The 55,123-nt window shown below is 64.3% G+C and carries 60 protein-coding genes and 1 riboswitch (1 of these 61 cut by a window edge); of the genes, 34 read left to right on the top strand and 26 right to left on the bottom strand.

What is annotated here, in order from left to right:
* The 6 genes from ABD719_RS15385 to ABD719_RS15360 all read left to right on the top strand — a co-directional run.
* Window positions 1-1,171, top strand: the 3' portion of a protein-coding gene (locus tag ABD719_RS15385; protein ID WP_056025238.1) for a copper resistance system multicopper oxidase. Its footprint begins 806 nt before the window's first position; the window shows 1,171 of its 1,977 coding nt (coding positions 807-1,977); the start codon falls outside the window, past its left edge; its stop codon occupies window positions 1,169-1,171.
* 77 nt (window positions 1,172-1,248) lie between these two features.
* Window positions 1,249-2,382 carry a copper resistance protein B gene (locus ABD719_RS15380; RefSeq protein ID WP_192125836.1) on the top strand — a complete coding sequence of 378 codons (1,134 nt, stop codon included), beginning with the start codon at window positions 1,249-1,251 and terminating at the stop codon, window positions 2,380-2,382.
* Window positions 2,383-2,483: 101 nt separating this feature from the next.
* Window positions 2,484-3,128, top strand: a complete 645-nt coding sequence (locus ABD719_RS15375; protein WP_235515692.1) for a hypothetical protein — start codon at window positions 2,484-2,486, stop codon at window positions 3,126-3,128.
* A complete protein-coding gene (locus tag ABD719_RS15370) occupies window positions 3,128-3,718 on the top strand; it encodes a DUF305 domain-containing protein (RefSeq protein ID WP_199860401.1) in 591 nt (196 codons plus the stop codon). Before ABD719_RS15375 ends, ABD719_RS15370 begins: the two co-directional genes overlap by 1 nt.
* A gap of 81 nt (window positions 3,719-3,799) precedes the next feature.
* Window positions 3,800-4,174 (top strand): DUF305 domain-containing protein, encoded by a 375-nt coding sequence (locus ABD719_RS15365; protein ID WP_056025231.1) that lies wholly within the window; start codon window positions 3,800-3,802, stop codon window positions 4,172-4,174.
* 58 nt (window positions 4,175-4,232) lie between these two features.
* A complete protein-coding gene (locus ABD719_RS15360; RefSeq protein WP_056025228.1) occupies window positions 4,233-4,673 on the top strand; it encodes a DUF411 domain-containing protein in 441 nt (146 codons plus the stop codon).
* 35 nt (window positions 4,674-4,708) lie between these two features.
* Here ABD719_RS15360 and ABD719_RS15355 read toward each other — a convergent pair whose 3' ends face one another.
* Both ABD719_RS15355 and ABD719_RS15350 read right to left on the bottom strand, forming a co-directional pair.
* Window positions 4,709-5,026, bottom strand: coding sequence for a hypothetical protein (locus tag ABD719_RS15355; RefSeq protein ID WP_235532454.1), 318 nt, complete (start codon window positions 5,024-5,026; stop codon window positions 4,709-4,711).
* Between the two features lie 308 nt (window positions 5,027-5,334).
* Window positions 5,335-6,102 carry a MauE/DoxX family redox-associated membrane protein gene (locus tag ABD719_RS15350; protein ID WP_056025222.1) on the bottom strand — a complete coding sequence of 256 codons (768 nt, stop codon included), beginning with the start codon at window positions 6,100-6,102 and terminating at the stop codon, window positions 5,335-5,337.
* A gap of 63 nt (window positions 6,103-6,165) precedes the next feature.
* Between ABD719_RS15350 and ABD719_RS15345 the strand changes: the two genes are divergently transcribed.
* Window positions 6,166-6,573, top strand: coding sequence for a MerR family transcriptional regulator (locus tag ABD719_RS15345; protein WP_056454901.1), 408 nt, complete (start codon window positions 6,166-6,168; stop codon window positions 6,571-6,573).
* Between the two features lie 307 nt (window positions 6,574-6,880).
* Here ABD719_RS15345 and ABD719_RS15340 read toward each other — a convergent pair whose 3' ends face one another.
* From ABD719_RS15340 to ABD719_RS15325, 4 genes are all read right to left on the bottom strand, one after another.
* Entirely contained in the window at window positions 6,881-7,363 is a 483-nt protein-coding gene (locus ABD719_RS15340) for a c-type cytochrome (RefSeq protein ID WP_056025216.1), read from the bottom strand.
* A 12-nt stretch (window positions 7,364-7,375) separates the two neighbouring features.
* Complete coding sequence (locus tag ABD719_RS15335) at window positions 7,376-8,611, bottom strand: molybdopterin-dependent oxidoreductase (RefSeq protein WP_056025213.1); 1,236 nt, start codon at window positions 8,609-8,611, stop codon at window positions 7,376-7,378.
* Between the two features lie 89 nt (window positions 8,612-8,700).
* Window positions 8,701-9,852 (bottom strand): TDT family transporter, encoded by a 1,152-nt coding sequence (locus ABD719_RS15330; RefSeq protein WP_344694247.1) that lies wholly within the window; start codon window positions 9,850-9,852, stop codon window positions 8,701-8,703.
* Window positions 9,849-10,721, bottom strand: coding sequence for a LysR family transcriptional regulator (locus ABD719_RS15325; RefSeq protein ID WP_056025206.1), 873 nt, complete (start codon window positions 10,719-10,721; stop codon window positions 9,849-9,851). The genes ABD719_RS15330 and ABD719_RS15325 overlap by 4 nt, the downstream gene beginning before the upstream one ends.
* A gap of 146 nt (window positions 10,722-10,867) precedes the next feature.
* Here ABD719_RS15325 and ABD719_RS15320 point away from each other — a divergent pair, with 146 nt between their 5' ends.
* Together ABD719_RS15320 and ABD719_RS15315 are read left to right on the top strand one after the other, a co-directional pair.
* Complete coding sequence (locus ABD719_RS15320) at window positions 10,868-11,935, top strand: sulfite oxidase (protein WP_056025203.1); 1,068 nt, start codon at window positions 10,868-10,870, stop codon at window positions 11,933-11,935.
* Complete coding sequence (locus ABD719_RS15315; RefSeq protein ID WP_052149081.1) at window positions 11,932-12,444, top strand: MgtC/SapB family protein; 513 nt, start codon at window positions 11,932-11,934, stop codon at window positions 12,442-12,444. Before ABD719_RS15320 ends, ABD719_RS15315 begins: the two co-directional genes overlap by 4 nt.
* A 51-nt stretch (window positions 12,445-12,495) precedes the next feature.
* Here the strand turns inward: ABD719_RS15315 and ABD719_RS15310 are convergent, their stop codons facing one another.
* Genes ABD719_RS15310 through ABD719_RS15295 form a run of 4 tightly spaced genes read right to left on the bottom strand, consistent with a single transcriptional unit; the run spans window position 12,496 to window position 15,580 of the window.
* Entirely contained in the window at window positions 12,496-13,266 is a 771-nt protein-coding gene (locus ABD719_RS15310) for an anti-sigma factor family protein (protein WP_344694246.1), read from the bottom strand.
* Window positions 13,263-13,772: an RNA polymerase sigma factor gene (locus tag ABD719_RS15305; RefSeq protein WP_344694245.1), complete on the bottom strand. Its 510-nt coding sequence runs from the start codon at window positions 13,770-13,772 to the stop codon at window positions 13,263-13,265. The genes ABD719_RS15310 and ABD719_RS15305 overlap by 4 nt, the downstream gene beginning before the upstream one ends.
* 1 nt (window position 13,773) lies before the next feature.
* Complete coding sequence (locus tag ABD719_RS15300; RefSeq protein WP_344694244.1) at window positions 13,774-15,213, bottom strand: YncE family protein; 1,440 nt, start codon at window positions 15,211-15,213, stop codon at window positions 13,774-13,776.
* 1 nt (window position 15,214) lies between these two features.
* Window positions 15,215-15,580 carry a DUF305 domain-containing protein gene (locus ABD719_RS15295; RefSeq protein ID WP_235528336.1) on the bottom strand — a complete coding sequence of 122 codons (366 nt, stop codon included), beginning with the start codon at window positions 15,578-15,580 and terminating at the stop codon, window positions 15,215-15,217.
* A gap of 163 nt (window positions 15,581-15,743) precedes the next feature.
* A riboswitch (Fluoride riboswitch) is annotated at window positions 15,744-15,820 on the top strand.
* A 23-nt stretch (window positions 15,821-15,843) separates the two neighbouring features.
* On the opposite strand from ABD719_RS15295, the gene ABD719_RS15290 reads away from it, so the two are divergent.
* Both ABD719_RS15290 and ABD719_RS15285 read left to right on the top strand, forming a co-directional pair.
* A complete protein-coding gene (locus tag ABD719_RS15290; RefSeq protein WP_344694243.1) occupies window positions 15,844-17,202 on the top strand; it encodes a voltage-gated chloride channel family protein in 1,359 nt (452 codons plus the stop codon).
* Between the two features lie 26 nt (window positions 17,203-17,228).
* Window positions 17,229-17,606, top strand: a complete 378-nt coding sequence (locus ABD719_RS15285) for a DUF190 domain-containing protein (protein ID WP_344694242.1) — start codon at window positions 17,229-17,231, stop codon at window positions 17,604-17,606.
* Between the two features lie 54 nt (window positions 17,607-17,660).
* Here ABD719_RS15285 and ABD719_RS15280 read toward each other — a convergent pair whose 3' ends face one another.
* The 3 genes from ABD719_RS15280 to ABD719_RS15270 are packed head-to-tail and all read right to left on the bottom strand — an operon-like array spanning window position 17,661 to window position 19,262.
* A complete protein-coding gene (locus ABD719_RS15280; protein ID WP_425567188.1) occupies window positions 17,661-18,206 on the bottom strand; it encodes a DsrE family protein in 546 nt (181 codons plus the stop codon).
* Between the two features lie 25 nt (window positions 18,207-18,231).
* Window positions 18,232-18,642 carry an ArsR/SmtB family transcription factor gene (locus ABD719_RS15275; RefSeq protein ID WP_344694241.1) on the bottom strand — a complete coding sequence of 137 codons (411 nt, stop codon included), beginning with the start codon at window positions 18,640-18,642 and terminating at the stop codon, window positions 18,232-18,234.
* The gene (locus ABD719_RS15270; protein WP_344694240.1) at window positions 18,639-19,262 is read right to left on the bottom strand and encodes a peroxiredoxin; all 624 of its coding nucleotides are present in this window, start codon (window positions 19,260-19,262) and stop codon (window positions 18,639-18,641) included. Before ABD719_RS15270 ends, ABD719_RS15275 begins: the two co-directional genes overlap by 4 nt.
* A gap of 84 nt (window positions 19,263-19,346) precedes the next feature.
* On the opposite strand from ABD719_RS15270, the gene ABD719_RS15265 reads away from it, so the two are divergent.
* The 10 genes from ABD719_RS15265 to ABD719_RS15220 are packed head-to-tail and all read left to right on the top strand — an operon-like array spanning window position 19,347 to window position 26,576.
* Window positions 19,347-20,264 (top strand): MBL fold metallo-hydrolase, encoded by a 918-nt coding sequence (locus ABD719_RS15265; protein ID WP_344694239.1) that lies wholly within the window; start codon window positions 19,347-19,349, stop codon window positions 20,262-20,264.
* On the top strand, window positions 20,264-20,701 hold the full coding sequence (locus tag ABD719_RS15260; protein WP_344694238.1) for a YeeE/YedE family protein: 438 nt from the start codon (window positions 20,264-20,266) through the stop codon (window positions 20,699-20,701). Before ABD719_RS15265 ends, ABD719_RS15260 begins: the two co-directional genes overlap by 1 nt.
* Window positions 20,701-21,126: a DUF6691 family protein gene (locus tag ABD719_RS15255; RefSeq protein WP_344694328.1), complete on the top strand. Its 426-nt coding sequence runs from the start codon at window positions 20,701-20,703 to the stop codon at window positions 21,124-21,126. Before ABD719_RS15260 ends, ABD719_RS15255 begins: the two co-directional genes overlap by 1 nt.
* A 19-nt stretch (window positions 21,127-21,145) precedes the next feature.
* On the top strand, window positions 21,146-21,580 hold the full coding sequence (locus ABD719_RS15250; RefSeq protein WP_344694237.1) for a protein tyrosine phosphatase family protein: 435 nt from the start codon (window positions 21,146-21,148) through the stop codon (window positions 21,578-21,580).
* The gene (locus ABD719_RS15245; RefSeq protein WP_344694236.1) at window positions 21,577-22,809 is read left to right on the top strand and encodes an NAD(P)/FAD-dependent oxidoreductase; all 1,233 of its coding nucleotides are present in this window, start codon (window positions 21,577-21,579) and stop codon (window positions 22,807-22,809) included. The genes ABD719_RS15250 and ABD719_RS15245 overlap by 4 nt, the downstream gene beginning before the upstream one ends.
* Window positions 22,806-23,588, top strand: a complete 783-nt coding sequence (locus ABD719_RS15240; protein ID WP_344694235.1) for a sulfite exporter TauE/SafE family protein — start codon at window positions 22,806-22,808, stop codon at window positions 23,586-23,588. Before ABD719_RS15245 ends, ABD719_RS15240 begins: the two co-directional genes overlap by 4 nt.
* 29 nt (window positions 23,589-23,617) lie before the next feature.
* Complete coding sequence (locus tag ABD719_RS15235; protein ID WP_344694234.1) at window positions 23,618-24,397, top strand: redoxin family protein; 780 nt, start codon at window positions 23,618-23,620, stop codon at window positions 24,395-24,397.
* On the top strand, window positions 24,394-25,020 hold the full coding sequence (locus ABD719_RS15230; protein WP_344694233.1) for a DsbA family protein: 627 nt from the start codon (window positions 24,394-24,396) through the stop codon (window positions 25,018-25,020). The genes ABD719_RS15235 and ABD719_RS15230 overlap by 4 nt, the downstream gene beginning before the upstream one ends.
* A gap of 47 nt (window positions 25,021-25,067) precedes the next feature.
* A complete protein-coding gene (locus ABD719_RS15225) occupies window positions 25,068-25,664 on the top strand; it encodes a DsbA family protein (protein ID WP_344694232.1) in 597 nt (198 codons plus the stop codon).
* Window positions 25,665-25,685: 21 nt separating this feature from the next.
* On the top strand, window positions 25,686-26,576 hold the full coding sequence (locus tag ABD719_RS15220; RefSeq protein ID WP_344694230.1) for an MBL fold metallo-hydrolase: 891 nt from the start codon (window positions 25,686-25,688) through the stop codon (window positions 26,574-26,576).
* Between the two features lie 97 nt (window positions 26,577-26,673).
* Here the strand turns inward: ABD719_RS15220 and ABD719_RS15215 are convergent, their stop codons facing one another.
* Entirely contained in the window at window positions 26,674-28,425 is a 1,752-nt protein-coding gene (locus ABD719_RS15215; protein WP_344694229.1) for a chloride channel protein, read from the bottom strand.
* Window positions 28,426-28,804: 379 nt separating this feature from the next.
* Between ABD719_RS15215 and ABD719_RS15210 the strand changes: the two genes are divergently transcribed.
* Window positions 28,805-29,899, top strand: a complete 1,095-nt coding sequence (locus ABD719_RS15210; RefSeq protein WP_344694228.1) for a serine hydrolase — start codon at window positions 28,805-28,807, stop codon at window positions 29,897-29,899.
* 23 nt (window positions 29,900-29,922) lie between these two features.
* Here the strand turns inward: ABD719_RS15210 and ABD719_RS15205 are convergent, their stop codons facing one another.
* Window positions 29,923-30,813 (bottom strand): hypothetical protein, encoded by an 891-nt coding sequence (locus ABD719_RS15205; RefSeq protein ID WP_344694227.1) that lies wholly within the window; start codon window positions 30,811-30,813, stop codon window positions 29,923-29,925.
* Window positions 30,814-30,928: 115 nt separating this feature from the next.
* On the opposite strand from ABD719_RS15205, the gene ABD719_RS15200 reads away from it, so the two are divergent.
* The 3 genes from ABD719_RS15200 (at window position 30,929) to ABD719_RS15190 (ending at window position 34,842) form a co-directional block, all read left to right on the top strand.
* Window positions 30,929-32,230, top strand: coding sequence for an SLC13 family permease (locus tag ABD719_RS15200; RefSeq protein ID WP_344694226.1), 1,302 nt, complete (start codon window positions 30,929-30,931; stop codon window positions 32,228-32,230).
* A gap of 52 nt (window positions 32,231-32,282) precedes the next feature.
* A complete protein-coding gene (locus tag ABD719_RS15195) occupies window positions 32,283-33,344 on the top strand; it encodes an endonuclease/exonuclease/phosphatase family protein (protein ID WP_344694225.1) in 1,062 nt (353 codons plus the stop codon).
* 112 nt (window positions 33,345-33,456) lie between these two features.
* Window positions 33,457-34,842: an alginate export family protein gene (locus ABD719_RS15190; protein WP_344694224.1), complete on the top strand. Its 1,386-nt coding sequence runs from the start codon at window positions 33,457-33,459 to the stop codon at window positions 34,840-34,842.
* Window positions 34,843-35,288: 446 nt separating this feature from the next.
* Here ABD719_RS15190 and ABD719_RS15185 read toward each other — a convergent pair whose 3' ends face one another.
* The 7 genes from ABD719_RS15185 to ABD719_RS15155 all read right to left on the bottom strand — a co-directional run bounded on the left by ABD719_RS15185 (window position 35,289) and on the right by ABD719_RS15155 (window position 42,236).
* Entirely contained in the window at window positions 35,289-37,790 is a 2,502-nt protein-coding gene (locus tag ABD719_RS15185) for a S8 family peptidase (protein ID WP_344694223.1), read from the bottom strand.
* Window positions 37,791-37,792: 2 nt separating this feature from the next.
* Window positions 37,793-38,773 (bottom strand): AAA family ATPase, encoded by a 981-nt coding sequence (locus ABD719_RS15180; RefSeq protein WP_344694222.1) that lies wholly within the window; start codon window positions 38,771-38,773, stop codon window positions 37,793-37,795.
* A gap of 218 nt (window positions 38,774-38,991) precedes the next feature.
* The gene (gene arsH, locus ABD719_RS15175; protein WP_344694221.1) at window positions 38,992-39,747 is read right to left on the bottom strand and encodes an arsenical resistance protein ArsH; all 756 of its coding nucleotides are present in this window, start codon (window positions 39,745-39,747) and stop codon (window positions 38,992-38,994) included.
* A complete protein-coding gene (gene arsN2, locus ABD719_RS15170; protein WP_344694220.1) occupies window positions 39,747-40,181 on the bottom strand; it encodes an arsenic resistance N-acetyltransferase ArsN2 in 435 nt (144 codons plus the stop codon). Before arsN2 ends, arsH begins: the two co-directional genes overlap by 1 nt.
* Complete coding sequence (locus tag ABD719_RS15165) at window positions 40,178-41,464, bottom strand: arsenic transporter (RefSeq protein WP_344694219.1); 1,287 nt, start codon at window positions 41,462-41,464, stop codon at window positions 40,178-40,180. Before ABD719_RS15165 ends, arsN2 begins: the two co-directional genes overlap by 4 nt.
* Window positions 41,464-41,892, bottom strand: a complete 429-nt coding sequence (arsC, locus tag ABD719_RS15160; RefSeq protein ID WP_344694218.1) for an arsenate reductase (glutaredoxin) — start codon at window positions 41,890-41,892, stop codon at window positions 41,464-41,466. The genes ABD719_RS15165 and arsC overlap by 1 nt, the downstream gene beginning before the upstream one ends.
* An 11-nt stretch (window positions 41,893-41,903) precedes the next feature.
* Window positions 41,904-42,236, bottom strand: coding sequence for an ArsR/SmtB family transcription factor (locus tag ABD719_RS15155; protein ID WP_344694217.1), 333 nt, complete (start codon window positions 42,234-42,236; stop codon window positions 41,904-41,906).
* Between the two features lie 207 nt (window positions 42,237-42,443).
* Here ABD719_RS15155 and ABD719_RS15150 point away from each other — a divergent pair, with 207 nt between their 5' ends.
* A complete protein-coding gene (locus ABD719_RS15150) occupies window positions 42,444-43,109 on the top strand; it encodes a recombinase family protein (RefSeq protein ID WP_344694216.1) in 666 nt (221 codons plus the stop codon).
* A gap of 243 nt (window positions 43,110-43,352) precedes the next feature.
* On the opposite strand, the gene ABD719_RS15145 is transcribed toward ABD719_RS15150, so the two are convergent.
* The 4 genes from ABD719_RS15145 to ABD719_RS15130 form a co-directional block, all read right to left on the bottom strand.
* Entirely contained in the window at window positions 43,353-44,363 is a 1,011-nt protein-coding gene (locus ABD719_RS15145) for a ParB/RepB/Spo0J family partition protein (protein ID WP_192129470.1), read from the bottom strand.
* Window positions 44,364-44,442: 79 nt separating this feature from the next.
* Window positions 44,443-45,645, bottom strand: a complete 1,203-nt coding sequence (locus ABD719_RS15140) for an AAA family ATPase (protein WP_192129468.1) — start codon at window positions 45,643-45,645, stop codon at window positions 44,443-44,445.
* A 166-nt stretch (window positions 45,646-45,811) separates the two neighbouring features.
* Window positions 45,812-46,963, bottom strand: a complete 1,152-nt coding sequence (locus tag ABD719_RS15135; protein WP_344694215.1) for a replication initiation protein — start codon at window positions 46,961-46,963, stop codon at window positions 45,812-45,814.
* 575 nt (window positions 46,964-47,538) lie between these two features.
* A complete protein-coding gene (locus tag ABD719_RS15130) occupies window positions 47,539-47,796 on the bottom strand; it encodes a helix-turn-helix domain-containing protein (protein ID WP_344694214.1) in 258 nt (85 codons plus the stop codon).
* 78 nt (window positions 47,797-47,874) lie between these two features.
* Here ABD719_RS15130 and ABD719_RS15125 point away from each other — a divergent pair, with 78 nt between their 5' ends.
* The 8 genes from ABD719_RS15125 (at window position 47,875) to ABD719_RS15090 (ending at window position 54,561) form a co-directional block, all read left to right on the top strand.
* Entirely contained in the window at window positions 47,875-48,162 is a 288-nt protein-coding gene (locus tag ABD719_RS15125; RefSeq protein WP_344694213.1) for a hypothetical protein, read from the top strand.
* Window positions 48,143-48,610, top strand: coding sequence for a hypothetical protein (locus ABD719_RS15120; RefSeq protein WP_344694212.1), 468 nt, complete (start codon window positions 48,143-48,145; stop codon window positions 48,608-48,610). The genes ABD719_RS15125 and ABD719_RS15120 overlap by 20 nt, the downstream gene beginning before the upstream one ends.
* Window positions 48,611-48,662: 52 nt before the next feature.
* On the top strand, window positions 48,663-49,493 hold the full coding sequence (locus ABD719_RS15115; RefSeq protein ID WP_344694211.1) for a hypothetical protein: 831 nt from the start codon (window positions 48,663-48,665) through the stop codon (window positions 49,491-49,493).
* Between the two features lie 4 nt (window positions 49,494-49,497).
* Complete coding sequence (locus ABD719_RS15110) at window positions 49,498-49,803, top strand: hypothetical protein (RefSeq protein ID WP_344694210.1); 306 nt, start codon at window positions 49,498-49,500, stop codon at window positions 49,801-49,803.
* 251 nt (window positions 49,804-50,054) lie between these two features.
* Window positions 50,055-50,372 (top strand): hypothetical protein, encoded by a 318-nt coding sequence (locus ABD719_RS15105; RefSeq protein WP_344694209.1) that lies wholly within the window; start codon window positions 50,055-50,057, stop codon window positions 50,370-50,372.
* Window positions 50,369-51,178, top strand: coding sequence for a hypothetical protein (locus tag ABD719_RS15100; RefSeq protein WP_344694208.1), 810 nt, complete (start codon window positions 50,369-50,371; stop codon window positions 51,176-51,178). The genes ABD719_RS15105 and ABD719_RS15100 overlap by 4 nt, the downstream gene beginning before the upstream one ends.
* Window positions 51,175-54,198, top strand: a complete 3,024-nt coding sequence (mobF, locus tag ABD719_RS15095; protein WP_344694207.1) for a MobF family relaxase — start codon at window positions 51,175-51,177, stop codon at window positions 54,196-54,198. Before ABD719_RS15100 ends, mobF begins: the two co-directional genes overlap by 4 nt.
* Before the next feature lie 111 nt (window positions 54,199-54,309).
* Entirely contained in the window at window positions 54,310-54,561 is a 252-nt protein-coding gene (locus ABD719_RS15090; protein WP_192129443.1) for a hypothetical protein, read from the top strand.
* Window positions 54,562-55,123: the final 562 nt, after the last annotated feature.

The following is a 55,123-nucleotide window of genomic DNA, read 5'->3' as shown; positions in this document are numbered from 1 at the left end:
TCGGTTCATCAACGCATCGTCCATGACGACCTTCAACGTCCGCATCCCCGGCCTGCCGATGACGATCGTCGCGGCTGATGGGTTGAACGTGCGCCCCGTTCAGATCGACGAGTTCCAGTTCGGCCCGGCCGAGACCTATGACGCGATCGTCACGCCGCCCGACATGCGCGCCTACACGCTGGTGGGCGAGAGCGTCGATCGCTCCGGCATGGCGCGCGCGACGCTCGCACCCCGCGAGGGCATGGCTGCCGAAGTCCCGCCACTTCGCAAGCGGCCGCTCGCGACCATGAAGGACATGGGCATGGGCGGCCATGACATGAGCACGATGGATCACGGCTCCATGCAGGGCATGGGAAGCGCTGCGACGGGCGCACAGGCTGGATCAATGGCGGGCATGGACCATGGCGGTATGGACCATGGCGCAGGTGCCGGTTCGATGCAGGGCATGGACCATTCCCAGATGAACCATGGTGCCGCCGGCGCTGCTGCCGGCGCCATGGCCGGGATGACCGCGCCGCAGGGTCAGAGCGGCGCCATGCCCGGGATGGATCATGGGTCGGGTGCGATGCCGGGCATGACAGATGGGCAGCCGATGGCCGGAATGGACATGGGCAGCATGAACATGCGCGATTTCTCGAAGGCCCCGGGTGTGAAGAAGGGTCCGGGTGTCCAGACCATTTCGGCCATGCCAGTCGATCGCACGGGCGAGCCCGGTCAGGGCCTCGAGAATGTCGGGCACCGCGTGCTGACCTATCGCGATCTGGTGGCACTCGATCGCAATCCCGACACGCGGGCACCCGAGCGCGAGATCAAGCTCCACCTTACCGGTAATATGGAGCGCTACATGTGGGGTTTCGATGGCGAGAAGCTGTCGGAGAGCCCCGATCCGATCACCCTGCTGCACGGCGAACGGGTGCGTGTCACCCTCATCAACGACACGATGATGGGCCATCCCATTCACATCCACGGTCACTTCTTCGACCTGGTGACGGGGAAAGGTGCCTATGCGCCCCGGAAGCATACCGTGCTCGTCCAGCCAGGCGGCACGGTGAGCTGGGACGTGACAGGCGAGGAAGGCGATTGGGCGTTCCACTGCCACATGCTCTACCACATGCACGCAGGGATGATGCGCGTCGTCCAGGTCCGCAAGGCCGGGGAGGCATCAGCGTGAACCGGTCACTCCTTCTCGCCGGCCTTGCCTCGGCAGTCGTCGCCGGCCCTGTGTTCGGGCAGAGCATGGATCATTCCATGCACAACATGCCGGGAATGACCATGCCGGCGAAGCCCGCGGCCAAGGCGACCCCCAAGCCCGCGCGGAAAGCGGCAGCCAAGCCCGCGGCCAAGCGGAAGGCCCAGGTTCGGAGGGCCCCGCGTCGCGCTCAGGCCGCGCCGGCTCGGGTGGCCGATCCGCACGCCGGTCACGACATGAGCGGGATGCAGGGAATGGACATGGGCGCTCAGCAGCAGCCCGCGCCCGCGCAAGATCCGCACGCCGGGCACGACATGTCCGCCATGCCCGGCATGGGTTCCCCGGCAGCAGCCGGGCAGGACCCGCACGCCGGGCACGACATGAGCGCGATGCCCGGCATGGCGATGGATGGTAGCCAGACAGGCGCCAAGATCGGGACCGACCTCCCCCCCGGCAACAAGCCCGCTCCCGCTCCGCCCGGCGATCATCTCGCCGATCGTTTCTGGGGGGCGGATGCCATGGCCAGCTCCCGCGAGAACGACCTGCGGCGCGAGCATGGCGGGATGACCTACTATCAGGTGCTCTTCAATCTTGCGGAGTATCAGGCCCGCAAAGGAAGCGACGGCTACCGCTGGGATGGCGAGGCTTGGGTCGGAGGCGACATCAATCGCCTTTGGCTGAAGTCAGAAGGCGAAGGTGGTTTCGGCAAGGCGCTGGAGAGCGCCGAGGTGCAGGCGCTCTACAGCCATGCCCTCGATCCCTATTGGAATCTCCAGGCCGGCGTCCGCTACGACTTCAAGCCGAACCCGTCGCGCACCTATGCGACGATCGGGATCGAGGGCTTGGCCCCCTACCAGTTCGAGGTCGAGGGCGCGCTGTTCCTCTCCGACAAGGGGGACGTGCTCGCCCGCGCCGAGGGCTATTACGACCAGCGCATCACCAACTACTTCGTTCTCCAGCCCAGGGTAGAGGCCAACTTCGCCGCCCAGGACGTGCGGGAGACCGGGATCGGCTCCGGGCTGACGGACCTGGAGGCCGGTTTGCGGCTTCGCTACGAGGGCCGCCGTGAGTTCGCGCCCTATATCGGCGTGTCGTGGGAACGGCAGTTCGGCGACACCGCCCGCTTCTCGCGGGCGCGGGGCGACGACACAGGGGGCTTCAGCTTCGTCGCCGGCGTGAGGACCTGGTTCTGAGCCCGCGGCTCCGCCTCCACCTTGGAGCGAGCAAGATCCACCGCTGGCTTGCTCTCCTGATCGGCGCGCAGGCGATCGTCTGGTTCACCAGCGGCCTTGTGATGAGCCTGCTCCCCATTGACACCGTGCACGGCGATCACCGGATCGAACGGAACGCCGAGCCGGCGCTGTCGAGCACCCAAGGCTTCGCATCGTTGCCTGCCTTGCTGGCGTCGGCCGGAGCGCCGGTCCGCCAGCTTCAGCACCGAATGCTGCTCGGGCGAGCGATCGTTGAGGCACAGCTTGTGGATGGTCGCATCCGTCTGCTGGACGCTCGCACGGCTGCGCCGATCCCACCATTGGATGCCAGGGTGGCCGGGACGATCGCTCAGAAGGCGTATCGGGGGGCTGGTGTGCCCGCACCCACCATCGAGCGGATTGAACGAGCCAGTACCGAGTATCGCGGGGCGCTGCCGGCATGGAGTGCAACGTTCGCCGACGATGACGCCACCCGAATCTATGTAGCGGCCGAGACGGGACGGCTCACGTCGGTCCGAACAGGAACGTGGCGGCTGTACGACTTCTTCTGGGGTCTCCACATCATGGATTGGACGGAGCACGAGCGGTTCAACACGCCGTGGCTCAACGCTTTCGCCGCAGGCGGTCTCGTCTTCGCAGTGTCGGGTGCGATCCTTCTCTTCATGCGCTGGCCGAGACGGCCGCGCCGCAAAGCCGGGGGGCGTATTTCCAGACAGGGAGTCGCATGATGGACGAGCACCAAGGCAAGATGAACATGGGCATGGGCTACGGTCGTTTTGCGGCAATGGTGGCGACTTCGACCGTTGTCATGTTCGGGCTGATGTACGTGAACGTCTATGCCCTCGGGCATATAGAGTTCAGCCAGACGCGGTTCTGGATGGCCTTCGTGATGGGCGCCACGATGGCGATCATCATGCTCCTTTTCATGTGGTCGATGTACAAGAACAAGCGGACGAATGCCGCGATTATCGGCGGTAGCATCGTAGTGTTCGCGCTCGCGCTGTGGCTCGTCCGCAGCCAGGAGACGGTGGATGACGTGAGCTGGATGAAAGCCATGATCCCGCACCACTCGATCGCGATCCTGACGAGCGAGCGCGCGCACATCAAAGACCCCGAGGTGCGCAAGCTGGCGGACGGAATCATCGATGCTCAGGTTCGTGAGATCACGCAAATGAAGCGGGCCATTGCCAGGCTTGAGGCAAATCCTACGCCTGCGAATGCGCCCGACCTGCCTTCCTATCGTGACAAGCAGGTTCCCCCTCCCCCACCTGAAACTGATGATAGCGTCGGGGTGAATACCCTTCAGCCGATCCGCTGAATTCGATCATGGGCGTGAGGGATACGGTACGCGCGCCCGTATCCCTCCTGTGGGCGGGGGCGTTTACCCAGGAGAGACACGATGAAGAAGATGACTGTTTTGGCCCTCGCGGCCGCGCTCGGCGCCGCTCCGGCCATCGCCCAGATGCAGGGCATGGATCATTCGGGCATGAACCACGGTCAGATGATGAAGCCGACGCCGGCGAACCCCTATCCGCCCTCTGAAATGCAGATGCATCAGAAGATGATGTCGGCCATGGGCGCTGATGCGACCGAGACCTGGGTCCGCAAAATGGTCGAGCATCATCGCGGTGGCATTGCCATGTCGCAGATAGTGTTGCGCGAAACCAAGGACGCAAAGGTCCGCATGATGGCCACCAAGACGATCGCCGAGCAGAACAAGGAAGTCGGCGAGCTGAACGCCTGGCTGCGGGCGCACGGCAAGGCTGCACAGTGATCGGCCCCCGCCCCACCGCAGGGTTTGCCTGCGGTGGGGCGGCCATCTAGGAATAGACATGACCCGCATTCGCCTTCTCGCCGCTGTTGCAGCGTTCGCCATGCCGGTCGCAGCCGTGGCTGTCGGGCCGGTGCTGATGCACCGCGATCCGGGCTGCCCATGTTGCGAGAAGTGGGCGCAGCAGGTGAAGGCTCAGTTCGGTCGGGCGGTCCGCGTCGTCGACGACGCGAACCGGCCCGCGTTCATGAAGGCCCGGGGCGTGCCCGCGGACTTGGCCTCATGCCACACGGCCATCATCGACGGCATGACTTTCGAGGGTCATGTGCCAATCGCCGACATGAAGCGGGCTCTGGCAACGCACCCAAAGGGTGTGACGGGGCTCGCGGTTGCCGGGATGCCGATGGGCTCGCCGGGCATGGAGATGCCGGGCATGAAGACCCAGCCCTACGACGTCGTTGCGTTCGGACCTGGTGGACGCAAGGTGTTCGCCCACCACTGAAAAGGAGGGAGGCGCAGACGCCTCCCTCCCCTGGCTTACTTTTTGGGCATTCCGGACATGTCGTGACCGGCATGATCGCCGCCCTTCTTCATGTCCTTGCAGCAATCGCCCTTGCCGTCCTTGCAGCAATCGGCACCGTCTTTGCAGCACGCCATGTCGGCGCAGCAGGACCCGGCCGCGAAGGCTGCGGTCGGAAGGGCGAGCGCCAGCGCTGCGCCGATCAGCTTGAACTTGGTCATTAAAAGCTCCGTCGATTGAATGTGTGAAACCTGTTGGATGGTTACACGGCTCGTGGAGGTGGAGTGGCGGGCGGTATCAGCCACCCGTTCATGACAGGGGTCGGCGAAGGCCAAGCGGCGATCGGGAATGAGAATAACGGCTCTGCCCTCGCCAGGGCTTCCCCCGGGACGGCGATGCAGGGCGTCGCGCAGGCCGGCTGAGGTGCCTTCTTGTCCGGTGCCGAAGAGCCTTTTTCCTCGCACCCAGCCATTGCCGAGGCGATCGGAGCTGCTTGAGCACTGGTTTCGCAGATCGGCCCCAACCGGACGAGCAGCATCATCGCAAGCACGGCCAGGACGGCAGTGCGAACGAAGCTGACACGAGGGCGAGATCCGGATTTCACGCCAGCTACCGGCAGCCTTTTGGACCTGAAGTCAACGGCTCAGTGCGGCATCGAGAGCGCTGCCGGAGCGATCACCATCCATAGCGCCATGGCGACCATCATCACGTTCTCAGTCAGCGACAGGAAGCCCAGAGGCACATTGCTGTCCCCACCCACGCAGGCGCACTTGAGTTCGCGTTTGTCGACATAGACCGCCTTGATGACGGATACCGCACCGATCGTCCCGATGACGAGCGCGATCGGCACCGAAAGCCAAGTGAGGACACCAGCGGCCATCAGCACGCCCGCAACACCTTCTGCGTAGGGATAGACGTAGGAATAGGGCACCCAGCGCTTGGCGAGCAGATCGTAGTTGAGGAACATGCTCGAGAAGCTCTCGACGTTCTGAAGCTTCAGCATGGCGAGCACGCACATCGAGAAGGCGATGAACCATTCCCCAGCGCGGACCGTGAACGGCGAGCCGAAGGCAGCGTAGCTGGCCGCGAGCGCCATCAGCGCGGTCATGGCGAACACCGCGACTACGGGCCGGTAAGTGACCGCCTTGGGATCGCGCACCGCCTTGCCGAAGAAGCGGCGCAGATCGTCATAACCCCCTACCCGCTCGCCCCCGATGAAGGTCTGCGGTGTGGTCTTCACGCCGTGCTCCGCCTTGAACGCGTCGGTCTCCTCGCGCGTGCGCAGCCAATGATCCTCGACCTCGTAACCTTGCCGGCGCAGCAGATCCTTGGCCTTCACGCCATAGGGGCAGGTGTGCGTCGGCATCACCATGCGATAGATCGTTGCTTTCTTGGGCGCCGCGGTCGCCATCTCACTTCTCCATCCTGTTCGCGGAACCTATATAGGGTCCGTACTATAGTACGGAGTCAAGGCATGGCGGCACTGACGATTGCGGGTCTCGCGCGTGAAGGGGACGTCGGTGTCGAGACCGTGCGCTACTATCAGCGCCGAGGTTTGCTCGATACGCCGGACCGACCCGGAGGCTCCGGCGCGAGCGGTGGTATTCGGCGCTACGGTGTCGATGACGTGCGCCGCCTCCGGTTTATCCGCTCGGCGCAGGCAGCCGGATTCACGTTGGAGCAGATCGGCGAACTGCTAGCGCTCGACGCAACCGACGATCGCGCCCGCGCACGCGAGCTTGCCAATGAGCGGATTGCGGCGCTGGACACCAAGATTCAGGAGCTTGAGCGGGTGCGCGCCTCCCTTCGCCATCTCGCGAGAGAGTGCGGAAGCGGCTCGGCCGGGCCGTGTCCGATCCTTCAAGCGTTCGATCACGCTTGAGTGTTAGGCGCGCGCCATGTGGAGCAATGAAAACCCTGTGGACCGCGCTCATTGAACCGGCCGTTCTCTGGACGGCAGCTAGCCACCCACGAGCAGTCGGTCGGCCACCAGCGACGTCCTGCCGGTCGGCTCCCGACCCAAAGTCGGTCGTAGCCGAGGCACGTTGCCGATCTCCGAAGCGGGCATTCTGAACCACGGTTCTGACACACGCAAACCCTTGAGAGGCCGTGGTAGGTTCCACAGCGTCACAACCGACCGGTTATGACGACTTTCCCGATTGAAATGGTATTTTGGGATTATGGCTCGGTTAGCCGGTGCCACCTGAAACATCGGGAGCCACCTTGGGATCGGGGTCTTGCGCCTTGCCGGTTGCGGGTGCCGCCTTCTGATGCGGCATGGCGGTGAGATAGGCGACAATTTCGTCGACATCCTTCTCGGCCACCGGCGCCTTGTAGACCTCGCGCATCTTGGTGACGGTCGCCTTCCACTGATCCGCCGATAGCGCAGGCTGGGTCAGCGCCATGCTGGCCGAGTGGCACGAAGTGCAGTTGGCGTTGACGACGTCGGCGTGCAGACCATCGGGATAGGTCGCGTCGTCGACCGGCAGGTCGACGCTGGTCGAGGCGAGCGAAAAGCCGCGGGCTGAGACGCTGGTGGGCGGTGCCGGCTCGGATGTCTCGGAGATCGGGGCAGGCGCCTTGCGGCTGCTCGGCGCCCCGATCGAGACGAGGATAATGCCGGTCAGGCCGATCAGGCCAGCGGCCATGATGCCGGGAGACGGGGTCTTCATGCTACTCGCTCCTCAGGCCGCAATGATGGTGGTGGTTTCGATGTTGCCGCGCATGAACCCGCCGGGGTTCCAGATCGGCTTCATCGGCTGAGCGACACCGTTGGCGTTCCAGCAGCGCACCATGATGGGGTTGGGACCGCGCCTAAGCGGCACGCGACCATCCCAGCGCCGGAAGCTATACTTGCCCTCATCCGATCCGAGCGTCGTCCTGTACCAGGTGCGGCCACCATCGGATGAGACATCGACCTTGGCGACGCCGCAGTCGCCGCCCATCGCGATCCCGCCAACCGGGATGGACGCTTCATAGGCGATCACCTGGCCATCCGGCAGGCTGGTCATCCAGCTACGCGGGATCATGCGGTTAATCGGGACGGTCGGGAAGTCTTTCTGTCCCGGCATCACGTTGGCGCCCGGCGTCGCCGGGATCTTGTAAGCCTTGGCCATCCAATATTGGTCGTCAGGGCCGGGCAGCACCTCGATCGCGTTCAGCATCTTGACCCAATAGGTCGAGTACCAGCCCGGCACGATCAACCGGCAAGGGAAGCCGTTGAGGAGCGGCAGCTGCTCGCCGTTCATGCCGAAGGCGATCATCACCTCGCCGTCGCGGGCATGGTCGAGCCCAAGCGCCTTCTCGAAGTCGGGGGCGCCAGCGACGACCGGCTGATCGAGAGCGCCGAAGCGTACCTGTACCGCGCCTGCTTTGACCCCGGCGAGATCAAGCACGTCGCGCAGGCGCACACCGAGCCATTTGGCATTGCCCATCGCGCCGTTGCCCCATTGCGCGCCGGCGACACGCGGCTGGAACAACCCACGGCTGTTGCCCGAGCACTGATTGACCGCTGCCATCTCGACGCGCGGCAGGCGCAGCAGTTGGGCAAGGCTGATCGACAGCGGTCTGTTGACGTGGCCGAAGACCTTGAGGCGAAAGCTCTCGACGTCGATCGAGGTCGGGATGTCGGCCCAGTGCCAGCGGACGAAGAACTGGTCGTTGGGCGTGAACACCGACTTGTCGAACACGTCCATCGGCGTCTCCAACAGCGGAGGATGGATGCGTTGGAGGATCATGCTGCCCTTGCCAGGAAAGGCGCTGGTCATCGGCCGCTCGGCATTGCCGCCAGGCAGCTTCAGGTCGACGAGCTGCTGCGCCAGCGCAGGTGCTGCGGCAAGGCCGGCGGTGCCGAGCGCCGTACGCCTGAGAAAGCGGCGACGGCTGGTTTCACTCGCCAGCGCGGCGTCAAAATTGTCCATGACAAGGCTCTCCTGTGGCCAGCCACGCTGGCGGATCGAAGGGGCGTTCTGCAAGTGATCGGACCGACTGATCCGATCATCAGGGTGGATCAGTTCGGGGTAGCGATGCAGGGCGAGACGAACAGGTTGCCGCGCCATGCTCCGGCGAGCGTCTTGGCACCGACCAGCAGCCACATCGCCGCGAGCGCGATCGTCAGCACCGTGCCGACGATACCGAAGAGGCCGAGGTTCAGCGTCGTACCGAGGCGGAAGGTGGCGACGGTGTAGACGCCGAGCGGGAAGGTATAGCCCCACCAGCCAAGGTTGAATGGGACGCCGGCGCGCCAGTAGCGGATGGTGATGAGCGTCGCGAGCGCCAGCCACCACAGGCCGAAACCCCACAGGCAGAGCCCGGCGACGACGCCGATCCCTTGCGCGACGGTACCGACACCGACCAGCCCGTGCGCCGCGAGGATCGCCGGCGCATCCGCCCCAAGCACCAGCATACCCAGCGCCCCGGTGCCGATCGGCCCCAGCGCGAGCCAGGAGGATGCCGCCATGCTCTCGTGCGGGAGCTTGTGGAGCGCCATGCGCAGGATCAGAATAGCGAGGATGCCAAACGCGACCGGCACCGAATAGGCCCACAGCACATACGAGGTCGCGAGCGTCACGATCTGCGCGTGGGGATCGGTCAGATGCGGCGCGAGCAGCCCGCCGCTGGCACCCGCCACTTCCGCTGCGACGACCGGCAGCAGCCATACCGCGGTCATGCCGTCCAGGCTGTGCTCGTGGCGGGTAAACATCAGGTAGGGGATCAACACGCCGCAGGCGAGCGACATGGCGACGTCGATCCACCACAGGACGTGTGCGACCGGCATGATGCCGTTACCGAATCGCGCGATCCCGAAGGCGAGACATCCGTTGATGATCGTCGCCAGGCCCATCGGGATGGTCCCGATGAACATCGACACGGTGTTGTGGCCGAAGATGCGCCGTGCCTCATGCCCGAACATCGCCCAGCGCGCGCCATAGAGACCGGCGAACAGGATGAAGAGCGCGATGTTGAAGAACCACAACACCTCGCCAATCGGTTTGAGCGCGGGGCCGATGCCGGGCACCTGCGGCAGCGCGAGAGCGAGGATGCCGGTGCCCATGGTCGCGGCAAACCAGTTGGGTGTGAACTGGCGGATCATCTCGCGCGGGTGATCGAGCCTGCTTAGCGGCTTGAGGCCGGTCAGGGCCGAAGGTGCGTCGGCAGTCATGCGACCTGCTCCTTGATGAGGTCCGTCAGCGCGTCGGCCGCGCGGGTGCGATAGCGTTCCTTGTGGCGCAGCGCGTGGAAGGCGCGATCGGGTAACTCAAGCGCCAGCTCGACCAGATCGCCGGCCTTGAGCGCGCGTGCGACGACCAATCGCGACAACACAGCGACGCCGGCACCGGCCTCGACCGCGGTACGCACCGCCTCGTTGGACGGCAGCGTCATCGCTACCGTCAGCTGGGCCGGATCAAACCCGCGCGTTCGCAGCACGTCCTCGAAGGTCGAGCGCGTGCCCGAACCCTGCTCGCGGACGATCCAGCGTGCAGCGCGAAGCCAGTCCTCGTCGACACGCTCGGCGTCCCTGCGTCCGACCAGCACCATCGGATCGCGTCCGACTTCCCAATGCGCCAGCGCTGGTTCGTCCACTTCGCCTTCAACGAAACCGAGTTCCGCCGCTCCGCTAAGGACCTGCGCTGCCGCGCCTTCGGTGTTGTCGATCGCCAGCTCGACCGCGATCTGCGGGTGGCGGTCGTGGAAGGCGGCAAGCCTTGCGGGCAACCAGTAGCTTGCGATCGTCTGGCTGGCGACGATCCGCAACGAACCACGGGCAAGCCCGGCATAGTCCGCCAGCATCGTCTCGGCATGCGCTGCCCGCCCCAGCACCGCGCGCGCTTCCTCCAGAAAGCCGCGGCCCGCTTCGGTCAGCTGGATGCCACGCCCGACGCGGTGAAACAGAGGAACCCCGTAGCGCGCTTCGAGGGCCGCGACCGCGCCGGAGGCAGCGGACTGCGTGACGTTCAGCACCTCTGCTGCCTTGGTGACGTGTTCGCGCTCGGCGACACCGACGAAGATTCTGAGCTGCTCCAGGGTCATGCAGCTTGTATCGCGCAAACTGATCGATACGACCAACCGTTCGATCTGTTTGTTCCAATCTGGATATCGGAACGATCGGTAATCCTTCGTCTGCGATAGTCTTGAAGGCTTGAAGCGATCCGCGCGCTTGCGGCGTTGGTTCGTCCATGACTGATATGATCGAGCGCAAATCCGATCCCTACAACGCCGAGCCGACGCCCGGCGCGCTGATCGAGCGGTTCCTGACGCCGCAGGCGCTGTTCTACGTGCGCAGCCATGGTGCAGTGCCCGATCTGCCTGCCGATCACCGGATCGCAGTGAGCGGGACGGGCATGGCGAGCCGCTCCTTCTCGGTGGAGGAACTGAAAAGCGCGTTGGCCACGCGGACGGTGACGGCAGTTCTCCAGTGCGCCGGCAACCGGCGCACGGATCTCCAGCAGGTCGCTAAAACGTCCGGCGACCCCTGGGACGTGGGCGCGATCGGCAATGCGGAATGGACCGGCGTACGACTGTCCGACGTACTGGATGCCGTCGGTGCGCCGAATGCGTCCGACCTGTTCGTGGCGTTCACCGGCGCGGACGAGGTGGACGTCGAAGGCGAGGAAGCATTGTTCGGGGTCTCGATCGCCATGGACAAGGCGCGGCAACCCGACGTCCTTATTGCCTGGGCGATGAACGGCGAGCCGCTGACGCCCGAACACGGCGCACCGCTCCGCATGGTGGTGCCGGGCTATGCCGGGGTGCGGAGCGCCAAATGGCTGACACGGATCGAGGTGCGCGAGACGCCATCCGACGCACCGATCCAGGCGCACGACTACAAGCTCTTTCCTGCCGATGTGACGAGCGACACCGTCGACTGGAGCCAGGGTCTGACCATCAATGCCATGCCGCTCAACGCCGCGATCTGCGTGCCCGGCTCTGGCGAAAGCCTGCCGGCCGGGGAGGTGCGGATCGAGGGCTATGCCATCGCCTATGATCGCCGCGTCTCTCGGGTCGAAGTGTCGGTAAACGGTGGTCGCGACTGGCAACAGGCGACGTTCACCGATGATCCGGAGGCGCACTGGGGTTGGCGGCGCTGGACCCTCGACGCCACGCTCGCCAAGGGGCGCCAGCACCTTGTCGTGCGCGCCTTCGACGAGACTGGACAGGGTCAGCCCGAGCGGCCGGATACGGTGTGGAACTTCGCCGGCTATCTGTGCACCGCCTGGCATCATGTGCACGTGCTGGTCGAATGATCGAAGCATCAGCGGCATCGGACCTCGGCTTCTGGATCGATGCGATCGGGCGGCTGGTGGTGGCGACCGCGGCTGGGATGGTGCTCGGCTGGGAACGCTCGCGCGAGAACCGGCAGATCATGGGATTGCGAACGCTGGGTCTGGTCGGTCTGGCGAGCTGCATCGCCGTGCAGGCGATCGTGCACAGTGGCTTGCCGAACGTAAACGCCGATGCCGCAGGACGGGCGATGCAGGGCATTCTGTCCGGCGTCGGCTTCATCGGTGCCGGCGCGGTGCTGCGGGTCGGCCAGGGTCAGGAAGTGCATGGATTGGCGACCGCCGCGTGCATCTGGGTCACGGCCACGATCGGCGCGGCAGCAGGGTTGGCGGTGTGGCCGCTCATCATCGGCGGGTTGAGCCTTGCGATGCTCGTACTGTTCGCGGGCGCTCCGCTCGAACGTCGCATTCGCGAGCGGGCCAGGCTGACTCCGGCAGAGGCCGACCGGAAGGATGCCGAGCGCAAGCCGTGATCCCGCTGGTCCGCCCAGTGCCTGTCGGCGCTAAGAAGCGGCCAGGCGCTATCAGGAGACAAGCCCCGCATCGGCCTGGCGCCGGACCTCATCGGCGATCGGATGCAGCTCGGCAGCGGGTCGCTCGCCCACTACACTATAGCCGATCCCGTCGACAGCCCATGTGACCCGGCCCATGGTCCCGCTGGACGTGCTGGTCATGCTTGCGCTCTTGTCGATTTGCATGGGCCTCGTCAGCACCGCAAGCTTCGACGCTTGCGGTCCATCATAGAGGAGCAGCGCTGCAGGGCCGTGGGGCGTCGCGACCAATCGCCCCCCGCCATAGCGGTAACCCGCTGTGCTGAGGTCCGGGATGGTCACGCGCTCACCCAATCGGCTGGAGGTCCATCGGATCAGCATGGCGCGCTGGTCGGGGCCGATTTCCGCCGGTCGGATCCGGTCGGCGGCATAGACACGGAAATTGTCGCTCGCCTCATTGGCCAGCGCCGCGATGCCCGCGTGGGGTTCGCCGCTCCACCGCGCGCTCGACCAACCACCGCCAAATCCGACCGCCAGCAGAAGCGACGCGGCGATGGCGAGTTGCCAAGGCGGTTGGCGTTGCCGTCCCCTGATGGCTGCGACGCGCATCGTCGCCGGGATCGGTTCCTCCGCGATGGGAGTGAACAGGGACGCAAGGGCTCGCGCCTGCTCCGCCTGCTCCCGCAAACGGGCATGCACGTCCGGCTGGCCTTCAAGGTAAGCGTCGACCAGACGCTGCCGCTCGGGCGACAGCCTTCCATCGATCCACGCGGCCAGATCGTCCTCTCCGATCGGGCTGGTCATCGAATACTCCTTAATCGTGGCCGTTCACCCTCGCGGAGGAGCGTCGCCAGACGGTCGCGCGCCCGCGATATGCGCGACATCACCGTTCCCAGCGGCACGCCGACGACGGCAGCGACTTCCCCATATGACAGACCTTCGACGGAAATGAGGAGCAGCACCGTCCGCTGCTCCTCGGGCAACGCATCAAGTGCGCGCAACAGGTCTCGGTGGTGCAGGCCTACGTCCTGATCGGCCGGGCGGCCGAGCGCAGCGTCGTCGACGAGGTGGAGCGGAACCGCCGTACCTCGCCGACTGTGCTGCCGCTGATGGTCGACCAACAGATTGTGCAGGATCGCGTAGACCCATGGGCGAACCTCTGCACCCCGTCGCTGGCGCCAGCGCCCGACCGCGCGCTCAAGGCAATCCTGCACCACGTCATCCGCCATCGCCGGATCGCGCAACCACGACCGGGCATAGCGGCGCAGACCGGGGACCAGGGGCTCGATCGCGGCGGCAAGCGGGTCCATCTCAGTCGCGCTGCACCTGCACGATGCGGCCCGGAGCGCCGTTCACCACCTCGGCGACCGCCAGAAAACGCCGGGGTGCCGCGGTGCTGCCTTGAACGATCTGCCGGATCGGACCCGACGCGTTGACGATCGCCGCACCTGCCGGATTGCTCATGAAGTTCGCAAGCGGCTCTACCGCACCGCTGCCGTCCGCGTTGGCGGTGAGCACGAGCATGTAAGGCTTCTTGGGCTGCAAACCGGTAACGGCACTCTGCACGACCTGAATGATGCCCTGGTCGAAGAGGGTAATGCTGCTTGCCGCACCATTGCCGCCAACCGGCCCCATGTTCAGATGCACCGCCTTGCCTGCCGTACCGAGCGGTTGGAGATTGTCGGTGCCGGGGCCTGTCGGAATAGCGTTCGGCACATAGGCGATCGCCTGCGGTGCCTGTCCGACCGGCACGGTGGCAACGACCTTGTTGCCGGCGGTGTCGATCGCGGCAAGTTCATCGGCATTCTCCAGCCCGACATAGATGCGCCGGCCGTCGCCCGATGGCCAGACACCGTGCGGCATCTTGCCGACCGGGATGGTGGCGACAAGCGCGAAGTCGGACGTGCGGAACACCTTCACCGCGTTTTCCCCGCCTACCGTGACATAGGCGAACTGTCCCCTGACCGTGCGGGCGAAGTTGACGTGATTGGTGATCGGTCCGGTATCCAGCACCTTGAGGATCGCGAAAGGCGGCTTGGCATCGAATGCGACCGTCTTGCCGATGTCCTTCAGCGTGAACCACACCTGCTTGCCGTCCGGCGTCGCGGCGATGTTGGGACAGAACGGACTCGGCTGCGCCACCTGTCCGACCTGCGCGTGGGTCGAGACATCGAACACGGCCAGCACCGGATTGAACGAGGAACAGACATAGCCGTATCGGCCATCGGGAGAGAAGATCGTCATGCCCGGACCACCGGGCGTCTTGATGCGACCGGTCTCCTTGTACGTCTTGGGGTCGAGCACGGCGATGTAATCCTCGCCGCGTACCGTAACCCACACCTCCTTGCCGTCCGGCGTGAAGAACGCCTCATGCGGGCTGCGCCCGACATAGGTCGTGTGCTTGACGGTGTTGGTGGCGGTGTCGATCCACGACACGGCGTTGGATCCGATCGACACGACCGCCAGTGTTTTCCCGTCCGGCGAGAAGCCGAGGCCGTGAACCAGCACCTGCCCCTTGTAGAGCGGGGAAAAATTCATCGGCTGCGGATCGCCGAGCTTGATGACGCCGAGCAACCTGTTGTCGGCCGGGTCCGTCACCGACACCGTGTTGGAGAATTGTTCGGATGCATAGACGCGGTCGCGGTGGCTGACAGGCACGTCCTTGGCGCTCCACGGCGCCTGCTGGGCCATGGCAATGCCCGGTGCGGCGCTCATCAGCAAGGCGGCCGAGCGCAGGAAGGTCCGGATCATGTCAGTGCTCCATATGGCTGTGGTAGTCGCCGCCCTGCGTCGGGGCTGGCGTCGAAGGGGGTAGCGGCTGACCAATCGCCAACTTCATGGCGGCGATCTCCTGCTGCTGATCGATGATGATCTCCTGCGCAATGCGCTTGAGCTGCTCGTTATGACCGTAGCGCAGCTCTGCCACCGCCATATCAATGGCGCCCTGGTGATGCGGAAGCATCATTGCGACGAAGTCGCGGTCGACGTCGCCGGACGGCTTGACCATCATGCCCGCCATCATCCGGTCCATCGCGGCAGATACCATGCTGGCGTAGCCATCGGCGGGGGCGGCCGCGACTGCGCCGGTGAGCATGGCCGAAGCAGTCAGACCCAGCATCCAATTTCGTCTACGCATAAGCCTCCGGCGCATCAGTATCGAAAGCGTAGACGACGCCCGTCGAGATTTATTCCATGGTTGAGCCAATTATTGATCCTCAGCAAAACAATGGTCTCATCGTGACCCTGCCGATGGTTGACCAGGTCGCCGTCGGACAGCATATGCTCGGCACGGCGATGGATTTCCGCCGGGCCATTCGGCCGAACCGCCCTCGCAAGGGCCGATGATTCCTACCAGGCGCCGCAAGGCAGCAAGGAGGAATCGTGCGCGCGACATTTCGCAATCTCTACGACCAGTTCAACATGGCAGCGTTCATTCGCGATCGCCGCACCCATGCTATGTCGGTGCTGCGATGGGCCTTGATCCTGGTCCCGATGGCCGCAACGGTGGGAACGCTCTGCGCGGCTTTCTTGTGGAGCCTCGATGCCGTGACCCGGCTTCGCTTTGCCTTTCCCTGGCTGCTCTACCTGCTGCCGATCGGCGGGTTCATGGTCGGACTGCTTTACCATCTGACCGGCCGCTCGGTGGAGGGCGGCAACAACCTCATTGTCGAGCAGATCCACGAACCGGGCGGGGGGGTGCCACTGCGGATGGCACCGCTGATCTTCTTCGGCACGGTGGTGACCCATCTGTTTGGCGGTTCGGCCGGGCGCGAAGGCACCGCCGTCCAGTTGGGCGGCAGTCTCGCCAGCGGTTTCGGTCGCGCGCTCAAGCTCGATGCTGACGGCACCCGCATCCTGCTGATGGGGGGCATTGCGGCCGGGTTCGGCGCGGTGTTCGGCACGCCCATCGCAGGGGCGGTGTTCGCACTGGAGGTGCTGGCGATCGGGCGTGTCGAATATCGCGCGCTGGTGCCGTGCCTGGTCGCGGCACTGGTCGGCGACTGGACGTGCCTTGCCTGGGGCATCCATCACGGCGTCTACCGGATCGATGCGCTGGTGCCGGTCGATGCGCTGCTCGTCACCAAGGCCGGCGTCGCCGGTGTCGCCTTCGGCCTGGTCGGGCTGACCTTCGCGGAGGCCAATCATGCGCTGGGCGGATGGCTGAAGCGCACGGTTCCCTATGGCCCGCTGCGCCCCGTCATCGGCGGACTGGCCGTGATCGCGCTGGTCTGGCTGTTCGGCACGCGCGACTATCTCGGCCTCGGCACGCTGGCGGCGACGCCGGACGGCCTGAGCATCGCCAGCTTCTTCGGTGTCGACACGCATCCGTGGAGCTGGGCGCTGAAGCTGCTGTTCACCGTCGTCACCCTGAGCGCCGGGTTCAAGGGCGGCGAGGTCACGCCGCTGTTCTTCATTGGGGCGGCGCTCGGCAACGCGCTCGCGCCCATGTTCGGGGTGCCGCCGGGCGTATTCGCCGCGATCGGCTTCGTCGCGCTGTTCGCGGGCGCGGCCAACACGCCGCTCGCCTGCACCTTCATGGGGATCGAGCTGTTCGGTGCCGCCTACGCGGTGCCGATCGCGGTCGCGTGTTTCGTCGCCTACCTCTGCTCGGGCCATAACGGCATCTACCTGTCACAGCGCGTCGCCGTGCCCAAGGTGCCGGCCGCGCACCTCACACCCGACGCGACCCTGCGAGATGCCCGCACGCACCGCGCCTCCCGCCGGCGCACGCGCGCCTGATCCCGCTTCCTGTCGAAAGCTCTGCCATGCCCGATCGTTTTACCGTCCAGCACCGCGAAGTCGGAATGCTGCGCATCTATCTGAAGCCGTCTGACAAGATCGGTCCGCGTCGCTTCTGGGGCGCAAAGCCGCTCTACCGCGAGCTGATCCGCACCGCGAAAGCGGACGGCATCATCAATGCTGTCGCGCAGCATACCCATTACGGCTTCAGCAATCGCGGCCCGATCCGGGAGAACGGTTCGGAAATCGCCGATCCTCATCTGACGATCTGTGTCGAGCTGGTCGGCGAGCGCGATCAGCTCGACCTGTTCTGTCGCCGGCATGGTGAACTGCTCGGCGACAAGGTGATCGTCTACAAGCAACTGGAGCATTGGACTGTAGCAGCGCGAGGCGGGCCGATCTGAGGCCTAGTCGCGCGCATCACAAACAATCGCATCTTAGAAAAGCTGGTGTAGCGCCTAGTCCGGAATCAGCGCCCACCCGCGAAGCTGCAGGGTCGCCATTGTGGTCAGCGCCGACACATCAATTTCGATGTCCTTATCGACGGTGGCGGGATCGACCTTATTCCCGACTAGCGCCTGACTGCACACCCGAACGGACACGCCTGCGCGCTTCAGCGCCGCTATCAGGGCAAGATTGGGGTTCGCGGCAGCGCCAGTCTTCGTCGCATATGCCGCATCCTCGGCGACAATCGGCGTCGCAGGACCGTGGACGATCACCACCACATCTCCCCGTGCCGGCCGCACGCCATCCGTGCCCAGCAAGTTCAGGAAGCGTGCGACTTTCTCGAGCGAAGGATTGACCTTGTCGGGGGACGACGCCCCCTTCGTCACACTGAACAATACGCGATATCGCAAGGAGCGATCCGGCCGCTCCGCCGCGCCTTTTACCGGCGTGATCTTGCCATAGCTGGCGATCACAGGCTGCTGAGCGGTGACGCCCGCTGAGACGGCGCTGCTCATGACGGCCACGCATCCTGCAATCGCGATAAAGGGAAGCCGCATCTAACTTTTCCTTCCACCGGAATGATTACCCGATCCTCGCAAACACAGCCGCGCCGATGTTTTGTGGCCGCGCAGTAGCCGTCGCTTCGCGTGGTCGCGGCGAACGGGGAGCGGGCGCTGCTTGCTCCACGGCTTTATCATCGGCACCGAACATCGCTTCGAGCGTGCGCACGCAGAGCGCAGCCGCGTCATCGGCAAGACGGTAGTGGACCTGCTTAGCCTCGCGTCTCGTCTTCACCAGATCGGCGCGGCGCAGCTCGGCAAGCTGCTGGCTGAGCGCCGGTTGGGTCACGCCAGTAGCGGCCTCGATGTCCGCGACCTGACGCTCACCGCCGAGCAGATAGGATAGGATCATAAGGCGCTGGGGTTGGGCGAACACGCGCAGCTTTTCGACCGCCGCATCGGCGATCGCGCGGGATTGATGGATCGCCGTCATCGATCGGCCTGCAACTGATGAAACCAGTCGGCACCGGCACCGCCGGGCAAGGCGGGCGGCAGCAGGACGTCGTCGCCCGGCTGCCAGTCGGCCGGCGTATAGACTTGCCCATCGGCCGAGCGCTGCAATGCCCTGACCGTGCGCAGCATCTCGTCGACCGATCGCCCGACATTCATGGGATACCAATTGAGCGCACGGATGATGCCCTCAGGATCGATGAAATAGGTCGCGCGGACGGCTGAGGCGTCGCCGGCCTGCTCGTCAAGCATGCCGTAGGCGTAACCCACGGCCATCGATGGGTCTTCTACGATCGGGAACGGCACCTCGACGCCGAAGACATCCTTGATCGCGCGCAACCAAGCGACGTGCGAATACAGGCTGTCGACCGACAGTCCAAGCAAGGCGCAATCCAACGCCTCGAACTGCGGTGCGGCCTTGGCCAGTGCGACGAACTCGCTGGTGCAGACCGGCGTGAAATCGGCCGGGTGCGAGAAGAACACGACCCAGCGACCACGATACTGATCGAGCGTCATTTCGCCCTGCGTCGTGCGGGCGGTGAAGTTCGGGGCCGCGTCCCCGATGCGCAACGAGCGCGGCGCGTCTGCATCCATCGTTTCCATGCTTTCCAGATGGCACGGGCAGCCCGTTGACGCAAGTGGATTACACGACTACATAAAGTCTGAAACCTATAGACCGAGGCGGTCATGGAATCGGCTTTGAACGAGGCAGTTGCACAAATCGAACGAGCGAAGGCAGCAGGGTCGCCGATCGTTCATTCCTTCTTTGATGAGCCGACCAACACCGCGACCTACGTCGTCTGGGACCCTGTCACGCGGAAGGCCGCGATCGTCGACAGCGTCCTGGATTTCGACGCTGCGGCAGGCCGTACAAGGACGGCATCGGCGGACGCGGTAATCGCTTATGTGCGAGACAACGGCCTCACGGTCGACTGGCTGCTCGAAACCCACGCCCATGCCGATCACCTGTCTGCGGCGCCCTATCTGCAAAAGGCGCTGGGCGGTCAGCTTGCGATCGGTCGCGAGATCATCCGCGTGCAGAACGTCTTCGGCAAGATTTTCAACGCAGGCACCGACTTCGAACGCGACGGCTCCGAGTTCGACCGCTTGTTCGACGACGGCGATCGTTTTGCGATCGGCGATATCGAGGCCATTGCGCTGCATGTGCCGGGGCATACCCCGGCTGACATGGCCTATGTCATCGGCGACGCGGTCTTCACCGGCGATACCCTCTTCATGCCGGATTACGGCACGGCGCGCGCCGACTTTCCCGGCGGTGATGCGCGCCAGCTCTACCGCTCGATCCGCCGACTGATGCAATTGCCCGACGAGACGCGGCTGTTCCTTTGCCACGACTACAAGGCGGCGGGTCGCGACCAGTATGTCTGGGAGACGACCGTGGGCGCGCAGCGCGTCGGCAACGTCCATGTCCATGAGGGCGTGAACGAAGACGACTTCGTCGCGATGCGCACCAGTCGTGACGCTACCCTGTCGATGCCCAAGCTCATCCTGCCCTCGGTTCAGGTGAACATGCGCGGCGGCCATCTGCCGGAGCCGGAAGCCAACGGCACTCGCTACCTCAAGATTCCACTGGATGCACTGTGATGCCCGGATTTCCTTACGCCATGCCGCTCGCCGGCTTCATCGGCGGGCTAATGATCGGTGTCGCGGCTGCGATCATGCTGCTGGGCAACGGTCGTATAGCCGGAGTCAGCGGCATGTTCGCGCGTGTCCTCGGCCTTTCCGAAGGAGGCGCGCCGTGGATGATCGCACTCCTCTTCACGGCGGGTCTGCCCTCGGGCGCGGCCCTTGCTGCGGCAAATCTGGATGTGCAGGCACGCTTTCCGACGTCGCTGGGGCTGATCGCCGTCGCCGGTCTGATCGTCGGGATCGGTACGCGGCTCGGTGCGGGCTGCACCAGCGGTCACGGCGTCTGCGGCCTCTCGCGGCTGTCGCCGCGGTCCATCGTCGCGACGGGCACGTTCATGGCGACCGGCATCGCCACTGTGACCCTCATGCGTCTGGCGGGGGTGACGCTATGATGCGCCAAGGCATCCTCTCGCTCGTCAGCGGCACGCTGTTCGGCGCCGGCCTCGCCGTTTCCGGCATGATCGATCCTGCCCGGGTAAGGGCGTTCCTCGACGTCGCCGGTGCCTGGGACCCGACCCTGGCTTTCGTCATGGGCGGGGCGATCCTGCCGATGGCGATAGCGTGGTTCATCGTGCGTCGGCGCTCCACGCCGATCGTCGCCGAGCAATTCCATACACCGGCCACCTCGCCGATCGACGCGCGCCTCATCGGCGGTGCCGCCTTGTTCGGCATAGGCTGGGGCCTTGTCGGCTTCTGCCCAGGCCCCGCCATCGCCGCACTGGCGATCCAGCCTGCACCGGCGCTGCTCTTCATCGCCGCAATGGCGCTGGGCGCTGCCATCCACCGCTTCGCACTCACCCCACGCCGTTCGGCCTGAACGGGACAGGAGACGTCATATGGCCTTCAAGAAGATCACACCGTCCTTCTCGGCTGCTCCCCAGCTTACCCGGGATGACGTCGCCGCTGCCGCACAGGCGGGATACCGCTCGATTATTTCGAGCCGGCCCGACGGCGAGGAGCCGGGTCAGCCAAGCGCACACGATATGGCGCGGATGGCAGAGGAACATGGCCTTGCCTTCGAGCATGTCCCGATCGTGCCGGGCAAGGCGACCGATGCCGATGCGGACCGGATGAAGGAAGCGCTGACCACGCTGCCGGGGCCGACGCTCGGCTTCTGCCGAAGCGGTACGCGGGCGGCCACCCTGTGGGCGCTGGCGGAGGCGGACCAAACCGATCCTGCAACGATCCTCGGTCAAGCCAAGGCAGCAGGATACGACCTTGCCGATCTGAAGCCGGCGCTTGCCCGCCGCTCTGAGAGGACCGGCAAATGACCTACGAGATCGTCATCATCGGAGGTGGGGCTGCTGGCATCGCGACGGCCGCCAGCATCCTGAAGCGCAACGCGAAGGTATCGATCGCTGTCGTCGATCCCGCCCGGGATCACTATTACCAGCCCGGTTGGACGTTGGTTGGCGCTGGCGTTTTCAGCCCCGAACAGACCCGCAAGGCGGAAGCAGACGTGATGCCGAAGGGCGTCGAATGGATACGGCTGCCTGCGATCAACATCGATCCCGTTCGCCAAGCGATCACCTTGGGGGACGGGGATACGATCGCCTACCGTGTCCTGATCGTCGCCCCCGGCCTGCGCCTCGCCTGGGAGAAAATCGCCGGGCTTCCTGAAGCGTTGGGCCGCAACGGCGTCACGTCCAACTACCGCTACGATCTGGCACCCTACACCTACCGGCTTGTGCGGGACTTGGAGCGGGGGCGTGCGCTGTTCTCGCAACCGCCGATGCCGATCAAGTGCGCCGGCGCGCCGCAAAAGGCGATGTATCTCTCCTGCGACATCTGGCGCGAACGCGGTGTTCTTCCCGCGATCGACGTCGAGTTTCATAACGCGGGCGCAGCGCTGTTCGGGGTCGCGACCTACGTCCCGGCGCTGATGGAATATGTCGAGAAGTACGGGATCGACCTCAAGCTCGAGTCAAACCTCGTCGCAGTCGATGCCGATCGGGGTGTCGCCACGTTCGAGCGCAAGCGGGACGGCATAAGCGAGCGGATCGAGCGCGAGTTCGACATGCTCCACGTCGTGCCGCCTCAGGTTTCGCATGACGTCATCGCCAAAAGTCCGCTCGCGGCGGCCAACGGCTTCGTCGAGGTCGATGAGGCAACGCTGCGGCACAAGCGGTATGACAACGTCTTTGCCTTGGGCGATGCCGCCGGGACGAGCAATGCGAAGACGGCTGCGGCGGCCCGTAAGCAGGCACCCGTAGTAGCGGTCAACGCGCTCGCCGCGCTCGATGGCAAGCCCCCCGTTGCTGACTATGACGGCTATGGGTCGTGCCCGCTCACCGTCGAGCGTGGCAAGATCGTGCTTGCCGAGTTCGGCTATGGCGGGAAATTGCTTCCCAGCTTCCCGTCCTGGCTGCTGGACGGAACGCGCCCGACGCGGGCTGCGTGGTTCCTGAAGGAGCGCATGCTGCCCCCGATCTATTGGCAGGGCATGCTTAAAGGCCATGAGTGGATGGCGGCTCCGCATGAGATCGGCAAGGCGACATGACCCTCGAACCGATCCAGTATCTGTTGGGCGCGCTGTCCGGCAGCCTGGTGGGCTTCACCCTCGGGCTTGTCGGCGGGGGTGGGTCGATCCTCGCCGTCCCGCTCATGGTCTATCTGGTGCGTGTGCCGGACGCGCACCTCGCCATCGGCACGAGCGCGTTCGCCGTCGCGGCCAACGCCGCCACGGGGCTGATCGGCCATGCCAAGGCGCATACCGTCAAATGGCGCTGCGGCGGCATGTACGCGACCGCCGGCGTCGTTGGTGCCCTGTTCGGCTCTACAGCGGGCAAGGCCATGGATGGCGGCAAGCTCCTGTTCCTGTTCGCGCTGGTCATGGTCGTCGTTGGCGTCCTGATGCTGCGCGGGCGGGGTGACGCGGGCAATCCGGGCGCAGAATGCAACCGGGAGAAGGCGCCGAAAGTGCTGGGCTATGGCCTTGGCACCGGTCTGTTCTCAGGCTTCTTCGGCATCGGCGGAGGCTTCCTGATCGTCCCTGGCCTGATCGGGTCGACGGGTATGCCGATCCTCAATGCTGTCGGCACGTCGTTGATCGCAGTCACTGCTTTCGGGCTGACGACGGCTGCCAATTACGCATTTTCCGGTCTGGTGGACTGGCCGCTTGCGTTCGCGTTCATCGCCGGTGGGGTTGTCGGTGGCCTGGGCGGCACGCGCATCGCGAAGCGCCTTGGCACAGGCCGTACGCTCACCACGGTCTTCGCCGTCCTTATCTTCGTTGTGGCGGCCTACATGCTCTGGAAGAGCACAAGCGCGTTTCTGTGATGGGGAGCGCAATTGCCATCGGGCCGCTGATGCTGGCTGTGGATCGCGGGCTTGCCGTGCTGTGCATCGTCGTCTTCCTTGGGCTGACGACATTGGCTGGGCGGTTCCGCTTCCCTCGCGTGGCGGCAGTTGCAACCAGCGCTATCGTCGCTGGACTGGTCACGGCGCGGATCGGTTATGTCGCGGCCCATTGGGCAAGTTACGCCGACGCTACATTGTCCATCCTCGCCGTGTGGCAGGGCGGCTTCTCCCCCGTTGCAGGACTTCTCGGCGCTGCGGCGATACTGGCGATCCGGCTTGGCCGCTCAAGCGCGCTGGCGGCAGGCTGGGGAGCATTGGTTGTAGCGGGCGGCCTCTGGTTTGCGCTTCAGGCGCTGATCCCTCCCGTGACCTACGACCCGTTCCCCTATCATCTTAATCTGACGACCGCGTCGGGCGCTCCGCTTCCACTCGATCGCTTCCGCGGCCGCCCTTTCGTGGTGAACCTATGGGCGACCTGGTGCGGTCCGTGCCGGCGTGAGCTGCCGATGCTCGATGCGGCTGCATCGCGGACCGGCGAGGTCCCGATCCTTCTCGCTGATCAGGGTGAGGCGCCAGCGACCGTCAGCGGCTTCCTCAACCGTGAGGGCATCGGTGCGGGGCATGTCGCGCTCGACCCCGATCGCGGCCTTTCCCAAGCCCTGAAGGTAGCCGGCTATCCCGCAACGGCCTTCGTCGCGGCGGACGGCACGATCGTGCAGCTCCAACTCGGCGAGTTGTCACGCGCCGCCCTCGCCGATGGTATCGATCTAGCAAGGAAACACCGATGAACCGTCGCAATCTAATGTCGCGTGGCCTGTTGGCTGCGCTTGCCTTCGCCGCGCCGATCACGCCGGTTTTCGCGCAGCAGCCCGATCTATCGCGCAAGGCCGTCGTCGATGATCCCGTAGCTCCCAAGCGCGCAGGCAAGACCTACGATGTCACGGTAGTCGAATTCTTCGATTACAACTGCCCCTACTGCCGTCGCATGGAGCCGGTACTGAACGCCCTGCTTCGCTCCGACCCGAAGGTGCGGATCGTGTATCGAGACTGGCCGATCTTCGGACCTGCCTCGCGTGAAGCCTCGCGCGCGGCCGTTGCGAGCCAGTGGCAGGGTAAGCATGCCGCCTTTCATGGAGCGCTGCTGACCTCGTCGGCGCGGCTCGACAACGCGGGCATCAAGGCAGCCGCTGCCAAAGCCAAGGTCGACTGGCCCCGTCTGCAACGGGATTTGAAAATGCACGGCGCCGAAATCGACGCGCTGCTCGCGCGCACCGATGGCATCGCCCGCGCGATCGGTTTCAACGGGACGCCGGCGATGATCGTCGGCTCACAGGTTGTCGCCGGGGCGGTCGATCTGCCGACGTTGCGTCGTCTCGTCGCGGAAGCGCGCAACAAGCCTGCGGCGCGCTGATCATGCCCGGCCCGCTCAATCGGAGACAGCTTGCCGGACTGGGCGCGGTGGTCGTTGGTGGCTGGGCAGTCGGGCAGGTTCTTCGGGGTACTGCCCCGATCGGCCGCGACGTCGGTCCGACCGCTGACCTGATCCTGGCCGGCAATGGCTCGCCGGAGGACGGGCCTGCCGATGCTACGCTCCGGCTTGCCGTGTTCACCGACTATCGTTGCCCGGCCTGCCGTCATGGATTTCCAGCCTTGGAAGAGGCTGTGCAACGCGACGGCAAGGTGCGCGTCATCTACAAGGACTGGCCGATCTTCGGCCGGCCCTCCGAACGTGCCGCAAGCGTTGCGATCGCGTGCGCCGAACAAGGGATTTATCCGGCCGTACATCGCGCGTTGATGACGGACAGCCGCACGATCGATGACGACATGCTGCGGGATACTGTCATGCGCGCTGGCGGCGACTGGCTGCGCGCGACGACTTGGCTTGCCGCCCACGCTGACGCTGTCGCGGCCCGCCTGAGGGCGAACGGACAGGAAGCCTATTCGATCGGGTTAGCCGGCACTCCGGGTTACCTTGCCGGACGCCTGCTGGTGATCGGGGCGATCGACACCGCCGATTTCGAACGGCTGTTCGCGCGTGCGCGGGCAGAAAGCTGACGATGCGAGAGGATACGAAACATGATCGAGTATAACCACAAGGGCATGACGGTCGCGTCGCTCCACGACGAGCGCACCGGCAGTTTCCAGTATGTCGTGGTCGACGAAACCACGAAGGCCGCCGCGATCATCGACCCGGTCCTCGACTTCGATCCGCGCGCCGGTGCGACCGCAACCGACAATGCCGATCTGATCCTCGAATATGTCCGCGCGAAGGGGCTTACTGTGGAATGGGTTCTCGATACCCATCCCCATGCCGATCACTTCTCGGCCGCCCCGTACCTTGCGGAAAAGACGGGTGGCAAAACCGCGATCGGCGCCAAGGTCGTGGAGGTGCAGAAGCTTTGGCAGGACATCTACTGCCTGCCCGACCTGCCCGTCGATGGCAGCCAGTGGGATCACCTGTTCGCCGAAGGAGAGCAGTTCACGATCGGCTCGCTCGATGCGCGCGTCATGCTCTCGCCTGGCCACACGCTCGCCTCGATCACCTATGTCGTGGGTGACGCGGCGTTCGTTCACGATACGCTGATGGCGCCCGACAGCGGCACGAGCCGGGCGGACTTCCCCGGCGGTGACGCGCACGCACTTTGGCGCTCGATCCGCGCGATCCTTGGTCTCTCCTCTGAAACCGCGACCTATGTCGGGCACGATTATGGCAAAGACGGTCGCGAGGTGATCGGCCGCTCTACCGTCGCCGAGCAGCGGCGTGACAACATCCATGTCCGCGATGGCATCGACGAGGCGGAGTTCGTGACGACCCGCGAGAAGCGCGACGCATCGCTGCCGCTGCCCGACCTGATGCTCGCTGCGCTTCAGGTGAACATTCGTGGCGGCCGGCTTCCTGATGCGGAGGCGTGTGGGACGGTATTTCTCAAGGTGCCTTTGAACCGCTTCGGTCCCGCAATGAAGTAGCTCGGTCTGCAGCAATGCGTCTGAAAAGAGAAACCGACGCCACCGGCATTCTCTCTTCCTGACCGCGACGAGCCAATCAGCTCGTCGCGGGCCAATCTCAATCTTCGCGAAACATCTCCCGCTGAGACTTGTCCAGTTCCTCGGCATAACGTCGTCGGGCGTAGGATTCCGACAGGATGCCGAGGACTTTGCCGTCACCGGCCACAATGGCCATTTCATCGGCTCCTGCGGTATCAAACGCCGTCATGACCGCCTTGATGCCTGCGTCAGGCTCCAGAACCTGCTCCCTGTGGATCGCGAGCGTTCCGACCGCGTCCGTCGTCGACACACCCTCAGCGAAGGCCCTGGCCGTCTGCACGATCCCCGCGTAACGATCTTGATCGTCGATCACCACGACCCGGCTTGTCGAGCCCAACGGGAAAAGCCGTCGAAACTCGGCGACGGTGATCCGGGCAGGCGTCGCCCGCTCTACCTTCCGCATCATCCGTCCGGCGGTCAACGTGCGAACCCAACCAACATCGCGGGCGCTCTTGATGGTCTCTCCACGAAGATGGAGGCGCCACGTCGAGAAGGAATAGCCGAACGTCTCGCGCACGATCGTCGACGATACCAGCCCAGCGGCGATGGTCGCGCCGGCAAGCGAGAAGTCGTGCGTCGCTTCCAGCACCAGCATCGCCATCGTCATCGGACCCCCGACGACCGCAACGGCCAGCGCCGCCATTCCCACCAGCGCTGCATTGGTAGGGTCGACCAGCGGGTGCCCTGCAAGCCAGCCTAGTCCACCCGCATAGAGCTGGCCGAGGAGACTGCCGAGGAAGAGCGATGCGAAGAAGAGTCCGCCGCGGAAACCGAAGGCGAGGGATACGATTGATGCCGCGCTTTTCAGAACGAGAATGGCCGCCAGGATCATCAGCGGCACCCCATATTCGAGATCGATGTGGAGGGCGCCGTGACCCGCCGACAGGACCTGTGGGGTCAGCCAGGCCAGCGGAATTAGCAGCACCCCTCCAATGATGGGTCGCAACGAAGCGCGGACCGGGAGGCGTCGGCTCAGAGCCTCGACGTCGGCCACGGCGCGCATCAGCAGGATGCCGATCGCCGCGGCGATGGCCCCGAGGCCGGCGTAGATCAGGTAATGATACGTCTGCACCTGCTCGCCGACCGTCGCGTTGACGATATAGGGCTGCGCACCGAACGCCTGTGCCACGAGCACGCTGGATAGCGACCCTGCCGCAACGGGTGCTATCGCGGCAGGTGTATAGGCACCGATGACGATTTCGAACGCGTAGAATGCTCCGGCCAGCGGCGCGCCGAAGGCACCTGCGATGGCGGCACCGGCACCGGCCCCTACAAGGACGCGAAGGTCAGCGCGTCTCAGCCGGAACCATCCGCCCGCGATCGACGAAACAAGCCCACCAAGCTGCGCATAGGCGGCTTCGAGGCCGACCGAGGCACCGAAGCCATTCGAGATGATCGTCTGGCCGGAGATGACGAGACTGTCGCTCCACGACATGCGGCCGCCGTGCAGCGCGTTGGCCTCCACGGCGTCCACCATCTTTCGCCCTCTCGCCTTCAAGGCCCACGAGAAGAGCGCCAGGATGGCACCGCCGACGGGCAGCGCGAGGAGCGCGAAGGCGGGGATCGCCGGCGTCGAGCTGAGGCGCTGGTCGCTCGGCAGCGCGAAGAGCAGGTGCTGAAGGGTCCGGGCGATCGCGCCCTGCACCACGCTCAGCAAACCGGCAGCACCGCCGATCACAACCGCCAACAGGATCAGGAACGCCTCGCTGGCACGCACCCTCCGGCGCAACCATGACGCCGCCATTCGCAGTGAAGTGACGTCCAGCGTCATGCCATCGTCATCCTGCATATCAGGCCGGGCACCTTAATCGTCATTACGGAGGAGCACCGCAAACATCATCAGGGCGATTGCCCCGCTGAGCGTCCAGAGTGTGATTGAGCCAGCCCATGTCTTTGCCCAGGCGGCAGCGGTCAAGCTGGCCAGCAGGCCAATAATGAGTAGCGGCGCAAGGAGATGAGAGCGGGCAAGACGCATGGTGCCCGTTAGCCCCAAGCCCTTGTCTGGGCTATCCATCTTGGTCGGGTATCTCCCTCTGCAGCGCATTCGAAACAGTCTGTGCGGCAAGCCGAGCGCGATGCGCGGCCAAGTCTCCTCGCTTCCGTTCCGCTCCATGGTGAGGCCATTACAAGGCTCAAAAAGGGAAGCCTCATTGTCGTTTGATTCGCTGTACCGTCGTCTCTCTATCGTTGCTGGTCTGGCCGTTGTTACCGGATGCGTTCCGGCCGGGCGACAACCCCTGCCACCCGCATCCGTACCCATCACCGTCCAGACGACCACGCCCGCCCGGATACCGCCGAAGCTGGTACAGCCGCGGCCACAGCCATCTGCCGGCCTGCTGAATACCATCCAGGCGCTGGGAGCAGGCTTCGACGGCCAGGTAGGCATCAGCGTCCGCGACATCGACGAAGGTTGGGTTGTCGCGTGGGAAGGCGACATCCCGCGCCCACAGCAGAGTGTCAGCAAATTATGGGTCGCGGTCGGGGTCATGGATGCGGTGGACCGGAAGCGATTGTCGCTGACCGATCCGGTGACCGTCACCCGCGCCGATCTGACCGTCTTCCACCAACCGATCCGAACGCTGGTCGGCAAGACCGGCTACAAGACCACGATCGCCGACTTGCTGCATGGTGCTATGACGCGCAGCGACAATACCGCCAACGACGTCCTCTTGTGGCGCATCGGCGGTCCCGCCACGATCAATCGAATGCTGAGCGACAAGGGGGTCGACGGTGTCCGCTTCGGTCCCGGCGAGCGGCAGTTGCAAGCCCGTACCGCCGGGCTGGAGTGGCGACCGGAATGGGCCGGGGGATGGGGCTTTTTGCAAGCACGAGCCGCGATGACATACGAAGCGCGCGACAAGGCGCTGCGTCGATACCTCGCTGCACCGCTGGACGGCGCTTCGGCAAACGGCGTGACGCTCGGGCTATCGTTGCTGGCACAGGGCAAACTGTTGAGCCCACAATCCACCGCGTCGCTGCTGACGCTGATGCGATCCAGCAAGACCGGTCCGCTGCGCCTGAAGTCCGGCCTTCGCCCCGGTTGGACGCTTGCCCATAAAACCGGCACCGGACAGGATCTCGGCAATTTGTCGACCGGCTATAACGACGTCGGACTGCTCGTTGCGCCGGACGGGCACCGTTATGCGCTCGCCGTGATGATCGCGAGTACCCGCCAACCGATCCCCGGGCGGATGCGCCTGATGGGCAACGTGACGCGGGCAGTGATCGCTTCGGCTGACCGCTAATCCATTAAGCTATGCAAGCCGGTCTATCGATCGACCAGACCCGCGCGATCGGCAGTCCAGGTGGCCAGCGTCTTGCCGGTTTGCGAGTTGTCGATCGCCACATCGTCCAGCGTCACCGCGACGATGCAGATCGGGCGCTGTTCGGGACCGGCGGGTTGTCGGCAGGTAACGGGCGTTCCGTCCGCTGTTTCGCCGATCCGCCCGCGCAGGCGAAGTTGTAATCCCTGGCCGGCCGGCACCTCTTCTGCGGCAGCGCGTACCACCGTTTCGTATGGCTTCCCGTCCCGTAGCCGTTGTCCTGCGTCACCAGAAAACTGTGCAATCGCCAAAGTCTGTCCGGGCAGGGTAACGGCATCGGCTCCCGTAGGAGCGGCACTGTCCTGCGAAGGCGGGCAGGCTTCGCTGGCTGTCCACGGGCGGGGAATCCAGAAACCTTCCGCTACCACATCGCCCGCCGATCCCTCCTTCGACGCGCGCAGTTCGTCGCTACTCCAGACGACGGGAGAGACATGCACCCGCAGCGCCTTTGCTTCTGCATCGTAGCGCCAGCGCATCGGGCTATCGCTGCCCGCATCGGACGGTCCGCTACAGCCGAAGGGGAGCCTCAATTCGAACCGCTGTCCCGCAAGATCGACGGCTCCCTTCGGCAGAGGCTGGCCGGAGGCAAGGGCATCTGCCGCCTGTGACGCCAGTGCGATCAGATCGGCGCGCGTTTTGACGAGATCGCGAGGGTCGGGCAACGACGGCGTTGGTTGGGCGACGACAGGTGAGGTTGTGACCGGAGCAGCGGCGGGCTCAACCTCCCGTGGTGACGTGCCGCGTCCAATCAGGAACCCGGTCCCGCCGACTGCGAGGGCAATCGCCAGACCGCCCGCCAGGGCGAGCCGACTTTTCCGCAAGGTTGGCTCGTTCATACGGCATCGATAGCAAAAGCAGCCAAATTCGCCTACCCAAGGCCATGACATCCGCCGACATAATCCCGGAATTGCCGGTTGAACCCGGCGCTCCGTCCTCTTGGCTAATACCGGCGTGACCTTCGATCAGGTCCTGACCCTGTGCGTATTGGTCGCAGTCGTTGCCGCACTGATCTGGGATAAGGTGCGCTCGGATGTCGTCGCGCTGAGCGGTGCAGCCGTCCTGCTGATTGCGGGCGTCGTGCGGCCAATCGACGTGCAAAGCGCCTTTGCCAGCCCGGCGATCATCGCGCTCGCTTCGCTGTTCGTCATTGCCTACGCGCTGGAACTATCAGGGCTGCTCGACCGGGCAATCGAGGCCGCGGTCAAGATGTGCAAGCGACTGGGATCGGCGGGCATCTGGCTGATGCTGGGCGCGATCGGGGTCGTTTCCTGTTTCCTCAACAGCACGCCGATCGTCGTGTTGGGCGCGCCGGTTGTCCGCGATGTCGCGTCCGCTCTAAAACTGCCGCCCAAACGCTATCTGATGCCGCTATCATACATCACGGTGCTGACCGGCTGCTGCACCCTGATTGGGACATCGACCAATCTGCTGGTCGACGACATGGCGCGCAATGCAGGGCAACCGCGCTTCGGCATCTTCGAGATTACTCCCGTGGGCCTGCCGATCGCGTTGGCGGGAGCGATCTACCTGTTCCTGTTCAGCGGCAAGCTGATGCGCGGCAGCATCGCTGATGACAGTCCGGTTCCGGACCGCCGTGACGTCGACGTGCCGAACGCGCAGGTCGGCGATCCGACGCTGTTCGCAGAACATCGCGCCTTCCAACCGGCCAAGGCGGCGATCGCGTTTGCCGTCTTCGTCGGCGCAATCGCCGTGGCTGCGGTTGGCATCGCGCCGATTGCCGCATCGGCCTTTGCTGGCGCCGTGCTGCTGATCCTGCTGCGCGTCATCACCGCCGACGAAGCCTATGGCGGGCTGCGGCCGCAGATTCTGATCCTGATCGCCGGCATGGTCGTCATCGGGCTGGCAATGGAGCAAAGCGGCCTGGCCGCGACGGCGACGGGGGCGCTGGTGGGATCGATGCAGGAGTTCGGACCGCTGACTGCGCTGATCGTCCTGTACGGCGTAACGATGGTGCTGACCGAGTTGTTGTCGAACGCGACAGTCGCCGTGCTGGTCACGCCGATCGCGGTCGCGCTGGCAGAAAGTCTCGGCGTCAGTCCGCGGCCGTTCCTGGTCGCGGTGATGATGGCAGGCAGCGCGGCGTTTGCGACGCCGTTCGGGTATCAGACCAACGTCATCGTCTATCAGATGGGCGGGTATCGCTACATGGACTTCGTGAAAGTCGGTTTGCCCTTGAACCTCATCACCTTCGTGGTTGCGATCGTGGTGATACCGATCTTCTTTCCTTTCTGAACGATGCCGCGGTCTGATCGTCGATCGGCCGCACCAGCCCTGGAATCCCTCCATGCGCATTCTCGTCTATCTCGTCCGCGCCTTTGCCGGATTGCTGATCCTGGTCACCGCGCTCAGCATCGTAGAATCGAATGAGTGGTGGATCAGGATCTGGGATTTCCCGCGGGTGCAGATCCTCGTCGCACTGCTGCTTGCCGGAGGGGTGACGCTGTGGCTGGATCGACGGCTCGGGCGCTGGATCGGCCTATGCTGCGCGATTGCTGCCGGTTGGCAGCTATATCGCATCTACCCCTATACGCCGCTCGCCCGAACGGAATTGGCGTTCGCGAAAGCTGGTTCCGCATCACCGGAGCGTTGCTTCAGCATACTTTCGCTGAACGTCCTCGAATCCAACCATGACTATCGCCGGACGGCGCAGCTGATCGATCGGGTTCGCCCCGACCTCCTGTTGCTGATGGAAACCGACAAGCGCTGGGCAGCGGCGCTGGCACCGCAACTGGCACGTTATCCCAACCGGCTCGAACGCCCTCTTGGCAACACCTACGGCATGATCCTTGCCACCCGTTTGCCGATGCGCGATGCCAGCATCGAAACGATCGCCGAAAAGAATACGCCGTCGATGCATGCCGAGCTGACGGCGGGGGACCCGTTCCGGTTGATCGCGCTGCATCCGCGACCACCCTTGCCTGGACAGGATACCGAAGCACGCGACGCCGAAATTGCGATTGCGGCACGGCGCGCTGCCCGGACCAGATTACCGGTCCTGGCGATCGGCGATTTCAACGATGTGGCATGGTCGCACACGTCGCAGCTGTTCAAGCGCGTCGGCGGCTATCTCGACCCGCGCATCGGGCGCGGGACGTTCGCCACCTTTCCGGCACGAACGCCGCTGCTCGGTTGGCCGCTCGATCACATGTTCGTGACGCCCGAATTTGCCGTACGTGACCTTGCCGTACTGGAGGATGTCGGCTCCGATCACCTGCCGGTCCACGCCCGTCTGTGCCTCACCGGACGACCGGCGGACAGCAAGCGCCCCGAACCCGTGTCGCCTGAGGATCGCCGCGACGTGAAGGAGGTCTTGCAGGAGTATCGCGAAAAGCAACGTCGCCCCTGACATTGGTCGGCCGTGGACGGGATCGATCGATGCATTCGACAATTCAGGCAGGACGGCAGGTTGGGATTTTGCACGAACGCTGGTTCCAAGTGGACGATCAAAGGGAGCAGGCGTGCCCGTGTCAGGCAGCATCATTTTTCGGGTACTGACTGGACTGGGCGTGCTCACGCCGTCGATAGCCGTTGCACAAATCACGAGTGACGGCCTGCTGCACGAAGCGATTGGCGCGCCGGAGAACTGGCATCTGTCCGGCAGCATCCGCGCCCGCTTCGAGGCGATCGACGGTCAGTTTCGCGAAGAGGCGGTCAACCGCGATCAGGTGCTGGCGCTGCGCACGACGCTGTTCGCAGAATATGACAGCGGTCCGGTTCGCGTCGGAGCCGAGTTTCACGATGCGCGCGCCTATTTTCAACGGCGTGGATCGTCGGTCGGCACCGATGTCGTCAACGCGCTCGAGTTTTCACAATATTATGTGCAGGGCGATCTTGGCGCGACATTGGGAGCCGGCACCATCAGCTATCTGAAGGCCGGTCGGATGACGATGCAGCTGGGATCGGAACGGCTCGTCGCACGGCAGGGATTCCGGACCTCGGTAACATCGTTCACCGGCGTGCGGCTGACGCGAGAGGGCGAGGATGGTCGCGAATTCGTCGCCTTCTGGACCATGCCGACGGTGCGGTTGCCGACCGGAACCACCGCGATCCGGCGCAACCGGCCGCAATGGGATCGCGAGAATACCGATCTCCAGCTGTTCGGCGCGTTCAATCGCATGCCGATTGGTGACACTACGCGGCTCGAAACCTATGCCTATGGCCTGATCGAACGCGGCGAAAGTCAGGCGGATCGTAGTGACCGACGACTGTTCACGCCAGGGGTGCGGTTGTTCGCCCGACCCGGCAACAGCATGACGTTCGAGGTCGAGGCAATGGCGCAGTATGGACGCGCCCGCGACGGCAGCCCGGACAGCGGCAAGCCGGTCGTGCCGGTCGAGGCATATGGCTTCCACGGCGACCTTGGCTATCGCTTCGCAGGCGGATGGAAGCCCGAGCTGACCGCCTTCCTCGATTATTACACGGGCAATCGGCGGGAGGGGCGGATCGGTCGGTTCGATACGCTGTACGGCGCCCGGCGGTTCGAGTTCGGCCCGACCGAATTGTTTGGCGCGGCGGATCGATCCAACATGCTTTCGCCCGGTGTTCGCCTGAAGACGTCGCCGGCGGGCGGCCTGTCAATAATGGGCGACTACCGCCTGCTCCGCCTCGCCAGCGCGGTCGACCGTTTCGGCAACAGCGATGTTCGAGACGCGACCGGACGCGCCGGACGCGACGCCGGGCAGCAAATGCAATTACAGGTCGAATATGATCTGGTGCCAGACGTGATCGCCTTCGATCTTGGCTATGCTCGCCTGTTCAAAGGGCGGTTCCTACGCGACGCCCCCAATGCACCAGACCCTCGTGACGTGAACTATGGATATGCCACAGTGATGGTGTCGTTCTGATGTATTGACCTTCGTTTGCGCTTGGCGAAGCCCTCATCAGACAGCTCAATTTTAGGAGGCATAGCGTCATCGCCTAGATAGCAAAGCTCCAACCAGATGGCTTCCCAAAAACGAAGGACGCGTGGGACAGCTGACGGCGGCAAGGTCCGCTCGATGGCAGCAAGGTCGCCATTTTCGCAGAATGTATTCCCGATAGGCTGTTCCCGAAACTACCCGGCGTCGATGCAGAAACGGGACAATCTATGGCCGTCTGTTCGACTTCCCGCTGGCAGGTGAAGTAGTTGGCAGACAGCGTGAGTGCGATGCTGCCTCTCGCGACCACGGCCGGCTGATTGTGAGCACACTGGCAGATAGGTTTAGCGCGAAGCGCTCGACAATTGCCGAGAGCGCAAGCCAAAAATGAGGCTTTCGCAATGAAGCGCTACTGTTGTTGCGAGCCGTTAAAGCTAGACCTCAATGGCAACTCCAGCGGCGACTTGGGCAGCAACCTCGGTGTACAGTTCTGTTCCTGGGGCTGCTCGAATACTCGCGATAAGGCTGTATCGTACCGCTTCACCGGCATGGCCTTTCGAAACATTCTCCCTCCACCAGCCACCTGTTGGGTAGACGATGATCGCGTCACGGGCGGCAAGCTCCGTCGCAGTGCCTTCCCAAATATCTGCGTGCAATGATCCTCTGTTTCGGAGTTGTGGACCGATAGTCCAGCCGACATCAGATGCCGCCCGCTTCGCAGGTCGAGCACCTGCCTCAGACGTTCGACGCCGGATGAAGGTGTCTAGTGATTCATCGGCATGCTTTAGATCAAACCGTAATCCATGGCTTGCATAGACGTGACGCCGAGACAATCCGCGCTCACCGGGATTCGGTTCAATAAAGTAGCTTAACGTTATTCGCAGTTGGACAAGCGCCGCTGGGTCGAGTGCGAGTAGTGCCTCACGCGGCCATGGAAGCCGGTGGACTGCCAACTCATCCGTGACCGCTTTCCCGCCCTTCATTTTGAATGGAACGATCGCGTCTTCCGTAATGACGGTTACATCGTGATCGAGGCTGCCGAGGGCGCGCACGAGGGAGGGAACGCCGAAGCCGTAGCGACGCACAAGAGCAGGCTTGCCAATGGTGGCCTGATTGGCACGCATAGCATCAGTCCACTCTGAGGAATGAACAATAAGACCGCGAACCGTCTCGGGCCACAGTGTCGGCTTTTCCGCCATGATCTGCGCCGCCATTCGGGCGGCAAGCGCGGTGGCCGCGCTGGTGTCACCTGTTGTGGTGAAAGGTCGCTCAGCGATCGTGCGGTAGGTGGTTAGTAAGGCGAGGTCATCAACATGATCGCCCTGCCCCGTCGCCGGATCGTGTCCAATGTTTCCGCCTTCGAACACGACATCTGGCTTCAAAGGCCATTCCCGAATCCAGCTCACGGAGGTCCGGCTGCGCGGCATGATGTCACCGGCGGCACCAAGCGCATTCCACCCGGCATAGGTTGGATCTGAGATGAGCGTGCGCTCGGTGTACGCTCCGACAGTCAGCGCATTCCACGCTTGGGCCGGGCTCTCGATCGGCATTGTATCGTTGCGTGCGGGATAGTCTGCCGCGACGATCGTCTCGCGAATATTGCCCGCGGCGACCGCAATGAAGCGCTGCACCTCGTCGCGACCAAACGTGATCGCATCTAGCTTCGCCGACCATGCTGATGGTCTGCCTCGGCCGTGATCGCCCAAGCTTGTAACCGCGAGACAGATAGCCCTTGGCCGACTTGGTGCAGCAATTTCTGCGCGTGCGATCGCCTGAGCAGTGATTGCACCATACAAGTCCGGGGCATTGGCGCCGTGGTCCGGCAGTATTTTGACGGATTCTAATCTGTGTCGGACGACGATCGGCCCCGTCCCGTCAAGCAATTCCATCAGGTCGCCGTACAGCGATGTTCCCGACATCTGCGTACCGTGACCCCCGTGACCCTGTGCGCTGACATCCTCAGTGTTCCAGGCGGCATCGAATGCTTGCTGATCGACAGGTAAAAGGTAGGGCTTGATCAAAGGATGGCTGATGGTTGTGCCAGAGTCTAGCAGGCATACCGCCGGGACTTCGCCATCTATCGGTACAAGGCGCTTCGCTAGGTCCGCGCTCCACGTTCGTTGCTCAGCACCATCCATGCCCATGAATAGAGAGGGCGTGTCTCGTGCAAGACGAAGCTCGGCAACGCTGTCGGTGTTGGCGATCACTCGTCCAAGCTGCTCAGGCGTACCTTTCGCGATAACTACATCACGTTCAGCGAACTCGAGGGTATGCTCGCGTGTGGCCATGCCAAGCGCCTGCGCGGCCTTGCCGAACGATCCCTTCGTTCCCTTGCGGACCCACACCTCCCACCAGGCATCGACGCCTGGAGCGGGAAACAGGTCGACTTGGTCTGTGTAAAAGGATCGAGCGACCGCTAAGCGAGCAGTGTCGATCGACGCGATAAGGCGCTGATTCTTAGGCTTACGACGCTCCTCGACGGAGCCGTCGTCGAGGGTTTTGTAGGTGACATTGTCGTCGTCACGATAGGCCGCAACTTTTTTGAGATAATAGTCCTTCTGCGCCTCAGGAACGAACACGGTTGCCGAAACCTGCCCCTCCTCCCCCGGGTGCACGTTCACTAGCTCGATCGGAAAACGGCCCTGCCGGTTCTCAAGCTTATCGACTATGTCCGCCTGACCCAACGGCAAAGTGAATTCGACATAGAAGCCCTTTTCGCCAGCAGCGATATTGGCGTCCCGGTTCGCGAGGACCGTCTCGCCTTGCTGCACGACCTCAGTCAGGGCTTGCGTTAGGGCATTTGCATGGCCGACCCGATCGCGCTGCGGCAGTTCACCGCCGCCATCACCACCAGCCTGGTAGGCTGTGTAACCTTGCCGAGCGCCTGTTCCCTGCAGGTAGATATGCGGATGCGGCCGCCCTTGTTCGTCTGCCATTGTTACCGACGAGACGCCGCCTTTCGCTCAGCGATCGCCGCAAGAAGATCCGTTGTCTCCACGCTGTCACGCCCAGCGAGCAACGCCCGCTTTGCTGCTTCGTCGGCGACACGGGCAACGTCCGCCTGACTTAGTCCATCGACCCCTTCCGTCGCGTCTTCCCAGGAGACGGGAGCCGTGTCGAAAGTTGATAGCCGACCCTCAAGGATCGCTCGGGCCACCTGCGCGTCCGGCAGGGCGTATTCAATCACGTCGTCGAAGCGTCGGAAGAGCGCGGGGTCCAGCAGCTCAGGATGGTTAGTCGCCGCAACGATCAAACCGTCGCTGTCGTCCTCTTCCAAAAACTGCAGGAAAGAATTTAGCACACGCCGGATTTCCCCGACGTCATTGCGCTCACCACGGCGTGCGCCGATCGCGTCGAACTCATCGAAGAAATAGACGCCTCTAGTTTCTGTCATCGCCGAGAAGACGGTGCGCAGCTTCGAGGCTGTCTCGCCCATAAACTTAGTAAGCAGCCCATCCAAGAGAACTGAAAATAATGGGAGCTTGAGCTCGCCGGCGATGGCTGCCGCCGTCATCGTCTTACCTGCTCCAGGCGGGCCTATGAGCAGCAGCTTGCGGCGTGGTTGCAAGCCATGCTGGCGCAAGCGGTTCACCTGCCGCTGCTCGAGGATTACCCGTTGAAGACGATCCCGCAGCTCTGCCGGGAGAACCATGCTCGAGAGCCGCGTATCAACATATTTGGCAGCGACCAGACTCGCCAGTTCGCCACGAGGCTGAACCAGGGGAACGGCGCGAGCGCGCGCTTTCGTCTTACCGCGAGCGCGGGCATCATCCACCATCTCGCGCAGCTGCTGGGCAACCTTGCCATGGCCAAGGCGCGCTTCATTAGCGGCCGCCTGCATCGCGACACTGAGAAACTGCTCGTCATCGCCATCGATGTGACTCTGCAGCAGTGCGACGAAATGAGTCGCCTTTGTCACGCTAGATCGCCTGTTCGATACCCCGTCATGCCTCATCTCGCGCTGTCTGTTTCGGCAACGCTCGGAAGACGTGCTTTGGTCGACTGCTCCCAAGTGGCAGCCGTTCTATCGTCGTTCCACCCTTGTGACAACGAGTTCCGCTACGTAGCCGCCGGGGAAAAGCACCGGCCTGGCAGCCGCCTCTGCGATATTCGCCATGCGAATGGTCAGGGCGTTCGTCATTCGCGTTGCCTTTGTGGTGCAATGGCGATGCTTGATAGATCTGTCGCTCGGTCGACCGGCACCCCGGCCTCTTTCCGTTCGGAATAGCGATCTACGAGCTGGGCCGTATGCGGACGCAGCAGCACTGTGAAGCGCGCCAGCTCTTCCATCACGTCCACGATCCGATCGTAATAGCTCGACGGCCTCATGCGGCCGGCGTCGTCAAATTCCTCGAATGCCTTGGCGACTGATGACTGGTTGGGGATCGTCACCATCCGCATCCAGCGGCCAAGCACGCGCAGCGTGTTGACGCTGTTGAACGACTGCGATCCGGCCGACACCTGCATGACCGCCAGCGTGCGGCCCTGGGTCGGGCGCATACCGCCCATCGAGAGCGGCAGGTGATCGATCTGCAGCTTCATGATGCCGGTAATCTGGCCGTGCCGTTCGGGGCTGCACCACACTTGCCCTTCTGACCACATCGACAGCTCGCGCAGTTCGTGGACGGCCGGATGATCGTCGCCGACGTGTTGATCGGGCAGCGGCAGGGTGGACGGATCAAAAATGCGGGTTTCGCATCCGAAGAACCGGAGCAGACGCGCCGCTTCCTCGACACACAGGCGCGAGTAGGATCGTTCGCGCAGAGATCCGTAGAGCAGAAGGATACGCGGCGCAGGATCGAGCGGGCCAAGCCCCAAGGCTGGCCGCTGGATGGCATAAGCAGGGTCGAGCGCTGGCAGGGTATCGGGATCAGCAACAGTGCGGAGCGGCATCAGAGGGCTTTCGCAAGATAAGAGGCCGAGGCGGGGCACAGAGACGTGAACTCGCGTGACGCGGCTACAGCCGGGGGCGCGGCATCGCGAACGGCGTCGGTATAGCCGAGCGCCCGGAAGAACGGTGCGGCCGTCGTCGTCAGCAGATGGAGGCGGCCGATACCAAGATCGCGGGCCTGTTGTTCGAGAGCGGCGACCAACGCCCGCCCCAGGCCATGCCCGCGATAATCACGCAAGATGACGATCGAGCGAAGCAGGCGATCGGTCCCCTGCCCCTCAAGGCCACCGTAACCGACGAGGCTATCGGCATCGAACCGAAAGAACATACGATCCGGCTCAGCAAGATCGGAGTTGGGCAGAGCAGCCATATCCAGAGCCTGCGCCAACCCGCCCAGCTCGCTAGATTCCAGTGGCGTGATGGTCAGTTTTGTCATGCGATGCTGATCCTGATCGCCAGCGCCGCGAGCGTGATGAGCAATACCGGCACGGTAAGCGTCACGCCGACGCGGAAGTAATAGCCCCATCCAATTCGCATGCCCTTTTGTCCCAGGACGTGCAGCCACAGCAGCGTGGCGAGTGAGCCGATCGGCGTCAGCTTGGGGCCGAGGTCGCAGCCGATCACGTTGGCGTAGATCATCGCTTCCTTGACCGTCCCTGTCGCGTGCGCGGCGTCGATCGACAGCGCGCCCACCAGCACGGTCGGCATGTTGTTCATCACCGACGACAGGACGGCCGCGATCACGCCCGTTCCCAGCGCCGCGCCCCACACCCCGCCTTGCGCGGTGCGGTCGAGCAGCGCCGCCAGATGATCGGTCAGGCCCGCGTTCCGCAGGCCATAGACGACCAGGTACATGCCGAGCGAAAAGATCACGACCTGCCACGGTGCGCCGCGCAGCACCTTGCGCGTCTCGATCACATGGCCCCGCCCCGCGATCACCAGCAGCAGGATCGCGCCGGTAGCGGCGACGGCGCTGACCGGCACGCCCAGCGGTTCAAGCAGGAAGAAGCCGGCGAGCAGCAGGGCAAGAACGATCCATCCGGCGCGGAAGGTCGCGGCGTCCCGGATGGCGGTACGGGGCGCGCGCAGCGCGGCCACATCGTAATCGCGCGGTATATCGCGCCGGAAGAAGATCAGCAGCGCGCCCAGCGTGGCGGCGATCGACACCAGATCGACCGGCACCATCACGGCCGCATAGTCGCCGAACCCGATCCGGAAGAAGTCGGCCGACACGATGTTGACGAGGTTCGACACGACCAGCGGCAGGCTGGCAGTGTCGGCGATGAACCCCGCCGCCATGACGAACGCCAGCGTCGCCTTGTCCTTGAACCCCAGCGCCCGCAGCATGGCGATGACGATCGGCGTCAGGATCAGCGCCGCGCCGTCATTGGCGAACAGCGAGGACACCGCCGCGCCGAGCAGCACGATAAGGACGAACAGCCGGCGACCATGCCCCCCGCCCCAGCGCGCGACGTGCAGCGCCGCCCATTCGAAGAACCCGGCTTCATCCAGCAGCAGGCTGATGACGATGATCGCAACGAACGCGGCGGTCGCGTTCCAGACGATGCCCCATACCACCGGCACGTCGGAGAGGGTGACGACGCCCGCGAGCAGCGCCACGACGGCCCCGCCCATCGCGCTCCACCCGATGCCGAGGCCCATGGGTTGCCAGATGACGAGCGCGAGCGTCGCGACGAAGATCAGGACGGCAAGAAGCATCAGGCGACGCGCTGGCCCGAAGCATCAACCACCTGTTCGCCGTCTTCCTTAGCGAACGCTGCAAGCTGGCCGCTCGGCAGTAGATCAAGGACGGCTTCGGAAGGGCGGCACAGCTTCACGCCGAGTGGCGAGACGACCAAGGGTCGGTTGATGAGGACGGGATGCGCCATCATCGCATCTATCAGCGCTTCGTCGGACAGCGACGTGTCGCCCAAGCCCAACTCAGCATAGGGCGTTCCCTTCTCGCGCAGCAGCTCGCGGGGTGTCATGCTGGCGCGGTCGATCATCTCGACCAGCAGCGCGCGCGCGGGCGGGGTTTTCAGATACTCGACCACATGCGGCTCGATGCCGGCATTGCGGATCATGGCGAGGGTGTTGCGGGACGTGCCGCACGCGGGATTGTGATAGATGACGATATCGACGGCCACGGGGCGTCCTTTCAGCAGCAGGGGGCTAGTTCGGCGACGAGCGGCGCGCACAGCTCCGCGTTGCCCGCGCAGCAATCCTTGACAAGGAAGAGCATCAGCGCGCGCAGGCCGTCTAGATCGGCGCGATAGATGATCGATCGGCTATGGCGTTCGGACCGGACCAAGCCAGCGCGGGCGAGAATGCCAAGGTGCGCAGACATGGTGTTTTGCGGCACGTCGAGCTGGCGGGCGATATCACCCGCAGCCATGCCGTCCGGCTCATGTCGCACCAGCAGGCGGAACACATCGAGGCGTGTCCCTTGTGCGAGCGCACCTAAGGCTGCGATAGCATCTGTGCTTTCCATATATCTAGCATAGCGGATATGTTACAAGCGGCAAGGTTATATCTGACCGCAAACGCCCCTCACCTTCCAAGCATCAACGTCGGAGGATTTTCGTCGGTGCCTTTTGGGTATACTTCTGGCAGACTGGCGCCCGACCGGTCCGTTTTTTGTGAAAAGACATTTCAAAAAAGACTGGACATCAACAGACCATTTATAAAGGACTGAAGCATGTTCGTTCGTGCCTATTTACGCGCATCGACCGCTGAACAGGACGCCACCCGCGCCCGCGCGGCCCTGGAGGCGTTCGCCGCTGCACATGGGTTCCGTATCGCAGCGCGCTATGTCGAACACGAAAGTGGTACTCGCCTTGCCAGGCCGGAGCTGTTCCGGCTGCTGGACGACTGCAGTCCGGGGGACGTGTTGTTGGTCGAGCAGGTCGATCGGCTATCCCGGCTCAGCGCGGCCGACTGGAGCAAGTTGCGATCGGAAATCGAGGCGCGCCAGGTCCGGATCGTGTCACTCGACCTGCCGACGTCCTGGAACCTGATTGCCACCCCCGACGACTTCACGGCCCGGATGTTCGCGGCGGTGAACGCGATGATGCTCGATGTCCTCGCCGCGGTCGCGCGCAAGGATTACGACGATCGTCGACGTCGGCAGGCCGAAGGTGTCGGCCGTGCCCGAGCCGCAGGTCTCTACAAAGGTCGCGTCGAGAACACCGCGCGTAATGCGTCGATCGCTCGGTCGTTACGAGATGGCCATAGCTGGCGTGAGATCATGACCGGAACTAGCTGCAGCCGGACGCTGCTCGCCAAGATCGCTCGCCGCCTGAAAGACGAACGAATGGCAGACGCCAAGGGCGTTGATCCGAGTGCTGTCGACGGGACCGTCTAAGCGACGGAATTCACTTTCAATCAGGCCTTCGATGTTTCCCGCTTCTCCGTCTCGACCAGTCAGTTTCGGGAAAGAGCAATCGGGAACACATTTCGAGAAAATAGGTGCTCGAAGTTTCCCTGCCCGGCACGGACATGGGCGCGACGAGGCGCACTGGTACGCCGCTCTGCAGCGCGGCGACGGCCTGATGCAACTGCAAGCCGGTCGATGTCTTAGGCTGTCCTACCGGCCGCTGAGCGTCGCTTACGACCAATGACGATCCAGAACCTCCTGAAGCGCTTTCTCGGCGTCCTCGCGAGACGCTCCGCCTTTGCTCAACAGCGTGAGGCGGACGCCCTTCCTATCAGCACCCTCGATCCGCAACACCGGCTTGCCGCCTTCGCTGGCGACGGTCTCCACCGAGCCTGACCTCTTGGGGGATCCTGACCTCTTGGGGGGGTCAGTAGCGATGCTAAGCGCCTTGATCACCTCGAGTACCGGCATCGGGGTTCCGGCCTCGTCCTGCGCCGCCCTGAGGCGCTGTGCCTCGCGAAACGCTCGCGTTCGCCGATCGTCCGGTTTCAGCAACGCCTTCAGCGCTATCGCATTGCGAATCCCGAGCTCCTGTGGCTGCTTGAATGCCACCATCAGCTCATCGGGAAGCCGCGCGAGATCAAGGTAGCGCGTCAGCCAGCTTTCGCTGACCTTCAGCCGCTCGGCCATTGTCTTCTGTCGGCCATCATAATAGGTGCCGAGCGCGCGTAGATAGTCCTTTGCCCGCTCCAGATCGGTGAGATCGTCGCGCGCCCGGTTTTCGATGTCGGCAAGGCGAAACGCCTCCTCGTCGCCGATTTCACGCACGTCGATCAGGAACTTGAATTCGGGATAGTTGTGCGAGCGAAGCCAACTGATCGTCCAATGCCGACGCGCGCCGCAGATCACCTCGAAATCATAGTCCGGATCGCCACTGACGCGCCGCACGATTGCCGGCATCTCCTGGCGCCCTTGCGCCTTCATGCTCTCGATCAGATCCTCGCAGCGTTGCTCGCTGAGCAAGCTGTACTCGCGATTATGCCCGACCCACATTCGGCATCGTGCCGGGTCGACAAGTTCGTGGGTGCGGCTCACGACCGTGCCAGAGGTCAGTTCAGCCAGGCGGTTCGATCGACCGGTCAGCACATTCGTCGCTATACTGGGTCGACGGGGCGCTGCCTCGCTGGTGAGATCGATCCCCGCTGTGAGATCGGCGGCGAAGCCGCTGTTCTTTCTGCTCATGAGAGCCTCCCTTCCCCCCAAATTGCACGCGTGCAACTCCTGTCCTGATGGCAAATTGCACGCGTGCAATTATCCCGCATCATGCTAACGCCTCTTGGCGGAGTCGCTTCTGGTGGCTTGGCCACATCAACCGGATATCCACCTCGATTTCCGAATTCACACCATCCAGATATGCCAGGCAGCGGTTGCGCACCGCCGAACTCGTCGCGGGCCCGTCAAGCTCATAGACGGTCATGAGACGCGCAGTCGCGTTGTCGATCTCGGCTGAATCCTTGAGCGGGGTTCGGACCATCGCATGCCCGAACAGCGTCCGCATCAGGTTCAGCAGTTCCTTCTGCATCGATTTGTTCTCGTCGACCTTCGACGCCACGAAGCGTAAAAACCGTAGTTCCGGTGCTAATCCGCGCTCGGCCAGCTGCTCGATTGTCTCGTCCAACATCGACAGAAACGCCGCTGTCGACGAGAAATCCATGACGGTCGGCGGAACAGGAACAACCAGCGAATTTGCGGCCCGGAGAACGGAGAGCGAAATCGCGCCGAGGGCAGGCGGCGGATCCATCACGATTACGTCGAAGCGGTCGGAGATGCTCTCAATGCCTTCGCGAAGCCGATCGAGCAGGGCCCCGCTGCCTCGTGCCATACGCGCCGCAAGCTCGTATTCGGACTGGAACAGCCGCAAGTTCGCCGGGATCAGCTCCAGCCCATCGAAATGGGTCTTCCTCAGCGCGTAATCGAGTGAAGACCGCTCACTCTCACGAAGGAATGGGTACAGCGTATCGTCCTCGGTCAGATCGAGGTCCGGCACATAGCCGAACAACGTCGTGGCGGACGCCTGGCTGTCGCAATCGATCAACGCGACCCGGTATCCACGAATCGCGAGATATTGGGCGAGGTGGACCGCGAGCGTCGATTTTCCCACCCCGCCCTTGAAGTTCTGGACGGCGACGACGCAGCAGGGATCTTCCGGACTGCGATAGGGTCGCGTTCCGAAGACGCCACGCATATCGTTGAGCTGGGCTAGCGTGTAGCGCTCTCTGCGATTGTTGTCGGTTCTGGCAGGTTCGGGAAGCCGCCCATCCTTCTCGGCGTCGCGAATCGCCGCGGCAGTTCGGCCGACAAGTTCGGCGGCTTTGCTAATTGTAAAAGTGGGCTCCCGCCGGTCATCGGCACGTGCGCTGCGGGCGGAATCGCGCAGTCTCTCCAACACGGTGGACGTTCGGTTCGCCAGCGTCGCAACCGACACGAGGCGATCGGCATCCTCTAGCTCAAGACTGTTCGACACGGGCCCACCTTTCGAAATCGGAGCTACGCTACACTCACTTGCGCTTTTCGGTCAATAAACTCGCGGATTTCGAAAGTGCGGCGCTTAGTTTGGCGGCTGCGGTGACCGAGTTCTGCCTATCCTGACTCGGTGGGGGATCACCGGAATTGCACGCGTGCAATTCGCTTTAGGCGCGGCCCCGCCGGGTCACCCAGCTTTCGCAAAAACCCTTCCATGCAGCCGCCAATTTGGCCCCCCGCAATTTGGTCAGCCGCTCGCCCATATGATCGCGAAAGCCCGACGCGATAAGGTCAACGTCCCAGCCGCCGCCGTAAGACCGGCCGATCGAAAAAAGATCGTCATAACCGAACCGGATCGAGCCTGACGGGAACGTCTGTGTCTCGCCAGTCGGCTTGTCCGCTGGCTTTGCCGGAGCCGCCAAAGCGTCCTGCCCGACCGTCACCGTCTCGATTGTCCCATCCCGACGCTGCTTGCGGCCGGTTGAATGACGATCGAGCTCCCCGATGGTCTCGATGACCTCGGGAGCGCCTTTTGGCTCGAACCGGAATTCGATCTCCGCGACCGTGCGACCCTGCCGAATCTCCCGCCAATCCACGCGAAAATGGGCAAGTTGGTCGATCTCGGCCTTGGCCTTCTCCAGCACTTTGCGCCGCAACTGCGCGAAGTCCGTGTAGACATCCGGAGGAATACCCAATGCAGCTCGAAGCGCCGCCATATCGCCCTTCCAGGTCGCCTGCCGCCGATGCAGACGCAAAGCGCCCAATTCGTAAAGGCGCAGCGCGTAGTTCGACCGAAACCCCAGCACAGCCTGCCGATTGAGCACCGCATAGGTCTCAGATGCCTGAATCAGCTTGCGCGCGTCGGCGGTGAACTCCCACTCGATCCAACCCGCCTGCCCGCCATCTTCCTCCGTCTCCTCTTTCGACCGTGAGATCAGCGAGAAGAGTGTCGTCGCCTTTTTCCCCCGCCACGACCTGTCATCGACGGCGAACAGCGTGCGGTGAAGCTCCTGGAGCATTTCCGTAATGCGCTCGTTTCCCTTATGGCCGCGGCGAATATCTGCCTTGCGCATCCGGTGGGGACGGTCTTCCCAGGCATCGCCACCAGCCGTCAGGATCATTAGCGCCAACAACCGCGAGGCCGTCAGGCTGAGCGACTCGCCTTTTACGAATTTCACCTCGATAATCGAGCCTGGCTTGACGAATTCGTCGCCACCTTTCAGCCGCAGCGCCGCAGCGACGCGCATCGACCGACCAGGCAATGCTTCCTCGATCGTTTCCTGATGTGCCACCGTTAGTTGGCCAGCGTCGTTTTCCATGCCATGCTGCGATCGAAGTTAAATCGTGGGAACATGATTGTTGCCTGACCTGACCTCCTCCGTCAAGTCAGGTCAGGTCAGGATCATCAGCGTGGCGGATACCCCCAATCGGTCAGGACAATAGAATTGCTGCGCTGCGCAAAACTCAGCGATTTGCGCCGGGTCGTACCGGTCCATAGATTGGTCTGCGGGAACGGGTATTTCCGATGGTCCGCACCCCAATATCTATCAACAAACTGACCGTACGGCGTCGATTATCGGCCGGCCCCCAACCGGTCAGGAATGCCCCGGCTGGTCAGGTCAGTTCCCCCGTCCGGACAGGCTTCGGCCCCCGATCGGTCAGCCACCCCCCCCCAGGCGGTCAGGCAAATGCGCGCAACCCACTGAGATGCAACCATTTTTCGGTCGCGAATCTGAATCACTTAGAATCACGAATCCTTCCGCTGCGAGCAGCGGCATTTTTCTAGATTGATTCTTGAAGGATGTAGCGACCGAACCGAGCCCGGTCGGACAAATGCCGCATGACAACCCAAGACCCCAGAGAGAGCAAGAAGAGAGGGGGCAAACGTCCCGTCTCAATCCATGCCGCCATCCTCGCCGTCCAACACCTGAGCCAGCAACGCCACCGGATCGACGCCGAGCGCGCGCGTGACCGCGACATATTCATCGACCGCCAGCATTCGTTCGCCGGTCTCGTAACGCGACACATAGGCCTGCTGCCAGCCGAGCCGCTTCGCCAGATCGACCTGCCGCAGCTTCGCGTCATGCCGCGCCTGGGTCAGCGCGGCGACGATGCGCGCATGAAGTTCGGGTAGGGCAGGGGAAACAGGCATGACAGCGCACTAGCGCGGGTTGATGAGAATGCGGAAAGCGTATATCCTCGCGCCATCGTCACAAGGAGGCCGCACCTCATGGGACTGTACAATCGCATCACGTCGTTCTTCGATGACTGGCACACGTCCATCGCAGGATCCGCAGCGGGTGATACCCCGACGATCAACCCCGCCACGGGGCTACCGATGACCGGCGGGGTCGACGTTGCCGGCAACCCGTTCGGCACCGATCTGTCCAGCTACGGTCACGATAGCTGGCATCACGATCCGCATCGTGCGGGATCGTCGTTCGACGATCATTACAGTGGCGGGCACGATCCGTTTCCAACCGGCGTGGGAGGCGGGCATGACCCTTGGCGTGACTGATGTGGTGCCGTGGTTCGACCGGCTGCTGGCACGCTTCGAGGTCAGCCGGCTGGCGGTGGTGCCGTTCAGCATCTCGCTGTTCGCTGCGCCGCTCAGCTGGCTGATTCCATCGCTGGCACTGTTCGGCGGCAGACGCGCCGCGATCCTGGCGATGGCTCTTTTTACCGTCTGGCTGGTACCGGTCGGACTCGAGCAGGCGCGGGGCTGGTGGCTTGGTCGCCACCCCTATGCCTCGCCACGCTGGCTGCGCGGCGTCCGTGCCGCGGTCGGTGAAGCGGTGTTCGCGGAAGCGTTGACGCACCTCACCATCCTGCACGGTGATGACCCCGGCTACCGGATCGAACGCGGCCATCTGGCCAATGCGGTGCAGATAGCGTGGAACGCGAGGCGCAAGGGTAGGCTGCGGGCCGAAGGTGTTCGTCTCGACGATGCCGCGAGACAGGTATGACGATTTCGCGATCGTACCGTCCCGGCGACCTCGTCGGTATCAGGGTGTCCGGGTGTCCGGCGGAAGCAGCGACTCCCCCAACCTTGCGACCGAGCAGACCGTCGCGTTCGGTGTGCTTGATCCGCACCGGGTCGTGACGCTGCTTCGCGCAGCCGATGCTGCGGCGTTCTTCACGCGCGAGGAGCCTCGCAGCCGGGCTACAGGCTCCGATAGCCGGACCTGGCACATGCAGCTATGCCATGGTGGCAGAGTGCGCCTGCTGGCCTTTCCGGAGCCGTTCCTAGACCCTGCGGTGGCCGTGCTTATCAGGTTGGCCCGCGCCTGCCTTTCCGCGCGCCGCACGATGGGGATCGAGGACGTGCCGCACACGCCTCGCGACGCTGTCGCGGCCTCGCCGGTTTCATCAGAAAGTGCCGCGTTCAACCACGAGGTTGACCCGGCCGCCGATCGGCAAAACGAGCATCCAGGGGACGGCATCGTCTGCGGCGTTTCGGGATGGTTCAGCCCCCACGGTGTGCGATACCACGAGGATGTCCGGTCGGTGTCGCAGATCGCGCCGGCGGACTGGTCGGCGCTGCTCGATCATGCCGATGCGATCGACTTCTTCAACCGTCCCGAACCGGCACCGGCGGGGCCGTCTGACCGCATCTTCCATCTCGCCATCACCGCCGCAAACCGTCACCGCGAACTCGCGGTCAACGACCCCTTCGACACGCCCGGGCTTGCCCATCTGATCGCGCTGACCCGGCGCGCCGTGCGCGACCGTCAGGTGCTGTCACCTGAGACGTTGGATGACGTACAGTTCGCCGCTTTAGCGACGGCATGGCTGGACGCGCAAGCGGCCGATCCCGACGACGATCCGGGCCGCTGGCTAACAGGATAAATGCATGACTGATGATCACCGCGACCGGATGCCTGAGACGCCGCTACTGCACGACGGAGATCCGCTTCGCGGCCCCTCGGCGAGCATCCTCGACGCCCTCGACATGGCGGGTGTCGGGGAGATCGAGATCAAGTTCGAACGACCGCCCAGCCAGCCGCGTCCCGCCACATTCGACCGATCGATCGACAGACCGGATGGCGGGGGTGCCCGGATAATCCGGGCAGATATGGTCTACTGGCCGGCTGTCACGCCGGCCCAAGGCTCTGCGGGATGCCAAAAACGATGTCGAGGTCACCAAATCGACCAGTGACGCCATCAGAATGAGCAAGGGGTAGGGGAGCACACCTGATGCACCCTGGCGGGTGCGGAAAAGCGTCGAAAAACAAGGGCTACGGCTAAACGGTCCATACTCCGCTCTGTGCGTGGACCACGTGGACCAACCACTGGACAGAGCAGATACTCTGAGGTTTCCGGCAAATAATCAGACAATGCTCTGCTCACATGCTTGTGTGCCGGGATGACGCAATGCACGGTCGCCGGAAGGGGAAAACGGGGGTATCCATGGCGCGCGTACCGATCACGGTCTATCTGCTACCGGAGCAGCTGGCAGGCATCGAACGCCGCGCCGCGCAGGTCGGCAAACAACGCAGCGCTTGGGTGGCGGATACGCTGGTGCGGGCGCTCGACGACGAACTGCTGCCGCTCGACGAGATCCTGCTCGACCAGCTGACCAAGCTACGCGCAGGGCTGGAGACGATGGTCGAGGCGCAGGCCGGACGTGGTCCCGAGGCCAAGGCCAGGCTCGCCGACATGCGGCAGCGCGGGCGCGATTTGGCGGCGCGGATGCAGGCCGAGGCGCGCGAGCGGTTGCGGCGATGAGCGAGCCCAGGCGCCTGCGCATCGACGTCTCGAACGAAGCTCACGCGCAGCTTGAAACAGAGGCACGCCGACAGGGTATCACGGTACGTGATCTGATCGACCAGATCGTCCGCGACTTGACGGAGCATCGCGGTCAGGCAGATGCCGCGGTTCGCCATCAGCGCGGTGCGCAGCCGACCCTGTCGGACGAGCCGGAACCAGGCTCGCCGGAGGACAGCGCCAGGCGCATCGACGCACTTATCAAGCGGGTGACGGACGATGTACCGAAAGCGATCGAGACGGTGCGGCAAAGCAGCGGAACCGGGCATCTGCGCGACATGCTCGGCAAGCAGGATGCGGCGCAGACCCAGCGGCTCGCCGCGATGCAAACCGCCCAGCAAACCGCGCAGAATGCGCAGACGCTGTTGCTCGAGAACGGCAACAGGGAACTGGCCAAAAAGATCGATGCCCTGAAAGATGAGATGGTCCTTTTACGCGACTGGCACAAAGGCCGGCGCTGGGCTTTTGCGGCGGGTGTGTTGAGCACATTAACAGGTCTCGTGGCGTTAGCCTTTGTGCTGGCTGGCACCCCACTGGCGCGTTGGCTGGCGATCCGGCTGGTGGGTGAGACGACTACCGTCGGTGCCGCCTACGCACTCGCCGGCGACGACCGGGCGACAGGTGGGCTCATGGCCCAGACCAAGGCGCTGCTCGACGACCCGCAATTCCGCTCCGACTACACGCGTTGCACGACGCATACGCGGGAGGTGAAGCGCCGGTTCAACTGCCGGATGTCGATGCCGCCGTACGTGCCGGGGAAGCTATGACCGTCCGCCCCGCCGGTCTGGCCGGAGGTGGTGACGCAGCGGCCTATTATGCCGCAGACAACTACTATACCGGCGAGCAGGAAGGACCCTCCGCCTGGGGCGGGGAGGGGGCGGCCGAACTCGGACTTGCCGGCCATGTCGACGGTGATGCTTTCAACGCCGTGCTGGACGGCCGGCTGCCGGGCGGCGTGGTCATCGCAGCCGGTGGCGACGGCACGCGCAATCCCGGCTTCGACCTCACTTTCAATGCGCCTAAATCGGTATCGCTGGTGGCGCTGATCGGCGGTGACGCGCGCGTCGTCGCAGCACATGCCAGAGCGGTATCCGCGACGATGGCATGGGCAGAGGCACGGTTCGGACAGGCGCGTTCGAGCAAGGGCGGCGAGACCCTGCAGCCGGCACGGATGGTCTATGCGCTGTTCCAGCACGATCTCAGCCGCAAGCTCGATCCGCATCTTCACACCCACGCCGTGGTGGTCAACGCGGGGCTGCGTGCTGATGGGTCATGGGTGGCCCTCAACAACCGCCCCTTGTGGAAGCAGTCGGCGCTGATCGGTGCTGCCTATCATGCCGAGTTGCGGCTCGAACTGGGCAAGCTCGGCTATGAGACCGAGATCAACGGCAAGCACGGCCAGTTCGACATCCTCGGTATCCCTCGCGACGTGATCGAGACGTTCAGCGTCCGGCGCGAGGAGATCCTGCAGAAGGCAGCCGAACTCGGGCTGACCTCGCCGCGGGCGATGGAGCAGATCGCTACTCGCTCTCGTGACGCCAAGCAGGCGGGCGACGCGCAGGCGGCGCGCGCGCTGTGGGTGCAGAAGGCGGTGGTGCACGGGCCGGCGATCCACGGCGTGACGCAGGCCGCGCACGATATGGTGCGACCGCGTTCAGCGCTGGCGGCGGTACGCGACTGGGGGGCCGCTTTGGTGGAGCGGGTCACGCGTGGGTTCGGGCCCAGCCCCGAGCCGCTGCTGCGCGGTCTGGACGATGCCCGCCGTGGCGGCGATCTCGCCAGTGCCTATGCGGTCGCGGCGGGCGTCCGACACCTTGGTGAGCGGGCGGCGAGCTTCGAACACCGTGATGTCCTCACCGCCAGCCTCGCCATGGCGGAAAAGGGGGCGACCGTACGCGGGATAGAGGCGCGGATCGATGCCCTGCGGCAGGCTGGTGTCCTGATCGCGGGGCCTCGTGGCAGTGTCCATGCCGACCGCCTGACGACGCGCGACATGCTCGCGACCGAGAAGACGATCCTGTCTGCGGTGCGCGCCGGTGTCGGCACCGCCGCACCACCGATGGCGACAGGCATGGCGGATGCGGCGCTGTCCCGCGTGGCGGGGGCGCACGGGGTGACGCTGGCAGGCGAGCAGCGGCAGGCGGGGTTGGCGATGCTGGCCGGCACCGACCGCATCCAGCTGATCCAGGGTGATGCCGGCAGCGGCAAATCCTTCCTTTTCGAGACGGTCAGCCGGGCGGGCGCGGAAGGCGGGGTGGGGCTTCTGGTGCTGGTGCCGCAGAACAAGCTGATGGAAGAGATGGCCGGGCGCGGGCTCGAGATGCGTTCGCTCGCATCGGTGTTGCAGGCGCACGGTCGCAGCGATGGTCGCGCCCGTGCGAGCGAGGCGCTGTCCACACTGATGGCGGGCAAGATCGTCGTGCTGGAGGAGGCCTCGATGGTGTCGTCGCGTCAGCTTGCCGGGCTGATCGATGTGGTGCGGGCAGGCGGGGCGGCGAAACTGGTCATGGTCGGCGACGTGAGGCAGATCGCGTCGCCCGGGGCGGGGCGACCGTTCGCGTTGCTGCAGGAGGCCGGCATGCCGACGGTGCGCCTCGCCGAAAACCGCCGCCAGCAGACCGATACGCTGCGCGAGGCTGCCTTGCTGGCTCGCGAGGGCCGCATCGGCGACACCGTGGCGTTGCTGGGCGACCGGGTATGCGAGAGCGCCGATCCGGCCGCGGCCGCGGTTGCGGAATATCTCGCTCTGCCGCTTGGGGAGCGTGAACGCACCGCGCTGCTGACCTCCGGGCATGTGCTGCGCGAGGCAGTGCTCGGCGCGGTGCGGGACGGACTGATGGCCGAAGGTCTGCTCGGCCCAGATGCCGTCACGCTCAGGGTCTGGGACAATCTCAACCTGACCCGCGAGGAACTGCGCCAGTCGCGGCACTGGGCCGAGGGCATGCGGCTTGACATCTACCGGCATCAGGCCGGACTGGTACCGGGCGCGTACACGGTCGGCGCGACCGAGCGGGGGACCGGGATCGTCCGGCTCGATCGTGACGGGGATACCCGACGTTTCGATCCGCGCAGCCTGCACCATGCCGGGCAGGGGGCCGCGCTAGCGGTGCCAGGCGTAATCGAGGTACGCGAGGGTGACCGGCTGGTCTTCACCGGTACCGACAAGGCGCGCGGGATGACCAACGGCACCGCAGTCAGGCTCGACCGGATCGAGGGCGGCACGCTGCATCTGTCAGGTCGCGACCGCGACCATGTGATCGCGCCGGACGATCCGATGCGCGAGCGGCTCGGGCACGGCGCGGTGCTCAACATGCACCGGGCGCAGGGGATCACCGTCGACCGGGCGATCACGGTCATGGACAGCCACGACCGCCTGCTCAACAGTCAGAGCCTGTACTATGTCCTTCAGACCCGGGCACGCGAAGACATGACGTTGCACACCGACGACCGGGTGGCTTTGGTCGCGGCGATCGAGGGCCACCGTGGCGATGTGCCGCACGCGCTCGATCTGGCACCCGAACTGTCGCCGTCTGGCGGGGAACGTTTTGATCCGACAACGGGTGAACTGGCCCCGGCAGGAATTGTGGCAGAAAGTGCCGAGAGCAGGGACGTGCGCCTGCTGGATGCGATGAGCGCCGCCTTGCAGGCGATCGGAAAGGAAGAGATCGTTGCGGTGCCGGTCCTGCTCGTGCCCGAACCGGTCGCGATCGTGCAGGTCGAGCCAATCGCACCGAGCCGTAAGGAGCTCGAGATCGAGATATCTCGCGACTTTGACATGGACATGTAGTTCTAGCTACCTCCTCCCGATCGGGGCAAGCGCGCCCATGATCGCCGACCTTGGCCTGCCCGCTTCGGCTGATGCCTGGATTGAGGAGCGTGCGGCCAGCGGCTCGAAAAGGTGGCCAGCAAGCAGAGCGGCGAGAAGACCGCGGCGAGCGACGTCACTACGCCGAGCACGGTGGCGGTCGCTCCCGTCGGCGAGGCGCGGATCCAGCTGCCTGACCCGCGTGTGAGTGAGATGGCGGCGATCCGGGACTATGCCCATGCCTTCATCGCGGTGGAGACCGCGCACCAGCAGCGCGAATGGCCGGACCGTGACGACGTCCGCGCCATGCGTGCCGGGGCTGACCGGCTGACCAACTGCGGCTGAACGGCGCCGAGGATGTCAGGACGGTGCTCGATCGCAGTCCTGAGCTTGGCCGTAACACCGCAGGTGGTCGGACCCAGCCGGCGTGGCGGGCCTGGATCGATGAAGGGCAGGCGCGGGCGGCAGCGGCGCCGGCTATGCCGCGCGCTTCGTTGCCGACTGGCGGGCCGCCTCGGCTGAGCTTGCCACCGCCAGCGGCGATGACGCCGGCTTCCAGCTGCACCGAAAGCGACCAAAGAAGCTCGCGGGCGAGGCGGGGGGATAAGCGCGTAATTCGGGGTCGCAACGCGGTGGGGGCTGGCCTGGGGCGGCGGGTCGCTGCCGCCTCGATCGACCGCCTGGCGGCCGCCCTGCGCACCACCTGCGGCACTTCAGCTACGGTCAGGCCGAATACAACGGCCCGGCGATCGTCGGCATTGATCCGGGGGTAGCATTGCCACCCCCGGGTGCATCTCACTCGGCGGTACCGAGCGTCTCCTTGGCGGCATCGAGGGCGGCCTTGCCGCCACGCTTCGCCTTGGGCGCGGGCTTCTCCGCGCCTTCCACCTTCTGGCCCGGCTTGCGG

The organism is Sphingomonas cynarae, assembly GCF_039537815.1.
GTDB classification, from domain to species: Bacteria; Pseudomonadota; Alphaproteobacteria; order Sphingomonadales; family Sphingomonadaceae; genus Sphingomonas; species Sphingomonas cynarae.
This window is presented reverse-complemented; position numbering and strand designations above follow the sequence as displayed.

Excerpts from the sequence above, each read along its gene's own strand:
- ABD719_RS15300 (WP_344694244.1), bottom strand. The coding sequence starts at position 15,213 with ATGATCCGGACCTTCCTGCGCTCGGCCGCCTTGCTGATGAGCGCCGCA.
- ABD719_RS15330 (WP_344694247.1), bottom strand. The coding sequence starts at position 9,852 with ATGACTGCCGACGCACCTTCGGCCCTGACCGGCCTCAAGCCGCTAAGC.
- ABD719_RS15335 (WP_056025213.1), bottom strand. The coding sequence starts at position 8,611 with ATGGACAATTTTGACGCCGCGCTGGCGAGTGAAACCAGCCGTCGCCGC.
- ABD719_RS15285 (WP_344694242.1), top strand. The coding sequence starts at position 17,229 with ATGCCCGATCGTTTTACCGTCCAGCACCGCGAAGTCGGAATGCTGCGC.
- ABD719_RS15370 (WP_199860401.1), top strand. The coding sequence starts at position 3,128 with ATGGACGAGCACCAAGGCAAGATGAACATGGGCATGGGCTACGGTCGT.
- ABD719_RS15380 (WP_192125836.1), top strand. The coding sequence starts at position 1,249 with ATGCACAACATGCCGGGAATGACCATGCCGGCGAAGCCCGCGGCCAAG.
- ABD719_RS15125 (WP_344694213.1), top strand. The coding sequence starts at position 47,875 with ATGGGACTGTACAATCGCATCACGTCGTTCTTCGATGACTGGCACACG.
- ABD719_RS15220 (WP_344694230.1), top strand. The coding sequence starts at position 25,686 with ATGATCGAGTATAACCACAAGGGCATGACGGTCGCGTCGCTCCACGAC.
- ABD719_RS15135 (WP_344694215.1), bottom strand. The coding sequence starts at position 46,963 with ATGGAAAACGACGCTGGCCAACTAACGGTGGCACATCAGGAAACGATC.
- ABD719_RS15310 (WP_344694246.1), bottom strand. The coding sequence starts at position 13,266 with ATGACCAGCCCGATCGGAGAGGACGATCTGGCCGCGTGGATCGATGGA.
- ABD719_RS15120 (WP_344694212.1), top strand. The coding sequence starts at position 48,143 with ATGACCCTTGGCGTGACTGATGTGGTGCCGTGGTTCGACCGGCTGCTG.
- ABD719_RS15230 (WP_344694233.1), top strand. The coding sequence starts at position 24,394 with ATGAACCGTCGCAATCTAATGTCGCGTGGCCTGTTGGCTGCGCTTGCC.
- ABD719_RS15325 (WP_056025206.1), bottom strand. The coding sequence starts at position 10,721 with ATGACCCTGGAGCAGCTCAGAATCTTCGTCGGTGTCGCCGAGCGCGAA.
- ABD719_RS15315 (WP_052149081.1), top strand. The coding sequence starts at position 11,932 with ATGATCGAAGCATCAGCGGCATCGGACCTCGGCTTCTGGATCGATGCG.
- ABD719_RS15100 (WP_344694208.1), top strand. The coding sequence starts at position 50,369 with ATGAGCGAGCCCAGGCGCCTGCGCATCGACGTCTCGAACGAAGCTCAC.
- ABD719_RS15350 (WP_056025222.1), bottom strand. The coding sequence starts at position 6,102 with ATGGCGACCGCGGCGCCCAAGAAAGCAACGATCTATCGCATGGTGATG.
- ABD719_RS15155 (WP_344694217.1), bottom strand. The coding sequence starts at position 42,236 with ATGGAAAGCACAGATGCTATCGCAGCCTTAGGTGCGCTCGCACAAGGG.
- ABD719_RS15235 (WP_344694234.1), top strand. The coding sequence starts at position 23,618 with ATGCTGGCTGTGGATCGCGGGCTTGCCGTGCTGTGCATCGTCGTCTTC.
- ABD719_RS15105 (WP_344694209.1), top strand. The coding sequence starts at position 50,055 with ATGGCGCGCGTACCGATCACGGTCTATCTGCTACCGGAGCAGCTGGCA.
- ABD719_RS15245 (WP_344694236.1), top strand. The coding sequence starts at position 21,577 with ATGACCTACGAGATCGTCATCATCGGAGGTGGGGCTGCTGGCATCGCG.
- ABD719_RS15265 (WP_344694239.1), top strand. The coding sequence starts at position 19,347 with ATGGAATCGGCTTTGAACGAGGCAGTTGCACAAATCGAACGAGCGAAG.
- ABD719_RS15185 (WP_344694223.1), bottom strand. The coding sequence starts at position 37,790 with ATGGCAGACGAACAAGGGCGGCCGCATCCGCATATCTACCTGCAGGGA.
- ABD719_RS15270 (WP_344694240.1), bottom strand. The coding sequence starts at position 19,262 with ATGGAAACGATGGATGCAGACGCGCCGCGCTCGTTGCGCATCGGGGAC.
- ABD719_RS15340 (WP_056025216.1), bottom strand. The coding sequence starts at position 7,363 with ATGAAGACCCCGTCTCCCGGCATCATGGCCGCTGGCCTGATCGGCCTG.
- ABD719_RS15150 (WP_344694216.1), top strand. The coding sequence starts at position 42,444 with ATGTTCGTTCGTGCCTATTTACGCGCATCGACCGCTGAACAGGACGCC.
- ABD719_RS15195 (WP_344694225.1), top strand. The coding sequence starts at position 32,283 with ATGCGCATTCTCGTCTATCTCGTCCGCGCCTTTGCCGGATTGCTGATC.
- ABD719_RS15130 (WP_344694214.1), bottom strand. The coding sequence starts at position 47,796 with ATGCCTGTTTCCCCTGCCCTACCCGAACTTCATGCGCGCATCGTCGCC.
- ABD719_RS15280 (WP_425567188.1), bottom strand. The coding sequence starts at position 18,206 with ATGCGGCTTCCCTTTATCGCGATTGCAGGATGCGTGGCCGTCATGAGC.
- ABD719_RS15305 (WP_344694245.1), bottom strand. The coding sequence starts at position 13,772 with ATGGACCCGCTTGCCGCCGCGATCGAGCCCCTGGTCCCCGGTCTGCGC.
- ABD719_RS15205 (WP_344694227.1), bottom strand. The coding sequence starts at position 30,813 with ATGAACGAGCCAACCTTGCGGAAAAGTCGGCTCGCCCTGGCGGGCGGT.
- ABD719_RS15165 (WP_344694219.1), bottom strand. The coding sequence starts at position 41,464 with ATGCTTCTTGCCGTCCTGATCTTCGTCGCGACGCTCGCGCTCGTCATC.
- arsN2 (WP_344694220.1), bottom strand. The coding sequence starts at position 40,181 with ATGACAAAACTGACCATCACGCCACTGGAATCTAGCGAGCTGGGCGGG.
- ABD719_RS15240 (WP_344694235.1), top strand. The coding sequence starts at position 22,806 with ATGACCCTCGAACCGATCCAGTATCTGTTGGGCGCGCTGTCCGGCAGC.
- ABD719_RS15275 (WP_344694241.1), bottom strand. The coding sequence starts at position 18,642 with ATGACGGCGATCCATCAATCCCGCGCGATCGCCGATGCGGCGGTCGAA.
- mobF (WP_344694207.1), top strand. The coding sequence starts at position 51,175 with ATGACCGTCCGCCCCGCCGGTCTGGCCGGAGGTGGTGACGCAGCGGCC.
- ABD719_RS15345 (WP_056454901.1), top strand. The coding sequence starts at position 6,166 with ATGGCGGCACTGACGATTGCGGGTCTCGCGCGTGAAGGGGACGTCGGT.
- arsH (WP_344694221.1), bottom strand. The coding sequence starts at position 39,747 with ATGCCGCTCCGCACTGTTGCTGATCCCGATACCCTGCCAGCGCTCGAC.
- ABD719_RS15360 (WP_056025228.1), top strand. The coding sequence starts at position 4,233 with ATGACCCGCATTCGCCTTCTCGCCGCTGTTGCAGCGTTCGCCATGCCG.
- ABD719_RS15215 (WP_344694229.1), bottom strand. The coding sequence starts at position 28,425 with ATGACGCTGGACGTCACTTCACTGCGAATGGCGGCGTCATGGTTGCGC.
- ABD719_RS15260 (WP_344694238.1), top strand. The coding sequence starts at position 20,264 with ATGCCCGGATTTCCTTACGCCATGCCGCTCGCCGGCTTCATCGGCGGG.
- ABD719_RS15295 (WP_235528336.1), bottom strand. The coding sequence starts at position 15,580 with ATGCTGGGTCTGACTGCTTCGGCCATGCTCACCGGCGCAGTCGCGGCC.
- ABD719_RS15375 (WP_235515692.1), top strand. The coding sequence starts at position 2,484 with ATGAGCCTGCTCCCCATTGACACCGTGCACGGCGATCACCGGATCGAA.
- ABD719_RS15255 (WP_344694328.1), top strand. The coding sequence starts at position 20,701 with ATGCGCCAAGGCATCCTCTCGCTCGTCAGCGGCACGCTGTTCGGCGCC.
- ABD719_RS15250 (WP_344694237.1), top strand. The coding sequence starts at position 21,146 with ATGGCCTTCAAGAAGATCACACCGTCCTTCTCGGCTGCTCCCCAGCTT.
- ABD719_RS15145 (WP_192129470.1), bottom strand. The coding sequence starts at position 44,363 with ATGAGCAGAAAGAACAGCGGCTTCGCCGCCGATCTCACAGCGGGGATC.
- ABD719_RS15365 (WP_056025231.1), top strand. The coding sequence starts at position 3,800 with ATGAAGAAGATGACTGTTTTGGCCCTCGCGGCCGCGCTCGGCGCCGCT.
- ABD719_RS15110 (WP_344694210.1), top strand. The coding sequence starts at position 49,498 with ATGACTGATGATCACCGCGACCGGATGCCTGAGACGCCGCTACTGCAC.
- ABD719_RS15320 (WP_056025203.1), top strand. The coding sequence starts at position 10,868 with ATGACTGATATGATCGAGCGCAAATCCGATCCCTACAACGCCGAGCCG.